This window comes from Mesorhizobium sp. IMUNJ 23232 (genome assembly GCF_044326205.1).
Classification (GTDB): domain Bacteria; phylum Pseudomonadota; class Alphaproteobacteria; order Rhizobiales; family Rhizobiaceae; genus Kumtagia.
On sequence record NZ_JBIRCY010000018.1, the window covers coordinates 1 to 56,041 of the forward strand.

Annotated in this window: 55 protein-coding genes (1 of these 55 cut by a window edge); 29 read left to right on the plus strand and 26 right to left on the minus strand. The window is 63.2% G+C overall.

Annotation, left to right across the window (positions count from 1 at the left end; all coding sequences use genetic code 11):
- Positions 1–337: 337 nt before the first annotated feature.
- Together ACH196_RS15150 and ACH196_RS15155 are read left to right on the plus strand one after the other, a co-directional pair.
- The gene (locus tag ACH196_RS15150) at positions 338–748 is read left to right on the plus strand and encodes a RidA family protein (protein WP_396647741.1); all 411 of its coding nucleotides are present in this window, start codon (positions 338–340) and stop codon (positions 746–748) included.
- A gap of 370 nt (positions 749–1,118) precedes the next feature.
- Positions 1,119–2,291, plus strand: a complete 1,173-nt coding sequence (locus ACH196_RS15155) for a hypothetical protein (protein ID WP_396647742.1) — start codon at positions 1,119–1,121, stop codon at positions 2,289–2,291.
- Positions 2,292–2,323: 32 nt separating this feature from the next.
- On the opposite strand, the gene ACH196_RS15160 is transcribed toward ACH196_RS15155, so the two are convergent.
- The 3 genes from ACH196_RS15160 to carB all read right to left on the minus strand — a co-directional run bounded on the left by ACH196_RS15160 (position 2,324) and on the right by carB (position 6,777).
- Complete coding sequence (locus ACH196_RS15160; RefSeq protein ID WP_396647743.1) at positions 2,324–2,758, minus strand: hypothetical protein; 435 nt, start codon at positions 2,756–2,758, stop codon at positions 2,324–2,326.
- 25 nt (positions 2,759–2,783) lie between these two features.
- Positions 2,784–3,095 (minus strand): hypothetical protein, encoded by a 312-nt coding sequence (locus tag ACH196_RS15165; protein WP_396647744.1) that lies wholly within the window; start codon positions 3,093–3,095, stop codon positions 2,784–2,786.
- Between the two features lie 202 nt (positions 3,096–3,297).
- Positions 3,298–6,777, minus strand: a complete 3,480-nt coding sequence (gene carB / locus ACH196_RS15170) for a carbamoyl-phosphate synthase large subunit (RefSeq protein ID WP_396647745.1) — start codon at positions 6,775–6,777, stop codon at positions 3,298–3,300.
- Between the two features lie 242 nt (positions 6,778–7,019).
- Between carB and ACH196_RS15175 the strand changes: the two genes are divergently transcribed.
- Complete coding sequence (locus tag ACH196_RS15175; protein WP_396647746.1) at positions 7,020–7,592, plus strand: hypothetical protein; 573 nt, start codon at positions 7,020–7,022, stop codon at positions 7,590–7,592.
- Positions 7,593–7,613: 21 nt separating this feature from the next.
- Here ACH196_RS15175 and ACH196_RS15180 read toward each other — a convergent pair whose 3' ends face one another.
- The 3 genes from ACH196_RS15180 to ACH196_RS15190 all read right to left on the minus strand — a co-directional run bounded on the left by ACH196_RS15180 (position 7,614) and on the right by ACH196_RS15190 (position 10,294).
- Positions 7,614–8,357 (minus strand): SH3 domain-containing protein, encoded by a 744-nt coding sequence (locus ACH196_RS15180; protein ID WP_396647747.1) that lies wholly within the window; start codon positions 8,355–8,357, stop codon positions 7,614–7,616.
- A 136-nt stretch (positions 8,358–8,493) separates the two neighbouring features.
- Positions 8,494–9,111 (minus strand): class I SAM-dependent methyltransferase, encoded by a 618-nt coding sequence (locus ACH196_RS15185; protein WP_396647748.1) that lies wholly within the window; start codon positions 9,109–9,111, stop codon positions 8,494–8,496.
- A gap of 169 nt (positions 9,112–9,280) precedes the next feature.
- Positions 9,281–10,294, minus strand: coding sequence for an NADP-dependent oxidoreductase (locus ACH196_RS15190; protein WP_396647749.1), 1,014 nt, complete (start codon positions 10,292–10,294; stop codon positions 9,281–9,283).
- Positions 10,295–10,419: 125 nt separating this feature from the next.
- Here ACH196_RS15190 and ACH196_RS15195 point away from each other — a divergent pair, with 125 nt between their 5' ends.
- On the plus strand, positions 10,420–11,019 hold the full coding sequence (locus tag ACH196_RS15195) for a TetR/AcrR family transcriptional regulator (protein ID WP_396647750.1): 600 nt from the start codon (positions 10,420–10,422) through the stop codon (positions 11,017–11,019).
- Between the two features lie 63 nt (positions 11,020–11,082).
- Here ACH196_RS15195 and ACH196_RS15200 read toward each other — a convergent pair whose 3' ends face one another.
- A complete protein-coding gene (locus ACH196_RS15200; protein ID WP_396647751.1) occupies positions 11,083–11,838 on the minus strand; it encodes a metallophosphoesterase family protein in 756 nt (251 codons plus the stop codon).
- Positions 11,839–11,840: 2 nt separating this feature from the next.
- Complete coding sequence (locus ACH196_RS15205) at positions 11,841–12,233, minus strand: ArsR/SmtB family transcription factor (protein WP_396647862.1); 393 nt, start codon at positions 12,231–12,233, stop codon at positions 11,841–11,843.
- Positions 12,234–12,384: 151 nt separating this feature from the next.
- On the opposite strand from ACH196_RS15205, the gene ACH196_RS15210 reads away from it, so the two are divergent.
- The 5 genes from ACH196_RS15210 to ACH196_RS15230 all read left to right on the plus strand — a co-directional run bounded on the left by ACH196_RS15210 (position 12,385) and on the right by ACH196_RS15230 (position 19,448).
- Positions 12,385–13,554, plus strand: coding sequence for an MFS transporter (locus ACH196_RS15210; RefSeq protein ID WP_396647752.1), 1,170 nt, complete (start codon positions 12,385–12,387; stop codon positions 13,552–13,554).
- Positions 13,551–13,823, plus strand: a complete 273-nt coding sequence (locus ACH196_RS15215) for a hypothetical protein (protein WP_396647753.1) — start codon at positions 13,551–13,553, stop codon at positions 13,821–13,823. The genes ACH196_RS15210 and ACH196_RS15215 overlap by 4 nt, the downstream gene beginning before the upstream one ends.
- Positions 13,824–13,967: 144 nt before the next feature.
- Positions 13,968–16,598 (plus strand): EAL domain-containing protein, encoded by a 2,631-nt coding sequence (locus tag ACH196_RS15220; RefSeq protein ID WP_396647754.1) that lies wholly within the window; start codon positions 13,968–13,970, stop codon positions 16,596–16,598.
- Between the two features lie 142 nt (positions 16,599–16,740).
- Positions 16,741–17,664 carry a neutral zinc metallopeptidase gene (locus ACH196_RS15225; protein WP_396647755.1) on the plus strand — a complete coding sequence of 308 codons (924 nt, stop codon included), beginning with the start codon at positions 16,741–16,743 and terminating at the stop codon, positions 17,662–17,664.
- Between the two features lie 128 nt (positions 17,665–17,792).
- Positions 17,793–19,448 carry a pilus assembly protein TadG-related protein gene (locus ACH196_RS15230; protein ID WP_396647756.1) on the plus strand — a complete coding sequence of 552 codons (1,656 nt, stop codon included), beginning with the start codon at positions 17,793–17,795 and terminating at the stop codon, positions 19,446–19,448.
- 36 nt (positions 19,449–19,484) lie between these two features.
- Here the strand turns inward: ACH196_RS15230 and carA are convergent, their stop codons facing one another.
- Entirely contained in the window at positions 19,485–20,690 is a 1,206-nt protein-coding gene (carA, locus tag ACH196_RS15235; RefSeq protein WP_396647757.1) for a glutamine-hydrolyzing carbamoyl-phosphate synthase small subunit, read from the minus strand.
- A 274-nt stretch (positions 20,691–20,964) separates the two neighbouring features.
- Here carA and ACH196_RS15240 point away from each other — a divergent pair, with 274 nt between their 5' ends.
- Positions 20,965–21,414 (plus strand): GatB/YqeY domain-containing protein, encoded by a 450-nt coding sequence (locus ACH196_RS15240; protein ID WP_396647758.1) that lies wholly within the window; start codon positions 20,965–20,967, stop codon positions 21,412–21,414.
- A 69-nt stretch (positions 21,415–21,483) separates the two neighbouring features.
- Here the strand turns inward: ACH196_RS15240 and ACH196_RS15245 are convergent, their stop codons facing one another.
- The 3 genes from ACH196_RS15245 to ACH196_RS15255 all read right to left on the minus strand — a co-directional run bounded on the left by ACH196_RS15245 (position 21,484) and on the right by ACH196_RS15255 (position 25,025).
- Positions 21,484–22,365, minus strand: a complete 882-nt coding sequence (locus ACH196_RS15245; protein ID WP_396647759.1) for an alpha/beta fold hydrolase — start codon at positions 22,363–22,365, stop codon at positions 21,484–21,486.
- Positions 22,366–22,549: 184 nt separating this feature from the next.
- On the minus strand, positions 22,550–23,254 hold the full coding sequence (locus ACH196_RS15250; protein WP_396647760.1) for a carbonic anhydrase family protein: 705 nt from the start codon (positions 23,252–23,254) through the stop codon (positions 22,550–22,552).
- Between the two features lie 106 nt (positions 23,255–23,360).
- Entirely contained in the window at positions 23,361–25,025 is a 1,665-nt protein-coding gene (locus tag ACH196_RS15255; protein WP_396647761.1) for a Na/Pi cotransporter family protein, read from the minus strand.
- A gap of 442 nt (positions 25,026–25,467) precedes the next feature.
- On the opposite strand from ACH196_RS15255, the gene ACH196_RS15260 reads away from it, so the two are divergent.
- Positions 25,468–25,845 carry an RcnB family protein gene (locus ACH196_RS15260; RefSeq protein WP_396647762.1) on the plus strand — a complete coding sequence of 126 codons (378 nt, stop codon included), beginning with the start codon at positions 25,468–25,470 and terminating at the stop codon, positions 25,843–25,845.
- 102 nt (positions 25,846–25,947) lie between these two features.
- Here ACH196_RS15260 and ACH196_RS15265 read toward each other — a convergent pair whose 3' ends face one another.
- Complete coding sequence (locus ACH196_RS15265; RefSeq protein ID WP_396647763.1) at positions 25,948–27,132, minus strand: MFS transporter; 1,185 nt, start codon at positions 27,130–27,132, stop codon at positions 25,948–25,950.
- Between the two features lie 283 nt (positions 27,133–27,415).
- On the opposite strand from ACH196_RS15265, the gene dnaG reads away from it, so the two are divergent.
- Positions 27,416–29,344 (plus strand): DNA primase, encoded by a 1,929-nt coding sequence (dnaG, locus tag ACH196_RS15270; RefSeq protein WP_396647764.1) that lies wholly within the window; start codon positions 27,416–27,418, stop codon positions 29,342–29,344.
- A gap of 311 nt (positions 29,345–29,655) precedes the next feature.
- Positions 29,656–31,686, plus strand: coding sequence for an RNA polymerase sigma factor RpoD (gene rpoD, locus ACH196_RS15275; protein WP_396647765.1), 2,031 nt, complete (start codon positions 29,656–29,658; stop codon positions 31,684–31,686).
- A gap of 58 nt (positions 31,687–31,744) precedes the next feature.
- Here the strand turns inward: rpoD and ACH196_RS15280 are convergent, their stop codons facing one another.
- Positions 31,745–32,386 carry a hypothetical protein gene (locus ACH196_RS15280; protein WP_396647766.1) on the minus strand — a complete coding sequence of 214 codons (642 nt, stop codon included), beginning with the start codon at positions 32,384–32,386 and terminating at the stop codon, positions 31,745–31,747.
- A gap of 91 nt (positions 32,387–32,477) precedes the next feature.
- Positions 32,478–32,885, minus strand: coding sequence for a VOC family protein (locus tag ACH196_RS15285; protein WP_396647767.1), 408 nt, complete (start codon positions 32,883–32,885; stop codon positions 32,478–32,480).
- A 67-nt stretch (positions 32,886–32,952) separates the two neighbouring features.
- Between ACH196_RS15285 and ACH196_RS15290 the strand changes: the two genes are divergently transcribed.
- The 3 genes from ACH196_RS15290 (at position 32,953) to ACH196_RS15300 (ending at position 36,432) form a co-directional block, all read left to right on the plus strand.
- Positions 32,953–33,633 carry a winged helix-turn-helix transcriptional regulator gene (locus ACH196_RS15290; protein ID WP_396647768.1) on the plus strand — a complete coding sequence of 227 codons (681 nt, stop codon included), beginning with the start codon at positions 32,953–32,955 and terminating at the stop codon, positions 33,631–33,633.
- A 454-nt stretch (positions 33,634–34,087) separates the two neighbouring features.
- Entirely contained in the window at positions 34,088–35,008 is a 921-nt protein-coding gene (locus tag ACH196_RS15295) for a hypothetical protein (RefSeq protein WP_396647769.1), read from the plus strand.
- Positions 35,009–35,208: 200 nt separating this feature from the next.
- Positions 35,209–36,432 (plus strand): glycosyltransferase family 87 protein, encoded by a 1,224-nt coding sequence (locus ACH196_RS15300; protein WP_396647770.1) that lies wholly within the window; start codon positions 35,209–35,211, stop codon positions 36,430–36,432.
- Between the two features lie 65 nt (positions 36,433–36,497).
- On the opposite strand, the gene ACH196_RS15305 is transcribed toward ACH196_RS15300, so the two are convergent.
- Positions 36,498–37,706, minus strand: a complete 1,209-nt coding sequence (locus ACH196_RS15305) for a citrate synthase family protein (RefSeq protein ID WP_396647771.1) — start codon at positions 37,704–37,706, stop codon at positions 36,498–36,500.
- A 75-nt stretch (positions 37,707–37,781) separates the two neighbouring features.
- Between ACH196_RS15305 and ACH196_RS15310 the strand changes: the two genes are divergently transcribed.
- Entirely contained in the window at positions 37,782–38,864 is a 1,083-nt protein-coding gene (locus ACH196_RS15310) for a citrate synthase/methylcitrate synthase (protein ID WP_396647772.1), read from the plus strand.
- Positions 38,865–39,028: 164 nt separating this feature from the next.
- Here ACH196_RS15310 and ACH196_RS15315 read toward each other — a convergent pair whose 3' ends face one another.
- Positions 39,029–40,111, minus strand: coding sequence for a calcium-binding protein (locus ACH196_RS15315; RefSeq protein WP_396647773.1), 1,083 nt, complete (start codon positions 40,109–40,111; stop codon positions 39,029–39,031).
- 398 nt (positions 40,112–40,509) lie between these two features.
- On the opposite strand from ACH196_RS15315, the gene ACH196_RS15320 reads away from it, so the two are divergent.
- The 6 genes from ACH196_RS15320 (at position 40,510) to ACH196_RS15345 (ending at position 43,972) form a co-directional block, all read left to right on the plus strand.
- The gene (locus ACH196_RS15320; protein ID WP_396647774.1) at positions 40,510–41,328 is read left to right on the plus strand and encodes a DUF1194 domain-containing protein; all 819 of its coding nucleotides are present in this window, start codon (positions 40,510–40,512) and stop codon (positions 41,326–41,328) included.
- A gap of 129 nt (positions 41,329–41,457) precedes the next feature.
- Positions 41,458–41,751, plus strand: coding sequence for a GYD domain-containing protein (locus ACH196_RS15325; protein ID WP_396647775.1), 294 nt, complete (start codon positions 41,458–41,460; stop codon positions 41,749–41,751).
- A 136-nt stretch (positions 41,752–41,887) separates the two neighbouring features.
- Positions 41,888–42,499 (plus strand): LysE family translocator, encoded by a 612-nt coding sequence (locus ACH196_RS15330; RefSeq protein WP_396647776.1) that lies wholly within the window; start codon positions 41,888–41,890, stop codon positions 42,497–42,499.
- Positions 42,500–42,542: 43 nt separating this feature from the next.
- Positions 42,543–43,151, plus strand: coding sequence for a Uma2 family endonuclease (locus ACH196_RS15335; RefSeq protein ID WP_396647777.1), 609 nt, complete (start codon positions 42,543–42,545; stop codon positions 43,149–43,151).
- Positions 43,152–43,177: 26 nt separating this feature from the next.
- Positions 43,178–43,597, plus strand: a complete 420-nt coding sequence (locus ACH196_RS15340; protein WP_396647778.1) for a secondary thiamine-phosphate synthase enzyme YjbQ — start codon at positions 43,178–43,180, stop codon at positions 43,595–43,597.
- A gap of 78 nt (positions 43,598–43,675) precedes the next feature.
- Positions 43,676–43,972: an HlyU family transcriptional regulator gene (locus ACH196_RS15345; protein WP_396647779.1), complete on the plus strand. Its 297-nt coding sequence runs from the start codon at positions 43,676–43,678 to the stop codon at positions 43,970–43,972.
- Positions 43,973–44,027: 55 nt separating this feature from the next.
- Here the strand turns inward: ACH196_RS15345 and ACH196_RS15350 are convergent, their stop codons facing one another.
- Positions 44,028–44,630: a TetR/AcrR family transcriptional regulator gene (locus ACH196_RS15350; RefSeq protein ID WP_396647780.1), complete on the minus strand. Its 603-nt coding sequence runs from the start codon at positions 44,628–44,630 to the stop codon at positions 44,028–44,030.
- Positions 44,631–44,700: 70 nt separating this feature from the next.
- On the opposite strand from ACH196_RS15350, the gene ACH196_RS15355 reads away from it, so the two are divergent.
- A complete protein-coding gene (locus ACH196_RS15355; RefSeq protein WP_396647781.1) occupies positions 44,701–45,126 on the plus strand; it encodes a VOC family protein in 426 nt (141 codons plus the stop codon).
- A 47-nt stretch (positions 45,127–45,173) separates the two neighbouring features.
- Here ACH196_RS15355 and ACH196_RS15360 read toward each other — a convergent pair whose 3' ends face one another.
- From ACH196_RS15360 to ACH196_RS15375, 4 genes are all read right to left on the minus strand, one after another.
- Positions 45,174–46,121 carry a S1C family serine protease gene (locus ACH196_RS15360; protein ID WP_396647782.1) on the minus strand — a complete coding sequence of 316 codons (948 nt, stop codon included), beginning with the start codon at positions 46,119–46,121 and terminating at the stop codon, positions 45,174–45,176.
- A 102-nt stretch (positions 46,122–46,223) separates the two neighbouring features.
- Entirely contained in the window at positions 46,224–46,571 is a 348-nt protein-coding gene (locus ACH196_RS15365) for a hypothetical protein (RefSeq protein WP_396647783.1), read from the minus strand.
- A 689-nt stretch (positions 46,572–47,260) separates the two neighbouring features.
- Entirely contained in the window at positions 47,261–48,220 is a 960-nt protein-coding gene (locus ACH196_RS15370) for a transglycosylase SLT domain-containing protein (RefSeq protein ID WP_396647784.1), read from the minus strand.
- A 222-nt stretch (positions 48,221–48,442) separates the two neighbouring features.
- Positions 48,443–48,757, minus strand: a complete 315-nt coding sequence (locus ACH196_RS15375) for a hypothetical protein (protein WP_396647785.1) — start codon at positions 48,755–48,757, stop codon at positions 48,443–48,445.
- 302 nt (positions 48,758–49,059) lie between these two features.
- Here ACH196_RS15375 and ACH196_RS15380 point away from each other — a divergent pair, with 302 nt between their 5' ends.
- Positions 49,060–49,269: a cold-shock protein gene (locus ACH196_RS15380; protein WP_349003489.1), complete on the plus strand. Its 210-nt coding sequence runs from the start codon at positions 49,060–49,062 to the stop codon at positions 49,267–49,269.
- A 133-nt stretch (positions 49,270–49,402) separates the two neighbouring features.
- Here the strand turns inward: ACH196_RS15380 and ACH196_RS15385 are convergent, their stop codons facing one another.
- The 3 genes from ACH196_RS15385 to ACH196_RS15395 all read right to left on the minus strand — a co-directional run bounded on the left by ACH196_RS15385 (position 49,403) and on the right by ACH196_RS15395 (position 51,853).
- Entirely contained in the window at positions 49,403–50,014 is a 612-nt protein-coding gene (locus ACH196_RS15385; RefSeq protein WP_396647786.1) for a glutathione S-transferase family protein, read from the minus strand.
- A 94-nt stretch (positions 50,015–50,108) separates the two neighbouring features.
- Positions 50,109–50,948: an EAL domain-containing protein gene (locus ACH196_RS15390; RefSeq protein ID WP_396647787.1), complete on the minus strand. Its 840-nt coding sequence runs from the start codon at positions 50,946–50,948 to the stop codon at positions 50,109–50,111.
- Complete coding sequence (locus tag ACH196_RS15395) at positions 50,945–51,853, minus strand: EAL domain-containing protein (RefSeq protein ID WP_396647788.1); 909 nt, start codon at positions 51,851–51,853, stop codon at positions 50,945–50,947. The genes ACH196_RS15390 and ACH196_RS15395 overlap by 4 nt, the downstream gene beginning before the upstream one ends.
- 233 nt (positions 51,854–52,086) lie before the next feature.
- On the opposite strand from ACH196_RS15395, the gene ACH196_RS15400 reads away from it, so the two are divergent.
- Entirely contained in the window at positions 52,087–53,289 is a 1,203-nt protein-coding gene (locus ACH196_RS15400) for a pyridoxal phosphate-dependent aminotransferase (RefSeq protein ID WP_396647789.1), read from the plus strand.
- A 381-nt stretch (positions 53,290–53,670) separates the two neighbouring features.
- A complete protein-coding gene (locus ACH196_RS15405; protein WP_396647790.1) occupies positions 53,671–54,903 on the plus strand; it encodes a flavin-containing monooxygenase in 1,233 nt (410 codons plus the stop codon).
- 36 nt (positions 54,904–54,939) lie between these two features.
- Here ACH196_RS15405 and ACH196_RS15410 read toward each other — a convergent pair whose 3' ends face one another.
- Positions 54,940–55,335: a cupin domain-containing protein gene (locus ACH196_RS15410; RefSeq protein ID WP_396647791.1), complete on the minus strand. Its 396-nt coding sequence runs from the start codon at positions 55,333–55,335 to the stop codon at positions 54,940–54,942.
- Between the two features lie 12 nt (positions 55,336–55,347).
- On the opposite strand from ACH196_RS15410, the gene ACH196_RS15415 reads away from it, so the two are divergent.
- Both ACH196_RS15415 and ACH196_RS15420 read left to right on the plus strand, forming a co-directional pair.
- A complete protein-coding gene (locus ACH196_RS15415; protein ID WP_396647792.1) occupies positions 55,348–55,578 on the plus strand; it encodes a hypothetical protein in 231 nt (76 codons plus the stop codon).
- A gap of 3 nt (positions 55,579–55,581) precedes the next feature.
- Positions 55,582–56,041: the beginning of a PAAR domain-containing protein gene (locus ACH196_RS15420; RefSeq protein WP_396647793.1), read on the plus strand. The gene runs 680 nt beyond the window's last position; only the first 460 of its 1,140 coding nucleotides appear in the window; its start codon is at positions 55,582–55,584; the stop codon falls past the right edge of the window.

Genomic DNA, 56,041 nt, shown 5'->3' on the forward strand with positions numbered 1-56,041 from the left:
GACAGTCACCAATGTCTCCAGCCAATCGCCAACGTTTGAGACTAGCGCAAACAGCCCATGACTGTCGTCATTCCCGACCTCGTGAGCGAGCGAAGCGAGCGGAGAGTGTCGGGAATCCATGCCTCCGCGACCGTGATATCAGAGTCCCAACAGGATTTATCGTCAACCAGAGCCGATTCGATACCAATGTCGAGATGCGTGAACCCGATAGCTCCCCCTTGTGGGGCTCCGAGGGACGGGCGAGCCACCTGTCTCGCCCCGGCAGGGTTAGGGGTAGCCTCATAGCAATCGCCCTGCCCTTGCGGGACATGCCCTGCATCAATACCGGAGTTTTTGGATGAAAAAAGAAATCGTCGAAGTGCCGGTGCTGTCGCCGCTGATGCGCGAGCTGGGCATTCCCTGTTCGTCGGTGACCAAGGCCAACGGTTTTGTCTTCGTCGCCGCCACCCCGCCGATCGACATGGCGACGGGAAAAATCGTGCGCGGCGACATCGAGACCCAGACCGAGGCGTCGCTGAACGCGGTAAAACTCTGCCTGGAGGCGGCGGATACGAGTTTCGACAATGTGGTGATGGTGCGCATCTACGCTGCCAATGCCGGCTTCTACAACGCCATCAACCGGGTCTACCAAAAACATTTTCCCGACAATTTTCCGTCGCGGAGTTTTGTGCCGGTGTCGGGGTGGTTCATGGAGTTTGATATTGAGATTGAGGTGCAGGCGGTAGACACCTATGCAATATCAAGTTAATAAGTCAGAGTGCCATGATCCCACCTATAGCTTGGGGAACGGAACCAATGGAAAAGGGCAATAGTTTCTTTGTTTGCTTCTTTAAAGACAAACAAGGTAATAATATCGCACATTCAGCATCACCTTCTAACGATTTTCCCGACACCCCAAAAAAGAAATAACCATAGGACCAAAGCCTGATGGTGATTTTTCCGAGCTGTTCGACGATTTTTGTCGATCAATGCTTGGCTACATGGATATGCTTCCGATTGTTGCTCTGTTTAGCTCACTAATCACTAAAGGAATTCAACAGTCAGAGATCGTAAAATTTTGCGAAAGGTGCTCGAAAGCCAATACGAAAGAAGAAATCCGGCATATTTACGAAATAGATATGGCGAACTATCCAACGTTTAGATCGATAGCAGAACGAGGAAAAACAAGTCACTTAGTATCCAAGCAGATTCCAAAAATGCTGCTAATCGGAGTGGTTAGCAGCTTAGACTATCACATCGCGCAAATTATGAAAAGAATATTGCGCAAAAATCCAAAGATGATCTCAGACAGCGATAGACAGATCGCCGTAAAGGATATTTTTCGAGCAGGCAGCCTGGAAGAATTCCAGGACTTCTTGATCGATCGTGAAATCGATATTATTACGCGCGATTCGTTTGAGGAGCAAGTTTTGTGGTTCGAGAAAAGATTAAACCTCTCTAGAGCCATAAAGGACGACTATAAAAAATGGAATAGTTTAATTGAGATAATCGAGCGTCGCAACCTTTTTGCACACGCCGATGGTATTGTAAACACCACATACTTAAAAAAGATATTCCAAGATGCTGAAGGAAAAATCGAAAGAGGTGAGGCGTTATTTGCCTCCGATAAGTATTTCCGTGCATCTCTAGATAACATTTGCGAATTCGGCGTAAAGATTTTGCAGGTAGTTTGGAGAAAAATGCACTCCGATCAGGCAGACATTGCCGATACGAAACTGGGAGATTTTGGATACAAACTTATTGAACGAGGTGAATACAAGCTGGCCGCTAACATTCTCGATTTTGCCGTGAATGGCATTAAGGGAAAAAAGAATGAAGAAAGACGCAGAATGGATATGGTAAACCTGTCCAATGCGTACAAACTATCCGGTCAAATTAAGGAATCAGAAGAGACGTTACTTATGGACGATTGGTCTATCGTCAGCGACAGATTCGCAATAAGTGTGTCTGCTATCAGACAAGATATACCTTCAGTAATAAAATACATGCGCAGATTGGCCCAGAGTGGTGAATGGGATGGCGAAGAGCTTGAGGAGTGGGCAGTATTCTTTCATGTCCGCGAAGATCCAGTGTTTCTAGAGGAATTCAGCAAAATATATCATAAAAATTTCGCTCCAGCTCCAAAAGCGCGCCACAAGATATTGTCGGGCATTAGGATCGAAGAGGAACCGGAGGAGCAATCCGTCGACATCGCCGCAAATTCTCAGCCCTCGAAAGAGCTAATTGACCTTACTCCGCAGAAGAAGGGGAGGAAGCGCTCGACCATCCGAAAAGACGTCCTCACCAATTAATTTAACGACAGGTCTGGCGTTGTTGGAATGTCTCACTCCCACACCACCTCCGCCGCAAACTCGGGATCGGCCTTCGCCTCGGCGGCCTTGTCGCAGGCGGCACTCACGTCGTCGGCCATGGCCGCCAGCTCGCCGCCGACCAAAATGCCGTAGATCACCAGCAGGTGCTGGTCGTGATAGCTTTTCTGCGCGTCGGTCATTTTTGCGGCGTCGACCGGCGCGAGTTTCTCGAACGCCTTGCCGACCTTCGCGCCGTCGAGCGTAAAGCCGTCGCAGGCGGCGGCGATGGCCGCCTGGTAGGCGACGAGTTGCAGCGTGGTGATCTGCTCGGGCGTCAGCGCGTTTTCCAGAAGGTCGACGGCGTGCATGCGCACGAAGCTGGAATCGGGCTCGTCGTCGGCCAGCGCGGGCTGGGCGGCGATGAGCGCGGCGGCAAGGCCGAAGGCCGGAACAAGCGAAAATCTCATTTTGAAAAACCCTCTCTCGGCTCGGTCAGAATACGCGGTTGGTCCATTTCGGCGCGAAGGAGCCGTCATTGGCGTAGCAGGCGAGCTGGCGGGGATAGCAGATGATGCCGCGCGCCGGGCTGAACGGCGCAGCCGACCGATAGACCGGCGGCGGCGGAATGTACTGGTCCTGATAATAATGGTCGTGCGAGGCGGCGGACGCCGCGATGCCGCCGATCGCCAGCCCGGTGATGAGGGCCGCCGTGTCGCCGGAGTTCCAATGCCGGGCAAGCCCCGGCGCCGTCATGGAAAGGGCGAGCGCGCCCGCCAGTGCCAGTTTGAGCAAAGTCCCGCGCATCGACGCCCCCGGAGGTTGTAAAAGATTCGTCGCCACACTAGGCCGAGGAACGGGAGAGCCGCAAGCCGAGAATGGGACGGAATTTTCGATTCGATTGAGCGAGACGGGGTGGGGTCGCTTCAGGATGGAGCACTTCGTCGGCACCCCCACCCGGTCGCTTCGCGACCGACCTCCCCTCAAGGGGGAGGTGGACGGCAGTGCATCAAAAATACGACTGCAGCGGGCGCACTTCCAGATTGCCGGCCTTGAGCGCCGCGATGGCCTCGGCGACGGCGGCCATGCCGGAGAGCGTCGTGTAATACGGCACCTTCTGCATCAACGTGGCGCGGCGCAGCGATTTGGAGTCCGACACCGCCTTCTGGCCGTCCGTGGTGTTGAAGACGATCTGCACCTGGCGGTTGCGGATGGCGTCCTCGATATGCGGCCGGCCTTCCAGCACCTTGTTGATCTTCTCCGCCGCCACGCCGTTTTCGGCGAGGAACCGCTGCGTGCCTGATGTGGCGAGCACGCGGAAACCGAGCGAGGCCAGCCGCTTGACCGCCGGCAGGATGCCTTTTTTGTCCTCGTCGCGCACCGACACGAACAGGGTTCCCGAGCGCGGCAGGTCGATGTTCGCCCCGAGTTGGCTTTTTGCGAAGGCCATTGCGAAATCGCGGTCGAGACCCATCACCTCGCCGGTGGACTTCATCTCCGGCCCGAGCAGGATATCGACGCCGGGGAAGCGGGCGAAGGGGAAGACGGCTTCCTTGACCGCGATGTGGCCGGGGTTGCGCGCATCCGGCTTCGCGCCGTAATGCGCGAAAGCCGCGTCGAGGTTTTCGCCGGCCATGATGCGCGCCGCGATCTTGGCGACCGGCTTGCCGATGGTCTTTGCCACGAACGGCACGGTGCGGCTGGCGCGCGGATTGACCTCCAGCACGAAGATGGTGCCGTCCTTCACCGCATATTGCACGTTCATCAGCCCGCCGACATTCAGCGCCTTCGCCAGCGCCGCCGTCTGGCGCTCCAGCTCGTCGACGAGCTCGGTGGACAGCGAATGCACCGGCAGCGAGCAGGCGCTGTCGCCGGAATGGATGCCGGCCTCCTCGATGTGCTCCATGATGCCGGAGACATAGGTGTTTTTCCCGTCGCACAGGCAGTCGACATCGACCTCGATGGCGCCCGACAGATAGGTGTCGAACAGCAGCGGATTCTTGCCCAAAAGCGTGTTGATCTGGCCGGTCTTGTCGTTGGGGTACTTCTGCTTGATATCCTCCGGCACCAGGCCGGGCACGGTGTCGAGCAGGTAGCTTTGCAGTATGCCCTCGTCATGGATGATCTGCATGGCGCGGCCGCCAAGCACATAGGACGGGCGCACGACAAGCGGAAAGCCGAGTTCGCCCGCCACCGTGCGCGCCTGCTCGACCGAATAGGCGATGCCGTTCTTCGGTTGCGTGAGGTCGAGCTTGCGCAAAAGCTTCTGGAAGCGGTCGCGGTCTTCCGCGAGGTCGATCATGTCGGGCGAGGTGCCGAGGATCGGGATGCCGGCCTTTTCCAGCGCGTCGGCGAGTTTCAGCGGCGTCTGGCCGCCGAACTGGACAATGACGCCGACGAGTTCGCCTGACTCCTCCTCGGCGCGCAGGATTTCCAGCACGTCCTCGGCGGTCAGCGGCTCGAAATACAGGCGGTCGGAAGTGTCGTAGTCGGTCGAGACCGTCTCCGGGTTGCAGTTGACCATGATCGCCTCGAAACCGGCGTCGCGCAGCGCGAACGCCGCATGACAGCAGCAATAGTCGAACTCGATGCCCTGGCCGATGCGGTTCGGACCGCCACCAAGGATGACGACCTTTTTGCGCGCGCTGACCTGGGCCTCGGAACGGGTCTCGCCGGCGAAAGGAACCTCGTAGGTCGAGTACATGTAGGGCGTCGGCGAGGCGAATTCGGCGGCGCATGTGTCGATGCGCTTGAACACCGGACGCACGTCGAGCTTTTCGCGCAGCTTCGAAACGTCGGCAGGGTCGCGCTTCGCCAGCGAGGCGAGGCGGGCGTCGGAAAAGCCCATGCCCTTCAGCATGCGCAGGTTTTCCGCATCCTGCGGCAGGCCGTGCTCGCGGATGCGGGCTTCCATGCGGATGATGCCGTCGATCTGCTCCAGGAACCACGGGTCGATGCGGCACATCTGGTGGACTTCTTCCAGCGACGTGCCCATGCGGATCGCCTGCGCCACCATGCGCAGCCGGTCGGGCGTCGGCGTGCCGAGCGCGGCGCGGATGGCGTTCTTCGATTCCGCACCGTCGGCGCCGGGGATTTCGATCTCGTCGAGGCCGGTGAGCCCGGTCTCAAGGCCGCGCAGCGCCTTCTGCAGCGATTCCTGGAACGTGCGGCCGATCGCCATGACCTCGCCGACTGACTTCATCGCGGTGGTCAGCACAGGCGATGCGCCGGGGAACTTTTCGAAGGCGAAGCGCGGGATCTTGGTAACCACGTAATCGATGGAGGGCTCGAAAGAGGCGGGCGTCGCGCCGCCCGTAATATCGTTGTCGAGCTCGTCCAGCGTGTAGCCGACCGCCAGTTTTGCGGCGATTTTCGCGATCGGAAAGCCGGTTGCTTTTGAAGCCAGCGCCGAAGAGCGCGACACGCGCGGGTTCATCTCGATGACGACCAGCCGGCCGTCGGCCGGATTGACGGCGAACTGCACATTGGAGCCGCCGGTCTCCACCCCGATCTCGCGCAGCACCGCGATCGAGGCGTTGCGCATCATCTGATACTCTTTGTCCGTCAGCGTCAGGGCCGGCGCCACCGTGATCGAATCGCCGGTGTGTACGCCCATCGGGTCGATGTTCTCGATCGAGCAGACGATGATGCAGTTGTCCGCGCGGTCGCGGACGACTTCCATCTCGTACTCCTTCCAGCCGAGCACGCTTTCCTCGATCAGCACCTCGGTGGTCGGCGAGGCGTCGAGGCCGGACTGGACGATGTCAAAAAACTCGGCGCGATTGTAGGCGATGCCGCCGCCGGTGCCGCCCATGGTGAAGGACGGGCGGATGATGGCGGGCAGGCCGACATGGTCGAGCGCTTGCGCGGCAATCGCCATGGCGTGGCTGATGTAGCGCTGCTTGCGGTCGCCCTCGCCGAGGTTCCAGCGGGTTTCCAGCGCATCGAGCGTCGCGTCGAGATCGGCCGGCTGCTCGGCCTTGAGGGCGGCGCGCTCGGCCTCATGCGTCTTGCGGTCAGCGTCCTTCACTGCCGACGCATTGGCCAGCATCGACTTCGGCGTCTCCAGCCCGATCTTCGCCATCGCCTCGCGGAACAGCGAACGGTCCTCGGCCTTGTCGATGGCATGCGCATCGGCGCCGATCATCTCGACACCGTAGCGTTCGAGCACACCCATGCGGCGCAGCGACAGCGCGGTGTTCAGCGCCGTCTGGCCGCCCATCGTCGGCAGCAGTGCGTCCGGCCGCTCCTTGGCGATGATTTTTGCCACCACCTCCGGCGTGATCGGCTCGATGTAGGTGGCGTCGGCCAGTTCCGGATCGGTCATGATCGTGGCCGGGTTGGAATTGACCAGGATGACGCGAAACCCCTCGGCCTTCAGCGCCTTGCAGGCCTGCGTGCCGGAATAATCGAACTCGCAGGCCTGGCCGATGACGATGGGGCCGGCCCCGATGATCAGGATCGACTTGATGTCGGTGCGTTTCGGCATGTGTTCTCGGGTCCGTCGGCTGCGTGCGCGGAAAACCCGGCAGGCGGTTCCGGCCGGGCGGCAGCGCTTATTAATGTCAGGCTAGGCGGGCCTTATAGGGGAGAGTTTTCGGCGATGTAACCCCGAAAATGCGCGTCCGGCAGCGGCCTTGCCGCGCGCCGTCACCTTTGCGATGATTGCCATGGGAGGACGAAGCGCCGATGCGGCGTGCGACACTTTTTGCGATCGCTCTCGCCGCCGGCATGCCGGCGGACAAGCCGGCGGTCGCGTGGCTGCTCTACCCAGACCGAGACGATCCGCAACGATGGATCGTTGAGATCGAAAAGCCTTATGGCGACGTCGTTTCGCTCCGCTTCCTGCCGGTTGCGTTGAATGCCCCCAGCCCGTCGGCGAGCGGACAGCCACCCCTCCTCTTTCGCTGGCGCTACGGCCGCGAGGCAGAAGGCAGCGCCTTCCTGCTTCCCGACAAGGAAGGACACGGTGGCCTTGAATTCGAATTCTTGGCCCGCGAGCCTATCGACGGCCAAAGGCTCGGAGCGGCCGCCGTACTGGTCGCGATTGATGGCGCTCCGCTGCATGTACTTTTCGCGCTGACAGATCCTATGAATGGCAGCTTTGAAAACGGCGCGCAGCGGCAAAACATCCGCCTTTCGCTCGACCGTCCGCCGGAGTGGTGGCGAAACGTCGAAGCAATCGCCTTCTTCACCATGCGCTATTACCCGCAGCAAGAACTGGATGACGAGGAGGCGTGGGCGGCGATGCGCCGGGCGGTCGGGAATTTTACGCAAGGGCGCGGGACGGAGCAGCGGGAATAGCCTGGCAATCGTCAGGGCCGGCTACCCCCCGAACGGCAGCGCGTCCGGTATTTCGAACCGTTCGGCCTTGCCGATGCGAATCATATTGAGGTCGGCCTCGCGGGTGTAGGTGAGCGGGTCGGGTGAGTCGGAATTGTCGGCGCGGCCATTGGTGAACAGGATGACCCGCTCGCCCCCGTCGGGCCACGTTACCGTCACCGTCGCTTCTCCGTCCTCCCTGCGCTTCACGCCGGCCGAGCAATGGGTCATCGGCTGGCCATAGTAGCGGGCGCATGGGATGTCGCCGATCGCGTCGAAACCCTCGGGCGGAGTGGCGGCGGCCTGCGCACCCGCATCGGCGGGTGTGCTGCCGTCGGGAGGTGCGCCCGCGGCGGCAGGCGGCTCGGGCATGCCCTCGACCGCCGTCGCAAACAGGTAGCGGGCGGCAACCCAGCCCCGCACCTTGGCGTCCTCAAGCGATTCGACGTCGCACCAGTTGGCGCCGTTGTTTTCCTTGCAGCCGTGGTTACGCAGTGCCGTGCCATTGGGCAGGCGGCCGACCAGCTTGCCGCCAGCCGAGGGCGTGGCGCGGACGTTGAGCAGGTCGTTGAAGGCGATGCCCTCCACCACGAAGAATTCGGCATTTGCATCGAAGGGAGGCGGCGGTGCGGGTGCGGTCTCGGCCGCAGGATCGGCCTCAGCAGGAGTTTCGGTCTGGGCAACCGAAGCACCGGTTGACAGCAAGAGCACAAGACCGGCGAGGGCCGAGAGAAATCCGGAGCGCATGGCAGTCCCGTTGCGAAGCGGCGACAGGTTTGGCCATGGCACCAATTTAAGTCAACTCTTCGGCAACGCGCCGTGAATGGCTGGCAGCGCGCCCGATTACAAAGACGGTTGCCCCGCAAGCGGCGATGCCGGCATATCAGGCTGCCTCGCGCTCTGCGGTTGCGGCGTCCGATTGGCTGACCCTGGTGATCCTGTAGACGGCAGCCGGCGGAATGTTGCGCAGCGCCCGGCCGATGCGGACGGCCTTCAATCCCAATCCATCAAGGAGAGCGGTCGGGACGGGGCAGCGCGGCCCGTAGGTGAATTGATAGAAGACGCCGTCCGGTCTCAGTGCGGCGAAAGCGCCGGCGACGATCGCTCCGACCTTGTCCTGCGGCATGGAAAGCAGCGGCAGGCCGCTGACCACCGCGCCGACCGAACCCGCTTCGAAAAGCCCGGCCTCGACGATCCGCGCTGCGTCGATTGACACCACCCGCGCCTGCGGGAAACGCTCTGCCAGCAGGCGGGCGAACTCCGGCCCGAATTCGATCAGGGTGAGATGGCTCTCCGGCACGCCCCTTGCCAAAAGGGCACGGGTGAACACGCCGGTGCCCGGGCCGAGTTCCAGCACCGGCCCGACATCCGGCATGATCTCGCGCGTTATCAGTCGCGCCAGCACCGGCCCCGAAGGGGCGACAGCGGCAACGCGCATCGGCGCCGAAACCCAGGAACGGAAGAAGCGGACAAAGTCGGATTGAACGCAATTGCCGGTCATGAAATCCCTCAAATCGAAGCCCCCCGGCTTGACGCTGCGGAACGAGCCTCGAATCCGTGGCCGGATTAGGGCGAAAAAACACGCCCCGACGAAGAAATCGGAGCGTGACATTAATGCCGGTTCGGGATTTCGGCTTTGTGACAGCCGGGGGGGTGCGAGGGTCGGTGGCTCAGCCGTCGGCGAGTTTCACCAGCATCTTGCCGGTATTGTCCCCCGAGAACAGGCCGATGAACGCTTTTGGCGCATTCTCCAGTCCCTCGACCACCGTGTCGCGCGACTTGATTCGACCCTCGCCAAGCCAGCCGAGCATTTCGCGCGTAAATTCCGGCGTAAGGTCGGGATGGTCGAGGATGATGTAGCCTTGCATCCTGATGCGCTTGACGATCAGCGCCGCCATGTTGCGCGGGCCGGGCGGCGGGACCTCGTCGTTGTACTGCGCGATCATTCCGCAGATGGCGAAGCGGGCGAACTTGTTGGCGACGGCCAGCGCGGCGTCGAGATGGTCGCCACCGACATTGTCGAAATAGACGTCGATGCCTTCGGGCGCAGCCTTGGCGAGCGCCTTGGTGAGGTCGCCGGCGGTGCGATAGTTGACGACGGCGTCTGCGCCGAGTTCGTCGCGCACCCAGCGCGCCTTTTCCTCCGTGCCGACCGAGCCGATGACGCGGGCGCCCTTGATCTTGGCGATCTGCACTGCCATCGAGCCGACGGCGCCGGCTGCTGCAGAAACGAACACCGTCTCGCCTTCCTTCGGCCCCGCGATGTGCAGCAGCCCGGCATGAGCGGTCTGCCCGGGCACGCCGAGCGGACCGAGCCAGGCCTGAGGCGCCGCGGCGGCGGGGTCGATCCTCGTCGCCGTCGCGGCGTCGATCACTGCCCAGTCGCGCCAGCCGGAAAAATGGGTGACGACATCGCCCGGTTTGAAATCCGGCGCGGCGGATTTCTCGACCACGCCGACGGCCGCACCTTCGAGCGGCTGGCCCACCTGAAACGGCGCGATGTAGCTCGGGCGGTCGACCATGCGGCCGCGCATATACGGGTCGACCGACATCCACAGCGTGCGCACCAGGAGCTGGCCATTGGCCGGAGCCGGCAGACTGCGCTCGACCAGCTCGAAATTATCCGGTCCGGGAAGGCCGGCCGGGCGGCTCTTCAGATGGATTTCACGGGCTGCAATGGTCACGGAAATCTCCTATATAGGAACTTAAGAACAGTAACTTACGATAAGTAAGTTACCATTGGTAATAGGCAGCGCGGCGGGTGAAGTCAAGCTGAACGCCGCAAGACGGGTAGGCCACGCAGGCTGGGATGACTGGAACAGCGACAAAAAAACTGCCGAAGGCGGAACGGCGCGAGCAGTTGCTCGAGACCGCGCAGGCGATCATGGGCGAGCAAGGCACGGATGCGCTGACGCTCGGCTATCTTGCCGAGCGCGCCGGCGTCAGCAAGCCGATCGCCTACGAGCATTTCGGCACGCGCGCCGGCCTGCTGATCGCGATTTGCAGCGCCTATGACGTCAGACAGATGCAGGCGCAACGCGAGGCGCTGGCAGCGGGCGGCGAGACGCTGGAGGATGTCGCCTCGATCTTCGCGTCATCCTATGTGAGCTGCGTGCTCGACATGGGACCGGCGATGGGCGCCGCCTTCGCCGCGCTGTCGGCCACGGAAGAGACGGCCGATTTCCGGCAGTCGCTCAGGCGCGGTTATGTCGAGCGCTACCGGGAAGGTTTTGGGCGCTTCGTGGAGTTGCCGCGGAACGATACGGCCGTGTTGCTGGGCTGCCTCGGCGCCGTCGAGGCGCTGGCGCAGGACGCCGCGGCTGGCCGGGTCGCCCGCGACGAGGCGGTGGAGGCGCTTGCGGGCATGTTCGCGGCGACGTTGAAGCGCTATCCGGCCAAGCCACGCTGATACCGGGCCACGATGCCGGAAGCGCAGATGAGCCCGCGCAATGAAGATGGCCCCGTGGCCGGATCAGGCCTGTCTGCTTATGAAGCCCGTCCGCAGCCCTTCTGCCCATTCCGCGCGGCCGGCCTCGGCGGCCTGCCTCGCCGCCGCCTCATGGTCGTAGCGGATAGCGAACGCCTGGAAGCCAAAATCGTCGCCGTCGATATCGACGATGCCGTAGCGGGCATGCGGCGAGCCCTGCTCGGAACGATGCGCCGGCGTGTCCGGGTCGAAATAGGCCGGACAACCGACGCTGCCAGGATTGAAGACGATCGGGCCGCCGGGCAATTCGACCAGTTCGGGGCGATGGCTGTGGCCGGCAAGCACCAGCCGGACGGCACGGTCGAGGCCCGTAAGCCGACGTGCAATGGTTGCCACGGGCGCGCGGACGAGCCCGCCGTCGACGATGTTTTCGGTCAGGTATTTTTCGTCATGGTCGGGCCGTGCGTGGAAGGCGAGGATCGACGGCGCCGGGCTCACCTGCATCGGCAGGTTGACCAGCCAGTCGCGCTGCGCCGGCGACAGCCGCTCATGCGCGAAACGGTCGGACTCCCACATCTCATCGAGGGTATCCTGGGCCACGCGGCGGTCGTGATTGCCCCGCACGGTCGGCCAGTCCAGCGACATCAGCCGCTCGACCGTTTCGCGCGGCCACAGCGGGCCGGAAACGCAATCGCCGAGATTGACGGTGAGGTCGGCGCCGCCGCGCCGGGCAAGGTCAGCCAGCACCGCCTCGAGGGCGAGCACATTGCCGTGGATGTCGGCTATCACCGCGATCCGCATTCTTATCCCACCGGTCCTCGCGCGGCCGCGCCGTCGCGTTCGAGTTGCCTGAGTTCCGCCCTGGCGACCTCGTGCATGTCGAAGGGAATGGCGACCGCGCTGGCGAGGATCGAATCGAGCAGTCCGGGAAAGCGCGCATCGAGATCGGCGCGGCGCAGCGAGATCAGCCGGTTGATGCCGCGCACTTCCGTGCGCGTGATGCCGGCTTCCCTCAGCTTGGCGAGGTGATAGCTGATGTTGGTCTTCGAGCCGAGATCGAGGAAGCGGCTGCAGTTGATCTCGACGCCCTCGTTGCGGGCGAGATAGCCGACGATCGACAGGCGCGTCTGGTCGCCGAGCACCGAAAGCACGGTCGCTAGGTCAATCTGTTCGGACGATGGATGAAAGAGCGACATTCCCGACAGATATCCAATTCCAAGATACATGCAACGCCGCCGGTCTCCTGACATGAGGATGGCGGGAGACATCAGCGATGACGGTCCGGCACATTGACATAGGCGCCGATCGGGTTCAATAGTTCAATGAATTTTGAACTAAGGACTGATCATGGACAGACGCCTCATATGGCTGGCCGTCGGCGCTTTCGCCACGAGCACGGTCGCATTCGTCTTTGCGGGCCTGCTGCCGCTGATCTCGGCATCGGCGGGCATCTCGGTGTCGGATGCCGGACACCTGGTCACCGCCTATTCGCTGGCCTATGCGATCGGCACGCCGATCCTGTCGACGATCGCCGGCGCGGCCGACCGGCGGCGCGTCATCGCGCTGGCGCTGCTGTGCTTCATGGCCGGCAACGGGGTCGCCGCCGCCAGCGATTCGTTTGCGACGCTGCTTGCCGCGCAGGTCGTCATGGGCATGTCGGCGGGCCTGTTCGCGGCCACCGCGCAGGCGACGGCCGTGGCACTTGCCGGGCCTGAGCACCGTGCACGAGCCGTCGCCACCGTTCTCGGCGGCACCACCTTCGCGGTCGCGCTCGGCGCGCCGCTGGCAGCCCTTGTCGGTAATCTGGCCGGCTGGCGCTCCGCCTATCTGGTCGTCGCGGGACTGGCCTTCATCTGCCTCGTCGTGCTGTGGACGCAACTGCCGCGCGGGCTGCCCGGCCTTAAACTTTCGCTTTCCGAGAGGATCTCCGCCGTCGGGCGTCCGGGCATATTGCCGTCGCTCGCGGTGACGCTGCTTTATCTGACCGGGGGCTTCATCATCATCGCCTACATGGCGCCGCTGGCATTGGCTGCCGGGCTCCCCGTCGCCGTGCTGCCCGGAATGCTGCTCGCCTTCGGCATCGGCGCGGTTGCCGGCAACTACGCCAGCGGCGTACTTGCCGACAGGCTTGGGCCGCCCCGCATGATCATCATGGCGCTGCTGGCGTCAGCCACGATCTGCACGGCAATGTCGGCGATCCTCGAATTCCTGCCGCCCGAACTGGCGGGTCCGCTGCTGGTCGGCATCATGCTGCCCTGGGGGTTCGTCGGCTGGACCTTCCCTCCCGCCCAGGCGAGCCGCCTGGTCGGCCATGCGCCTGATCTCGCCAACCTGACGCTTCCGCTCAACGTCTCGGCCATGTATTTCGGCATTGCGGCGGGCAGTTTCATCGGCGGCCGCCTCCTGGAGGTCGCGCCAGCGTCCGAGCTTGGGCTGGCGGCCGCGCCCTTCCCCCTCGCGGCGCTGGTCATCACCGCGCTGACCCGCAAAAGCCGAGCCAGCATTCCAGTCGGTTGAGCGGCATCGCCGGAACTTCGCATCATCCCGGGTGTTTCATCCGCAGCGGCATTTTACCACCGGCCCGGGAGATGATAATGCTAAACAAGAAAGCATCGGTTGCAAAAGCCGAAGCATCGGCAAAAAGCCTTTTGGCGGAGGCCAGCAAAGAGGAACGCAAGGTCGAGGCGAAAACCGGCCACGATTTGAAGAAGGGCGCTGACCGTCTCGAAGAGCGGGCAAGAAGCGCCGACGCCAAGGGTTCGGCGACAGGTCGAAAATCCGGCTAAGCACGCTTCTTTTCCACTTTTTGGCGGGACTATGAAAGTCCTGCTTAAAGTTTGCATGCCATCTTTCCTGGCCTGCCGGTTTTCGCCGGCTACCCAGGGTAGCGCGCATTGAAGAGGTTCCGTCTCGACCGGGTTCGGCGAGCCATGTTTTCGCCAAGCAACCTGCCGGCCGCGATAGCAGCGGGCGTTATCGCCGTGCTCGGCATATTCGCCGACTACCAGAACCGTGTTCTGCACGAGCAGGCGGCGCGCGCCGAAGTGCTCGCGCAGGTCAACCTGATCCGTGCCAAGCTCGAAGGCAGCATAAACGGCAATTTGCAACTGGTGCGCGGACTGGTCGCCATGATTTCGGCGGAGCCCGATATCGACCAGAAGCGCTTCGACGAACTCTCCGGCAGCCTGTTCTCCAAGGATAACCAGTTGCGCAACGTCGCTGTCGCGCCGGGCTTGGTCGTGAAGATGGTTTACCCGCTCGAGGGCAACCGCCAGGTGCTGGGGCTCGACTACCGCAAAAACAGCAGACAATCGGCAGCGGCGCTGCGCGCCCGCGATACCGGTGAAATGGTGCTCACCGGCCCGGTGCCGCTAGTGCAGGGCGGCCAGGGACTGGTCGGGCGGTTCCCGGTCTTCACCGGCAGCAACCCCGACAGGCGGTTCTGGGGGCTGGTTTCGGCGGTCGTCGACATCGACCGCCTCTATCGAGATAGCGGACTCCTTGACGATCAGGGCATCGATATAGCGCTTGTCGGCCAGGATTCGCCGGAAGAGGCAAGCACCCAGTTTTTCGGGCGGTCCGGCATCCTGACGGAGCAGCCCGTATCGGCAGCGATAACGCTGCCTTCAGGCTCCATTTGGCAGATAGCGGCGGTTCCGAAGGAGGGCTGGCATGTCAACCCCGACAACGCATGGCTGCTGCGCGGGCTGATCTTCATCGCCGGAGCTCTGGTCGTCATTCCGATCTGGTTTGCCGGCCGCTTCTACGCCGAGCGTCAGAAGCACTATCTTGCGCTCCACAGGCGGGAAGCGCAGCTCCGGAAACTGTCCCAGCGTCTCGAACTGGCGCTCGACGCCTCGCGCATCGGCGTCTGGGAACTCGACCTCACCACCAACAATGTGATCTGGGACGACCGGCTCTACGAGATCTATGGTACCCAGAGGAAAAAGGGACCTCGCACCTATCAGGATTGGTCTGGCGCCATTCATCCCGGCGACCTGAAAAACGCTGAGGACGATTTCCAGAAGGCGGTTCAGGAGGACAGGGCCTACGCCTCCGACTACCGCATCATCCGGCCCGACGGCCAGATCCGCAACATCCGCACCCATGCCACCATCTTTCGCGACCCCGACGACACGCCGAAGATGATCGGCGCGGAATGGGACGTGACCGCCGACGTCGCGCTCAACAAGGACCTGGAGAGGGCGAAAATCCTCGCCGAGACGCGAACAGCCGAACTTGAATCCGTGAAGGCGCGCATCGAGCACAACTCGCTGCATGATTCGCTGACCGGCCTGCCCAACCGGCGCTATCTCGACGAGGAACTCGAACGGCTGGCCGCGAAAGGATCGACGACCGATCGCGACATCGCGCTCTTGCATATCGATCTCGACCGCTTCAAGCAGATCAACGACACGCTTGGCCATCCAGCCGGCGACGCCATGCTCATGCATGCGGCGCAGGTGCTCAGGCAGAACGTGCGCAAGGACGACTTTGTCGCCCGCATCGGCGGCGACGAATTCGTGGTCGTCTGCCTGGTCGATCCCGGCCAGCACAACCTCGAGGAAATAGCCGGCCGCATCATCCGCCACATGCGGCGCCCGGTAGCCTATCAGGGCCACCAGTGCCGTTTCGGCGTCAGCATCGGCATCGCCGTCGAAAACGCCGGACGCCTCGATGCCGGGCAGCTTCTGGTCAATGCGGACATTGCGCTCTACCGCGCCAAGAGCCGCGGCCGCAACCGGCACGAATTCTTCACCGAATCGCTGCAGGCCGAGATCATCCGTAACAAGAAGGTCGCCGACGACATTCTTGGCGGGCTGGAGCGCAACGAGTTCGTCGCCTATTACCAGCCCCAGTTCGATGCCAACACGCTGAAGGTCGTCGGCGTTGAGGCGCTGGTCCGCTGGGCGCACCCGACCGAAGGGCTGCTGACGCCGGACGCCTTCCTGTCGACCGCGGAAGAACTCAACGTCGTCTCGACCATCGACCGGCTGGTGCTCGAGCAGACACTCGCCAATTTCGAACGCTGGAACAAGACAAGGCAGCTCGTGCCGAGGGTTTCCGTCAACGTGTCGGCCCGTCGGCTCCGCGACGAGGAACTGATCGGCAGCCTGCGTCGCCTCGACATCAAGCCGGGCATCCTGTCCTTCGAGTTGCTGGAATCGATCTTCCTCGACAACACCGACGAGATCGTCACCTGGAACGTCGACCGCATCAAGGAATTCGGCATCGACATCGAGATCGACGATTTCGGCACCGGCTACGCCTCGATCGTCAGCCTGCTCAAGCTGCAGCCGCGCCGTCTCAAGATAGACCGGCAGCTCGTGCTGCCGATCGTCAAATCGGTCAAGCAGCGGCATCTGGTCGAATCGATCATCGAGATCGGCAAGACCTTGGGCATCGAGGTCGTTGCCGAGGGGGTCGAGACCATGGAGCACGCCCGCATCCTGAGGAAGCTCGGCTGCGACAAACTGCAGGGCCACGCCTTCGGCCCGGCGATCGGCGCCGCGGCTCTGGAGGATTTCATCCGCGGCGAGCGCTGGCGCGTCGCGGGATAGGTCCGGGCTTCGCCACGCGAATACGTCGACCATAGAACGTCACTGAAAGTTTGTGACTTGCAGCAACGCTTCGGCTAGTTTCCAGTTGAGGGGGGCGGGCTGGCGCATCGCCGCCTGCCGCAAAGCACAGGTGGAGCGCAAAATGCTTTGGAAGGGCCGCAGGCAGAGCGACAACGTCGAAGACAACCGCAGCGGCGGTGGTCTGGGCGGCCAGCAGGGCGGCCCGTTCGGCCGGCCCGGCGGTGGCGGCATGCGCATTCCGATCGGTCGGGGCGGCGCCGGCGGCGGCCTGTCGACGATCGTCATCCTCGTCGTCCTGTTCTTCGTGCTGAAGGCCTGCGGCATCGATCCGCTGGAGCTGCTGTCGCAGGGCGGCCAGTCCGTTCCGGGCGGGGGCGGACAAATGACTGAGCAGAGCGCGCCGGCCAATGACGAGATGAAGCAGTTCGTCTCGACCATCCTTGCCGAGACCGAGGACACCTGGAAAGGCATTTTTCAGGCAGAGGGCGCGACCTACGAGGAGCCGAAGCTGGTGCTGTTTTCCGGCGGCATCGCGTCCGCCTGCGGCTACGCCCAGTCGGCGTCAGGGCCTTTCTATTGCCCTGGCGACCGCAAGGTCTATCTCGATACTGCCTTCTTCGACCAGCTCGCCCGCCAGTTCGACGCCGCCGGCGACTTCGCCGAGGCCTATGTGATCGCCCACGAGGTCGGCCATCACGTCCAGAACCTGATCGGCGTCCTGCCGAAATTCAACCAGATGCGGCAGTCGATGTCGGAGGGCGAAGCCAACCATATGTCGATGCAGGTCGAGCTCCAGGCCGACTGTTTTGCCGGCGTCTGGGGCCACTTCACTGCACAGAAAGGCATTCTGGAGAAAGGCGACCTCGAGGAGGCATTGAATGCCGCTGCACAGATCGGCGACGACACGCTGCAGCGGCGCACGCAGGGCTACGTCGTGCCCGAGAGTTTTAACCACGGCACCAGCGCCCAGCGCCAGAAATGGTTCGCCGCGGGCTTCAAGAGCGGCAGGCTCCAGGATTGCGATACGTTCAACAATCCGATCTGAAGCGTGTGTTGATCCGGAAAAGTTAACGAGCCGCGTAAGCGACTGATAAAATTCGGCGATCGTTCTTAGAACGACTTTCAAACTCCCACGCTATTTCACTCCCGGACTTCGCATTGGGGGTGATTGCGATGGACTGCCGACTTGACCATTTCCTGGAGGACCGCAGCGGCAATTTCGCGATGCTGACGGCAATCGTGATCTTCCCGCTGCTGCTCGGCGTCGGCCTCGCGCTCGACGTGTCCAACATCGCGCGCAAGCAGAACGAATTGCAGCAGGCGGTCGATGCCGCCGTGCTTGCGGTCACCCGTGAAGGCAAGGACATTTCCGACCAGCGCGCCCGGGAGATCGCCGAACAGTTCCTCGGCGCGAATTTCGATCTCAGCGTCACCGATTTCCAGGTCAGCCGGGATGAAACAAAGGTCGAACTGGATGTGAAATCCGACACCGAGCTTGCGTTCGGCGGCCTGTTCGGCAAGCAGACATGGCCGATCCACGCCGTCGCTTCCGCAGATGTCGCCTATGCCGACTATGAGATCGGCCTAGTGCTCGACACGACAGGCTCGATGGCGGGCGGCAAGCTGAAGTCGATGAAGGAAGCCGTCATTGGGATGATCGACGACATGTCCGAACAGGTCGGCGACGAGGACAAGCTGAAATTCGCGCTGGTGCCCTTCGCCACCTTCGTCAATGTCGGTCCGCAATACGGGCCGAAATTCGACAAGAAGGGCAAGCAGATCGCCGGCGACGGCGCGACATGGCTCGACCTGACCGGAAAGGCGGATTTTCCGCAATCCGAACTGGCGTCCGACGCCAGCCGCTTCCAGTTGTATCAGAACCTGGAGCAGAGCTGGTCCGGCTGCGTCGAGACGCGCAACGCCGCCGGCAAGGGCTATGACGTCAACGACGCTACTCCGAATGTGTCTAAGCCGGAAACGCTGTTCGTGCCCGCCTTCGCCATCGACGAGCCGGAGGGATACGGGAACAGCTACATCGTGTCCGACGCCAAGCCGAAGGACAAGTTGGTGGCCGAGAAACGGAAACGCCTCGCCAAATACGGCGTCGCCACCGACGAGTTGACCGGCAAGCCTAAGGACAACGGCATGATCGACCCACTGAACAATCTCGTGAAAAATGTCGTGGGGAGCCTCCTTAATCTCGTCGACATAGCTCTCGGCAAGCCCGCAAAGATCAAGATCGACAAAGGTCCGAACAAGGACAAAGGCCCCAACAAGGGCTGCGACGGCATCCAGCCGATCACGCCGCTTTCCAGCGACTATGCCGCGCTGAAGAAGAAGGTAAACGCGTTCGAGGCGGCGGGAACGACCAACATCACGGAAGGCGTCGCCTGGGGCATGCGGGTTCTGTCGCCCGGCGAACCCTTCACCCAGGGTCGCGACGACAAGGCCATGCCGAACCTCGACAAAATCCTGATCGTGCTGACCGACGGCACCAACAATCTCGGCCCCAAGAACAATGGGCTCGGCTCGGACTACAGCAGCGAGGGTTATCTGGTCGATGGACGCCTCGGCATTTCGGCAGGAGGCGGAAGCGAAACCAACGCGAAAATGAACGGGAAGACGCTGGCCGCCTGCGAAAACGCCAAGACCGACGGCATCGAGATCTACACCATCCGCCTCGAGGAACCGGACGTCGCCACCGGCATGATGCTCAAGGAATGCGCGTCGGGACTCGACCATTTCTTTGACGTGCCAACTCGCGCCAAGCTGGACGAAGCCTTCGGCAAGATCCGCGAACGTATCGTCAAGATCCGCATCGCGTCCTGATGAAGCTGCCGCCTCGTCAGGTGTGAGAACCGACCGTCACGCTCGCTCCACCAGTGCCGGCTCACCCTTGCGGGCGCGGATCAGATTAACGAAGCGGCGGAACAGATAGTGCGAATCCTGCGGGCCGGGCGACGCCTCGGGATGGTGCTGGACGGAGAATACCGGCTTGCCGGCAAGCGAAATGCCGCAGTTCGAGCCGTCGAACAGCGAGACATGTGTCTCCTCGACGCCTTCCGGCAGGCTTTTCGAATCCACCGCAAAACCGTGATTCATCGACACAATCTCGACTTTTCCGGTCGTATGATCCTTCACCGGGTGGTTGGCGCCGTGGTGGCCCTGGTGCATCTTCACCGTCGTGCCACCCACAGCCAAGGCCAGCATCTGGTGGCCGAGGCAGATGCCGAAGATCGGGATGCCGGTCTCAAGCAGGCCGCGGATCACCGGCACAGCGTATTCGCCGGTCGCCGCCGGATCGCCGGGGCCGTTGGAGAGGAAGAGGCCATCGGGCTGCATCGCCAGAATGTCCTCGGCGCTTGTCTGAGCCGGAACCACGGTGACCTTGCCGCCAAGCCCGGTGATCAGCCGCAAGATATTGCGCTTGACGCCGTAGTCGATGGCGACGACGTGAAAGGCTGGCGCATCCTGCCGGCCGAACCCTTCGTTCCAGACCCACGGCTCCTCGGTCCATACCGAGGACTGGCCGGACGTGACGTCTTTGGCGAGGTCGAGGCCGACCAAGCCCGACCAGGCGGCCGCCTGCCTTTTCAGGTCGTCCAGGTCGAAGCGGCCGTCGGGCGCATGGGCGATGACGGCGTTGGGCATGCCCCTCTCGCGGATCAGCGCAGTCAGAGCGCGCGTGTCGATGCCGCTCATGGCGACGATGCCACGCCGCTTCAGCCAGCGGTCGAGGTTTTCGGCGGCACGGTAGTTGGACGGGTTGGTGACGTCGGCCTTGAACACCGCGCCGACCGCCCCTGCCCTGGCAGCCGGATTCAGATCTTCGATATCCTCCTCGTTCACTCCGATATTGCCGATATGCGGGAAGGTGAAGGCGACGATCTGGCGGGCGTATGACGGGTCGGTCAGAATCTCCTGGTAGCCGGTCAGCGCCGTGTTGAAGCAGACCTCCGCCACCGCGCTTCCCGTCGCGCCCAGCCCTCGCCCGCGGATCACCGTGCCGTCGGCCAGCACCAGTGCAGCGGTCAGCAGTTCGGCTCCCCAGGGGGCGGTGGATGCAGTCATGGCGGGCTCCATCAAAAGGTCCGGCGCTTGCGATCAAGCGGCCGAAAGGCCATATAGCGCTGCGAGACGCGATCCATCGGCGAAAAGCGCCAGGACCGTGAACCAAGTCGCAATCTATGCAAGGCACGCACATAGGCGATGCCTCCCGGTGGGTCAACAATCGCGGCCCGGCCCGACGCCATTTATCTTCCGCAAGGAGGGTGCCGGTACGGCTGGATTTTGCGCAGCCGGGCGGCTGGCGCTATCGTGCGCCCGCGAAAAAAGGAGAACAGAAATGCGCACGGCCATCGCCGAAGCCCTGAAAGCTTCCCTCAAGGCCCAGGACAAGCGCCGCACCTCGACGCTGCGGCTGATCAACGCCGCCATCCAGGACCGCGACATAGCCAATCGCGGCAACGGCAAGGACCCTGTCAACAGCGAGGAGATCCTGCAGATTCTCGCCAAGATGGTGAAGCAGCGCGAGGAATCGGCAGCGGCTTTCGAGCAGGGCAACCGGCTGGAGCTTGCCGAGCAGGAGCGCCAGGAGATCGAGATCATCCGCGAGTTCATGCCCAAGCAACTCGGCGAAGACGAGACCCGGAACGCGGTGCGAGCCGTCATCGCCGAAGTCGGCGCCGAGGGCCTGCGTGATATGGGGCGTTGCATGAATGCGCTGAAGGAAAAATTCCCGGGCAAGATGGACTTCGGCAAGGCCAGCGGCATCGTCAAGTCGATGCTGCAGTAGCAAGCCTGTCACTCAAGCGTCTGTGCCGCCTGTTGGAGGCGCGGACGCGGCAGAGTTGCCGGCATATGCTCATGCACCTGATCTTTCGCTTCGCCCTTGCGTACGACTGATGAAATCGACCATGAGCGGCGTGGCCGCCGCCGCGTGTGTCTCGAGCAGCTTGTGGCCGGCATCGAGAACATGGGCTTCCATCCTCGGCAGCGCCTGCATCCATGACAACACCTCGGCGAGATCGAAGAACGGATCGTGGCGTGCCCAGACCATCAGGGAAGGCGGCTGCCAACGTTTGAGATAGTCGGCAATTTCATCGAACCGGGCGACGTAATTCCCATAGTCCTTGACGAGCGCGCGCTGCGTTTCCATGCGGCCAGGCAACTGCATCACCCGCCAGTCTTCCTCCCAGACTTCGGCCGGGATTCGCGCGGCGACGTCCCGCGGCATCCCGCCGAGATACCCGTTGCGCACGCCCTCGAACGTCAGATGCGCGGTCGAAGCCGCCTCGTTTTCCGGGTTCGGATGCGACCAGTAGTTCATCACAAGCCCCCATGGCGGCCCGAGCCCGGTTCGATGCGCGTTGGCGTTCTGGATGATGAGGCCCAGGACTTGCTCCGGCGCCTGCATGGCGATGTGAAAAGCCGGCGGCGTGCCGAAATCATGCACGTAGATATAGCGCGGCCCGACCGCGAGCCGGTCCAGCAGCTCAGAGATAGCCTGGCCAAAGGCCGGAAACGAGGGCTCCTGCAGAACGTCCGACGCGCCGAAGCCGGGCAGGTCCGGCGCGATCAAATATGCGACCTGCGACAGTTCCGGCACTACCTCACGAAAATAGTCGGCCGAGCCGGGAAAGCCGTGGAGGAGCAGCACCGCAGGTTTGGACGCCTCGCCTGCCGTGATAAATGCCAACTCCGTGCCGCCGGAGATGCGAAGTCGTTGCCGGGTTGCCGGGCTCATAGCCGGACTCCTCTCTTCGATCGTCCGCAATGCCCATGTGCAGGCAAATGTTCCGGCGAGTGACGCAACTCGCCACACAACAAGTCTGGCGGCAATCGGTGAGCAGACGCGGCCGGTGAGTCGGCCTGCTATGCAGCTTCTCTTGCATTGGCGTTGCGCAGGAGAGGAAAAGGGCAGCCGCGTTCTACGCCAGGAAAGTCACCTTCCCTGTTTCCAGATCGTGCATGGCGCCGACGATGCGCAACTGGCCTTCCTTGACCAGACCGGCGAGAACCTCGCTACGCTCGGTCAGTTGCGCGATGCTGCGATGCACATTCTCCTCGGCGACCGCCTGAACGAATTTGTAGTTCGCGGAGGTACGTTCCCCGTCCGTCTTCACCGCGTCGACGGCCGGCCGGATGTTGGCGAGCATCGCGGTGATGTTGCCGAGTTTCACGTCGTCGATCGCGCCCTTGATCGCGCCGCAGGAAGAGTGGCCAAGCACGACGATGGCCCGGGCGCCCGTCACCTTGGTCGCGAATTCAAGGCTGCCAAGAATGTCGGTATCGACGAAATTGCCGGCGATGCGGGCGCAGAAGACGTCGCCGATGCGCTGGTCGAACACCAGTTCCGGCGGCACGCGCGAATCGATGCAGCCGAGGATCGCAGCGAAAGGCGCCTGGCCGTGCGCGGATTCGTGGACCTGAGCGAGGAGATCGCAATTGAAGGAGGTGCCGGCCAGAAAACGATCATTGCCGGCCTTCAGCCGCTCGATCGCCTCGTCCGGGCTGACCGCCTTCTGGCGCTCCGGCGTGAAGATGGCGCAGTCCAGCCCGACGGCGAAAGCGTTCGAGGCAACAAATGTGGCCGCCAATGGCAGGCAGCCGCAGAACAAACGGCGTGTAAGCATCGATTCCCCCAATCATGCCGGAGCCTCGGCCATGCGGGCCGGCTGCCACTGCATTAACAAAGCATAATTAAGTGTCCGTTTGAAGACGAAGACGAATTTTAAAGATTTAGCCTGTCTTCAGGCGCGAGCCGGTAAGCAGACCGGCTTCCTCCAGCACCGGATAGACCATGGAAGCCAGAAGCGAATTGATCTGCTTCAGGTCTCGGATGGTGTCGAGATGGATCGAGCTGGTCTCGACGCTCTTGGCCGCGCCCTCGCGCAGACGTTCGAAATGGCTCTGGCTGGACTGTTTTTCCAGCGCCCGCAACCGGTCCTTCTCCTGCACAAGCTGACGCGCAGTCTCCGGATCGCGCGACACCAGCACGTTGAAGGCGAGCCGCGCATTGACCAGCACGGAATGATGGAAGGCGGTGAGCTCGCGCCAGCCCTGGTCGGTAAAGGTGAGCCCTCGGTCGAGCTTCTTCTGCACATGTGCCAGCATGTTGCGCACGATAATGTCGCCGACCTGCTCAAGCTTCACGCAAGCGCCCAGCAGTTCCTGGTAGCGCTGCGCTTCGCTCTCCGAAAGCTGGCTTAGGGTGATCCTGGAGAGATAGAGTTTTATCGCCGCGTGCTTGCGGTCGACCCGATCATCGAGCGCTGCAAGCTCGTCGATCTTGTCCTGGTCGGCATGATCGTAGAGTTCGATCACCCGGCTGAGCATGATGTCGATGGTCTCGCAAACCCGCATCACCTCGCGGGTCGCATTGGCCAGTGCGAGGCTGGGCGTGCCGAGGGCGCTGTCGTCCAGCGCGCTGAACTCGCTTTCGGCGAGCCTAGCCTGTTGCTGCTCCTTGCCGCCGAGTCTGACGATGCGTTCCGACGCGCGGAAAACCAGGCCGGCGAGCGGGATGCCGGCGATCAGGATGATGCAGTTGAACAGGATATGGGCGTTGATGATCTGGTCGCCGACGGTCGCGCCGAGAAAGGCGACCGGCGGTTTGGCGAACAGGAACAGCGCCAGCATGACGATCGAGCCGGCGCCACGCATCAGCAGGTTGCCGACCGGAACGACGCGGACGCCGGGCGCGGCGCTACGAGTCAGCAGCGGGGCGATGACCGAACTGCCGAGATTAACGCCCAGCACCAGGACGATGCCGAGTTCCGGCGGGATAAAACCCCTGCCCGCCAGCGTGACCAGCAGCAGCACCGCGGCGATGCTTGAATGGAACAGCCAGGTCATGACAGCGGCGAGTAGGAAAGCAGTGACCGGGTCGCTGGCCAGATAGGAGATGACGACGGGAAGCAGCTTGCTCTGACGCAACGGTTCTGAGGCTTCGCCGATCATTTCCAGCGACAGGATGAGCAGGCCGACGCCCACCAGGATGCGGCCGATCTGCCGCCAGTCGCGGCGCTCGGTGGCCATGAACATCACCGTGCCGGCGGCGATGCAGATCGGCACCAGCAGAGTGAGATCGAACGACAGAAGTTTTACGACCAGCGCCGAGCCGATCTCGGCGCCGCGCACCGCGAGCTGGCCCGACATGCCGCTGACGATGCCGGCGCCGGCGAAGGAACCGACCAGCAGGGTCACGGCGGTGGAGCTCTGGAAGGCGATCGACAGGCCTGCACCGGTCAGCACCGCCAGCACCGGATTGCGCATGGTGCCGCGCAATTTCTGTTTCAGGACATCGCCATAGGCGCGCTCGACGCCGGTGCGCACCATGCGGGTGGCGAACAGAAGCAGCGCAATGGCGCCGGCCAAATGGATGAGGACGACCGAGCCGCTCACCGGAGTGCCGGGACGGAAAGCGGTCGCGCGACGCGGCTAGGCACGCGGCGGACGGAGAGGGCGGCGGACGCGATCATGATGCCATCTTAGTATATTAGCCGGATAATAAAATCCAGGAGCTCTGTCCGGCTGTTCGCAACCGACATAACGCGTCGGAAACCGACTTGCCGGAAACGTTTCGGGTCTTTGAAAGGTTCAAGAAATTCAGGGATCACCAAGGCGTCCGGCGAATTAATCCGCAGGCTGCGACGGCTCGTTTTGCGATGAAAACTCTCGGGGAACAGGGTCTCCCGACGCATATGGTGGTTCACGCAGCCTTCGACATAATACTTCATATCCCCAACCATCATCTTGGAATCATTACATAAGTTTAATCTATCATTCAGATTCCGTTCATTTGGCGGGGCCTAGTTTCCACCCGCAACCCGAAAGGAACCCCCGAATGAAACGTCTCATCCTGGCCGCAGTCGCCTTCTCGATGCTCGCCGTCCCGGCTGCCTATGCCGACTACAAGCCGGCGCATCGCGAGGTCCACAAGGTCCAGAAATTCGATGGCCCGAACCGCACCGTTATTCGCAAGGTCGACAAGAAAGTGTACCGGCACAACGGCAAAAAGGTCGTGGTCAAGAAAGTCGACCGAGCCCACTGGGTGCGCGGAAACCGCGTGCCGAACTGGAACACCCGATACGTGGTTCGCGATTACAATCGTTACGGACTCTACCGGCCGGCCTATGGCCAGCGCTGGATCAAGGTCGACAACGATTACCTGCTGATCGCTGCGGCGACCGGCGTCATCGTCGGCATGGCCGCCGCGAACTGATCGAACGAGATTGACAGGTTACCGAAGGCGGTCCGCAATGGGCCGCCTTCTGATGGTTCCAAGAATCCGCGGCATTCGGAAATTCCGCCCTAAGAACCGACCTCACACCGTGATGGCGCGCGCCGGTGGCGTCAGCCCGCTACGATGTTCGGCGAGATGTGAACAGAGAGCGACAGCAGCGCCGAGCAGCATGGTGAAGATGCCCAGCACCGGCAGCGCGCGGTAGCCGAAACCGCCGGTCAGCATCATGGCCCCGATGAAGGCGGCAAGCGCGATGCCGACATTGAAGCCGGAGGGGATGAGCGACGAGGCGAGGTTGGGCGCGTCCGCCGTCCAGGTGAGAATGCGGGTCTGGATCGGCGTGCCGATGGCGAAGTTGATAGCGCCCCAGACGGTAACGATGACGACCATCGGCAACGGATAGGAACTGAAGAGATACATCGCCACCATCACGCAGGCCTGGACGAACATCAGCGCGATGATAGACGGCATCAGCTTCCAGTCCGCCAGTTTTCCGCCGATGAAAACGCCGGCCGTAGCGCCGACGCCGTTGAGCAGAAGAACCAGCGGGATGTAGGCCGCATCGAGCCCGGTGACTTCCCGCAGCATCGGGGCAATGTAGGTGAAGGGAACGAACTGGCACATCATCAGCATCAGCATGATGATCAGCGAGGTCCAGACCTGCTGGCGGCCCAGCACCCGCACCTCCTTCATAAGCCCGGCCGGCCGAGCCGCGGCGACGGCGGCGCCCGGCAACAGGGCGATCATCGCCACAAGCGATACGATGCCGAGCAGGAACATCGCCCAGAAGGTGGCGCGCCAGCCGAACACATTGCCGATGGCGCTGCCGGCCGGTACGCCGACGATATTGGAGACGGTGAGGCCAGCCAACACCAGCGCCACCGCCATGCCGCGCTGGTCCTCGCGCACAAGGCAGGTGGCCACCACCATGGCGACGCCGAAATAAACGCCGTGGGCGACCGCCACCAGCACGCGGATCAGCAGCATGGAGGCAAAACAAGGTGCCAGCGCGCAGGCCAACTGCCCGGCGACGAAGACCAGCGCCAGCCAGATCAGCAGCGTCTTTCGCGAGATCCTCGCGGTGGCGATCGTCATCAGCGGCCCGCCTATGGCGATGCCCAGCGCATAGCCGGAGACGAGATAGCCCGCCGTCGGCACCGACACGTCGAGCCCCGCCGCCACCTGCGGCAGCACGCCGGCGATGACGAATTCGGTGGTGCCGAAGGCGAAGGCTGCGATGAACAGGGCAATCAACGGGAGCGGCATGAGGCAGACCTGTGGGGGACTGGCGTCCAACCACGGCGCCAGGATTCGGACAATCCAGAAATTCTGGTTGTGGGGTTTAGATTTTCTTCAACCCGAGCTTGGGACGAAATCAGATTGCGCGGAACCGGACCATGCTATTGGAGATGACAGTCGCTCCGGCCGAGACGACGGCCTCGCCCAAATAAGACGCAACACTTCTGTGAATCACGGGCAAACACACAATCCTGCGTTCGCGCCACATGGGCTCCATGCCTATATTGGGAAGAAACAAACCGCGAGCCCGATGCGCTTTCCGCCTTCCTTCCTCGATGAGATCCGCGACCGCGTGCCGATTTCCTCGGTCATCGGTTCGCGTGTCTCGTGGGACCGCCGCAAGACCAACACGGCGCGCGGCGACTATTGGGCCTGCTGCCCGTTCCACGGCGAAAAATCGCCGTCCTTCCATTGCGAAGACAAGAAGGGCCGCTATCATTGTTTCGGCTGCGGCGTCTCGGGCGACCATTTCCGGTTCCTGACGGAGCTTGACGGGCTGGGATTTCCGGAAGCGGTGGAGCGCATCGCCGATATGGCCGGCCTGCCGATGCCGGCGCGCGACGAACAGGCGGAAGAACGCGAACGCCAGCGCGCCACATTGCATGACGTCATGGAACTGGCGGCTGGTTTCTTCCAGCAACAGTTGCAGTCGGCGGCCGGGGCGAAAGCCCGCGCCTATCTTCGCGACCGTGGGATGACGCCGACGACGCAGCAGAAATTCAGGCTGGGTTTTGCGCTGGACAGCCGCAACGCGCTGAAGGAGTTTTTGACCGGCAAGGGCGTGGCGAAAGACCAGATCGAGGCCTGCGGGCTGGTGCGCCACGGCGACGACATCCCGGTCTCCTACGACTGGTTCCGCGACCGCATCATGTTTCCGATCGAGGATCGGAGAGGCCGCGTCATCGCCTTCGGCGGGCGCGCCATGTCGCCGGAGGTCGCGGCCAAATACATGAACTCGCCCGACACCGAACTCTTCCACAAGGGCGAGATGCTCTACAATTTCGCCCGCGCCCGGCAGGCGCAGGGCAAGGACGGCACGGTGATCGCTGTCGAGGGTTATATGGACGTCATCGGGCTGGCGCAGGCCGGCTTCGAGAACGCGGTGGCGCCGCTGGGCACCGCGCTGACCGAGAACCAGATGGAGCTTTTGTGGAAGATGGCGCCGGAGCCGGTGCTGTGCTTCGACGGCGACCAGGCGGGACTGCGGGCCGCGTGGCGGGCGGCCGACATGATCCTGCCTTCCGTGCAGCCGGGTCGCACCGCGCGCTTCGCGCTGCTTCCCGAAGGCAAGGACCCCGACGACCTTGTGCGCGAGGAGGGCGCCGATGCTTTCCGCCCGGTACTGGCCGACGCCCGTCCGCTCTCGGACCTTTTATGGATGCGCGAGACCGCCGGCGGCGTGTTCGACACGCCGGAACGCCGCGCCGAGCTTGAAAAGACGCTGCGCGAACTAACCGGCAGGATCAAGGACGAGAGCGTGCGCTTCCACTATCAACAGGACATGCGCGAGCGCGTGCAGTCCTTCTTCGGCACGGCGCGTACGCCGCCAAAACGCCAGAGCGATTTCAACAGGCGGCCTCCCGCGCAAGGCGGCCAGTTCGTGCGCGGCGGCGCCGGCGGGCGCACCGCGATGTCGGAGAGCCTCGCCCGCTCGGCGATGGTCAAGCGTGGCGGCGAAGGCATGCCGATGCGCGAGACCGCGCTGCTGGTGGCGCTCGTCAATCATCCGCAACTGATCGACGAGAATTTCGACCATGTCGAAACCCTCGACCTCACCAATGGCGATTTGAAGCATCTGCATTTCGCCATCATCGACGCGGTGGCGCATGGGCAAGCGAACGACCGCGACAGTCTGCGCGCGGCCATCGCCGCCGCCGGCCTGGGCGATATCTGGGAGCGCGCCGTGCTGCTGGTGAAGCGGGCGCGGCAATGGCCGGCGCTGGAGGACGCAGCCATCGAGGACGCGCGCGAAGCTTTTGCGCAGACGCTGCACTTGCAGCGCAACGCGCGCACCTTACATAAGGAGCTGAAGCTGGCCGAGACGGCTCTCGCGACCGAACCGACGGACGAGAACTATCGGCACCTCATCGAAATCCAGACTCAGTTCCGGGACCTCCAGGCGACGGAAGCCCTGATCGAGGGTTTTGGCATCCCGTCGGGCCGCGCCGACAGGACGTGAAGATGACGAACCATGACTCTCAATTGATTCGCTTTTTTAAGGCGAATCATGCGAGAGGCGCTTGACCTTTCGCCTGTTTGGCGGAATCAGGACGATTCGAGACGTTGATCCATGGGATGAACCTCAACAATCGCGGAAACGATTGGACCGGGCACTGGACGGGACGTTACGTCGCTCCAGATAGTCTGGTTGACCGAAACCTGGACAGGACTGGCTGCGGCCGAGACTAGCGGTGCGATGATTTTGAAGGGCGGAACCGCCCGAAGCAATCGGAGCATCGCGCTACAGCGCCCTTTTGGAGTAGGCAAGGAATGGCGACAAAGGAAAAGGAAGAAGTCGAGTCCGAACGCGAGGGCACGACCGACGGTCCCCTGCTCGACCTTTCCGACGACGCTGTCAAGAAGATGATCAAGGCCGCGAAGAAACGCGGCTATGTGACCATGGACGAACTGAATTCGGTCCTGCCTTCCGAGGAAGTCACCTCGGAGCAGATCGAGGACACCATGTCCATGCTGTCCGACATGGGCATCAACGTCGTCGAGGATGACGAGACCGGCGAGGAGGCGGAGGCCGCCGACGCAAATGCGGACGCCGAGGAAGACGCCAACGAACTTGCCGAGCAGACCGGCACGGCGGTCGCAACCACGACCACCAAGAAAGAGCCGACCGACCGCACCGACGACCCCGTGCGTATGTATCTGCGCGAGATGGGCTCGGTGGAGCTCTTGTCGCGCGAAGGCGAGATCGCCATTGCCAAGCGCATCGAGGCCGGCCGCGAGACGATGATCGCCGGGCTTTGCGAAAGCCCGCTGACCTTCCAGGCCATCATCATCTGGCGCGACGATCTGAACGAAGGCAAGGGCCTGCTGCGCGAGATCATCGACCTCGAGGCGACCTATGCCGGCCCCGAGGCCAAGCAGGCGCCGACGCCCGAGCGCCAGGAAGAGCTGGAACGGCCGAAGACGCCGGAAGACCGCATCCGCCGCCCCTCCATCCGCGAAGACGACGACATCACCAATGTCGGCGGCGAAAGCCGCGTCGAGGACGACGAGGACGAGGATGACGAGGCCTCGCTGTCGCTGGCGGCGATGGAAGCAGAGCTTCGCCCGCAGGTGATGGAGACGCTCGACGTCATCGCCGACACCTACAAGAAGCTGCGCAAGCTGCAGGACCAGCAGGTCGAAAACCGCCTGGCCGCCGCCGAGATGCTGTCGCCGACGCAGTCCAAGCATCTGAAGGAGCTGAAGGACGAGCTGATCAAGGCGGTGAAGTCACTGTCGCTCAACAATGCCCGCATCGAGGCGCTGGTCGAGCAGCTCTACGACATCAACAAGCGGCTGGTGCAGAACGAGGGCAAGCTGCTCAGGCTCGCCGAAAGCTACGGCGTGCGTCGCGAGGAGTTCTTGCGCGAGTACCAGGGCAACGAGCTCGACACCAACTGGGTCAGCCGCGTTTCAACGCTGACGACGCGTGGCTGGAAGGAGTTTTCGAGGAACGAGGCAGCGACCGTCGGCGCGCTGCGCTCGGAGATCCAGAGCCTCGCCACCGAGACGGCGATCTCGATCCTGGAATTCCGCAAGATCGTCAACCAGGTGCAGAAGGGCGAGCGCGAGGCGGCGATCGCCAAGAAGGAGATGGTGGAAGCCAATCTGCGCCTCGTCATCTCCATCGCCAAGAAGTACACGAACCGCGGCCTGCAATTCCTTGATCTGATTCAGGAAGGCAACATCGGCCTGATGAAGGCAGTGGACAAGTTCGAGTACCGCCGCGGCTACAAGTTCTCGACCTACGCCACATGGTGGATCCGGCAGGCGATCACCCGCTCGATCGCCGACCAGGCCCGCACCATCCGCATTCCGGTGCACATGATCGAGACGATCAACAAGATCGTGCGCACCTCGCGCCAGATGCTGCACGAGATCGGCCGCGAGCCGACCCCGGAGGAACTGGCCGAGAAACTCGCCATGCCGCTGGAGAAGGTGCGCAAGGTCTTGAAGATCGCCAAGGAGCCGATCAGCCTCGAAACGCCGGTCGGCGACGAGGAGGATTCGCACCTCGGCGACTTCATCGAGGACAAGGGCGCGATCCTGCCGATCGACGCGGCGATCCAGGCGAACCTGCGCGAGACGACGACGCGGGTGCTCGCCTCGCTCACCCCGCGCGAGGAGCGCGTGCTCAGAATGCGCTTCGGCATCGGCATGAACACCGACCACACGCTGGAGGAAGTCGGCCAGCAGTTCTCGGTGACCCGCGAACGCATCCGCCAGATCGAAGCGAAGGCGCTGCGCAAACTGAAGCACCCGTCACGGTCGCGGAAGCTCAGGAGCTTCCTGGATAGCTGATTGAAGAGCCCGGCCATCGCGCCGGGCTTTTTTGGGGGTCCGCTAATGTTTCCCGTCGCTAGCGCCCACCGTCCTTTGTGATCGCTAGATAGTGAGCGGCGGACATGTTGCCGAACTTGCTTTTTGGGTATTGGCGTCCAAGTGCGGGTTCACGAAACGAATAGATGCTATCGATAAAGCAGTGCCTGTCGAAGTGACGCAGCCATTGGTGTGGGTCAGTTTCGTTGTGTGGGAACGTCTCAATATCTTGGTCTAAGACGTTATAGATCAGGCAGACACCGCGGTTGTAGATTTCCAGCGTAGGGTCCTCAACGTCCTTTGGCGCGCCGATTACAATGTCCGACAGATCGCTGAAGTGGCGTAGCATGCGGCTAGGCGGAACCGAAACATTGATGCGATCCATCGACAGGTCGAGCAGGTCAGCAAGCTTGTGGCGTGGCCTTGCAAGCGAGTCTGGATGCTCGATCTGAAACCAGTCGATGGCATAGGGCGGCTCCTGCTGGAACGCGATTTCCAGACGATTGAATATCCAGTAGAGCGGGACTGGGCAGTCAGATGCGTCCGTCACCCAGTTTTGCGGTGGCCCTAGGAGGGCACTGACCTCAAGCATTGTGAGACCGAGATTCACTGGGCCAAGGGTGCCTGTACGCAGGAACTCGCGTAGCGAGGCGCCATGTTGTATCCAGTTGCGCTTCGGCAAAGATATCTCCCAGCATCATACCGGTATAAATATTCGGCCCGGCGGATGCCGGGCCTTAGCATATTCCGCTACACATCGATTGCGGGCTAGATCATCCCTCTCCGGCCGTGTCGACCACCCAGTTGACGCCCCAGCGGTCGGTGATGAAGCCGAAACCCTTGGACCATGGCTGCGGCCCGAATTCGATGATCGGCGTGCCGCCGGCGGCAAGCTCGTCATAGATGAGCCGCGCCTCGTCGACGCTGTCCGCCGAAACCGTGACGTTCTGACCCTTTCGTCCGTCGAAGTTTTGCATGTCCTGCCCCATCAGCGCATGCTCGCCGATGTCGATCCAGCCGTGCAGTATGCGATCCAACTGGTCTTCCGGAACGCCTTCCGCCATGCCGGGCATGTCGCGATGGCTGATCATGGCGCGGACAGTGCCGCCCAGGATGCGGGCGTAGGCCGTGAGGGCCTCGCGGCAATCGCCGCCGAAATCGATATTGGGCAGTACCTTCATCGTTCTTCTCCCTAAGACGCCTTCCCCGACTTGCAGACCATCTCATACAAAGTTATAATATGCAACCATGGAGTTAGAAAAAATAACTAAAAGGTCGTACCGCAGCTATGACGACGCCTGCGGCACGGCGCATGCGCTCGATCTGCTCGGCGAGCGCTGGGCGCTGCTGGTCGTGCGTGAGCTTATGCTGGGCCCGCGACGGTTCGGTGACTTGCGTGCCAGCCTGCCGGGCATCAGCGCCAACGTGCTGACACAGCGGCTGGAGGGGCTGGAGGCGAACGGCGTGCTGAGGCGAACCAAGTTGCCGCCGCCGGCCTCCGTGCAAGTCTACGAGTTGACCGAATGGGGATTGGAGGCCGAGCCCATTCTCGTGGCGCTGGGCAGATGGGCGACGCGCTCGCCGCGGCACGATCCGGCGCTGCCGCTGAGCGCAGTGGCGTTGATGCTGTCGTTCCGCGCCAAGTTCGAACCGGACAAGTCGGGGGGACTCGACCTCGCGATGGAGTTCCGCCTCGGGCCGGAGGCTTTTACCGTCGGCGTGCGCGACCGGCGCCTGATCACGGAGCGCGGCGCGCCGCTGCGCAGCGATGCACTTGTGACGAGCACGCCGGAGACTCTAGCCGGGTTAATCTACGGCAAAGTGCCTCTGGCGACACTTGAAGGACAAGGGGCGCTCGTCATCGATGGCGATAGGGCGGCACTCGAAAACTTCGCCGGGCTCTTCGAGTTGCCGCCGAAAGCGGATTGAGCCTGCTGCACGGCAAATGAGGGTTTGCCTACCGCCGATCCGCACCGTGCAGCCAGCGCCCTCTATGCCAGAATGAACGAAGCACTTCCGTTCATTACGCTATAATACATTTGGCGTCTGACGTGACCTGACGCTACCCGACCTGCCATGGCTCCGCCAAACAGGCTGCGGAAGGCTTGCTGAGAGTCCGTGGAGCCGGGCGAGATCGAGGCAATGCTGGGACTGCCGCGCAAGCACACGCTTTCCCGGTTCATGCGCCGGTGAATCCGAGGATAGTCGGATTCAATGTGCAAACTTCCTCATGAGTTCGTTGCACTATTAATGTCTGGCAGTGGCCATTTCCCGCATTTCGGCTTATAAGAGGCTCCCAGGATGCGCGGACGACCTGGCATCGATCGGCGCGGCGAGGAGTTCTCAACATTTCAGTCCCCGCGTCGGGCGAAGGTTCACCCACATGACCAAGGACATCGAATCCGAGCCGAAACCACACGCGCCGTGGCCGCCGCTGGCCTCCAATGACACGCTCTACCGCTACCCGAAACCGTATCCGCTGACCAAGGGCGGCAAGGAGAATCTTGCGGGCATCGCCAGCGATCATTCGCTGGAGGCGAGTGATCTGCTCACCTACAATTTCCGCACCGGCACGCCGAAGGAGATCAACTGGTATCTCGCCAACTATATCGGCTGCACGGCGCCGAGCCCTGGGCGAGGAAGCTACACCTTCGAGGGTGTCGTCTACGACGCCAAGACGAACCGCGGCGTTGTGTTCATCCCGACCTTCGGCGACTCCGCCAAGGATTACGCCAACCGCATCGGCGAGCGGGTGGTCGAGAACTATAATCGGGCGAAAAAGACCCAAAAGGAGCCGGGCGGCAAATGCCACCGGACCTGTTATGCGCGCGTCGAGGAGGCATCGCGGCAGACCGGCGGACCGACCTTCCCGAAGGTGGACTGGGAAGACAAGAAGTCGCTCACCGATCCGTTCGTCATCCTGTGGTCATCCTATCTCGGCGCAGGCAAAGCGTGGTTCGACCTGCCTGAGAAATACCGCGGCAAGGGCGCTGCCGGCGCGCTGGCCTACAAGGGATGGGGCACGCTGGTCGAAGCGACCGATATCTGGGCCGGCAAATTGAAGCCGGGCGCAGTGGTGCAAGGCTGGGTCGACGCCGCCGACTATCCGCGCGTGCGCGACGGCAAGGCGCCGGAAGGCAAAGGCCATTCCTTCATCTTCCTGCATTACGTCAGATCGGGAACCTCGATCACCGGCATGGTGATCGCCGATCAGGGTGTACAGAACGGCAAACCGCTCGCGAAAGGCGACTATGGCTATTGGGTCGCCGCCAACATCGCAGCTCCATCGCCTGACAAGCCGTAACGCAATACGAACTCCCACAGCGTCAGAACCCGCTGCCGAGCCCCGCGCCGGGCCGACGTAGCGAGCACCGGGCGAACTTCGCGTTTATGTGCCGTCCGAACGATCGGCGGATCGTGCGTGCCGGCCTGCCGCCTCACCGGCAAAGCATTTGTTGACGTTCGCATGTTAGACCTGCCGCATCGAAGCGGGGGGCCGCCGGCGTGAGCGTCACGGCAAATACAGCGGGCGTCAGCAGGGCGCCGTCGATCCGCGTCGCCACTGTCTGGCTCGCCGGAACCCTGGCCGCCGCCATCTATGCTCTATGGCGGCTCGTTGATGCTTATCTCGGCAGCAGCGGTTACCTTCGCAGTCCCAACCATCCTTTCGGCGCCGACTTCGTCAATGTCTGGACGACCGGCCGGCTCATCGTTTCCGACGCCATCGATGCCGTCTACCGGCATCAGGATTTCATGGCGTATCAGCAGACGTTCATAAACGAAGACATCGGGCTGCGGATGTGGGCCAATCCGCCGCATTCCCTGCTATTCGTCTGGCCGTTCGGCCTTACCGGATATTATGCGGCGTTTGTCCTCTGGAGCGTGCTTGGCTTGGCGCTGCTGGCCTTCGGCGCGCGCAAGTTCGGCTTCACCTGGACCGAAACGGCAATCCTTACGTTCTCGCCGGCCGCCATGCGATGCATCTCCGGCGGCCAGATGGGTAATCTGGCCTGCGGCCTTCTTCTCTCGGCTCTCGCCGGCGTCTCGCTTCGGTCGAGATCGTCGATTGCCGCCGCCGCGATACTGACCATCAAGCCGCAGATCGGCTTCCTGTTGCCGCTCTTCTGGATAGTGCGCGGAAGATGGGCGCTTATCATCGCGACCGGGCTGTTGACCGTCTGCCTCGTCCTGCTGTCGGTTTGGGTGTTCGGCGTGCAAAGCTGGCGGGACTATCTGGGTGACACGCTGCCGGAACTCGCCGTCCTCGAGAGAGAAGGCCGGGGTCCTTTCCTCCTCATGATACCGTCCACCTTTATCTCGATGCGGCTGTCGGGATTGAACGCAGACGCGGCCTCTGCGGTGCATTTCGCCTTCGCCGGGGCGGTCATGGTCTTCCTGATCTGGCGGCTGAGCCGCGAGACAAATACGACACGGCAGGTTGCCTTGCTGCTGATCGGCACCTGCCTGGTGACGCCATACCTGCATATCTACGATCTCAGCATCCTGCTGGCCGGCGCGCTGCTCGTCCTGCGCGGCGTTGATGCTTTGCAAGGGTGGGTTCGAGCCGTGATCATCGTGGCGGTAGGAATGGCCTGGGCGCTTCCGGCGCTCGTGCCGCAACTCGGCAAATATGGTCTGCCGGTATCACCCTTGATCATCCTGGCGATATTGCTGGTCGCCTGCCTGCCGCAGGCATGCCAGGAGAGCGCGGCCACCGGCAACGGCTGAGAGACTAAAGCCGCGACAGGGCGGCGGAACGCCGGGCTTCGGTCGAGCCTGGTTGCCTCACAGCCTCAGAACCCGCCGTTGCGCGCCGGCGCCGAGCCGGTGTAGCGGGCACGCGGGCGAATGAGCACTTTCGAGGCGAGCTGCTCGATCGCATGCGCCACCCAGCCGGCGGAGCGGGCAATGGCGAACAGCGCGCTCTCGTGGCCGATCGGCAGGCCGAACATGCGCATCATCACCGCGAAGGCGAAATCGATGTTGGGATACAGCCCGGTCGCCTCGGTAATCCTGGCCGGCACCTCGACGGCAAGGCGCGGGTCGGCGCCAGCCTCGGCAAGTGCTGCCAGCAGGCTGTCGGCGCGCGGATCGCCATTCTTGTAGATCGTGTGGCCGAAACCCGGAATGCGGTCGCCCATCGCGATGTGGCGGCGAACTTTCGCGGCAAGGTCGCCGTCTGCAAGGTCGGCGACCATATGGGCGGCAAGTGGGCCGGCGCCGCCATGTTTCGGGCCTTTCAGCGCGACCAGGCCGGCAACGATCGCGTCATAGAGATTGAGCCCGGTCGAAACGGCGCAGCGCACCGTATAGGTCGAGGCGTTCAGCTCGTGGTCGGCGACCAGCACGAGGCCACGCCGGAACAGGTCGGCGGCTGCCCTGTTGCCGGGTGTCCAACTGTCGGCGATCTGCCGGTGCAGCGGCAAGGCCGACGGCTCGGTGCCGAGAATGCTCGCGGCAAGCAGCCGCATCACCCGCGCGCCTACCTCGGCGCGGCCGTCGCGTGAGCGGTTGAAGGCACGCGGATCGGCATCGCCGGCCAGCGCCAGGATTGCCGCGGCGCGCGACATCGAAGTCTCTTGAACCGTGGCGGCGGCGACGGCGCGCATCGCCGGGCTGATCACCGGCAGGTTCGCGGCGGAAAACGGGTCGGCCCCGCTGACGTCCCACAAAAGCGTCGCCGTCTGTTCGAGCGTCGCATGCCCGGACAGCGCCACCGCATGGACGCCGCGATAGATCGAACCCTCCTCGGTGATCGTGCAGATGGCGGAATCCAGCACTGGCGGGTCGGCCTCGCCTCCCCGCATGGTGACGCCCGGCGTACGGCGGTTGCGCAGCGCCCGGACGTCGTCGGCACGGTAGCGTTTCGCACGCGAGTCGGCAGACGGTTCGGAGCGGATCAGGCCCCGGCTGACATAGGCGTAGAGCGTCGCGGCCGAGACCGACAGCTCGCCGGCGGCCTCCTGGGCGGAGAGATAGAGTGGTTCAGAGGATTTTTTCATATTGATCAAGCTAATCAAGATTGATCAATATGAAAAGGGCGTCATTCTTGTTGCATCGCAGCAAGGAGAAACCCGATGACCATCCATCAGACATCCGGCCTCGACGGCGTCGCCGCCGCTGTGACCGCGCTTTCCCATGTCGACGGCGAGGCCGGCGAACTGGTGATCGCCGGCAGCCGCGTCGGCGACCTGGCATCAACGACGAGCTTCGAGGGTGTCGTCGCGCGGCTGTGGTCCGCCGCCGGCGCCGAAGAAAGGACGGAGAGCGAGACTCGCGCCCTGCTGGCGCAGGCCCGCATGCGCGCCTTCGAGCGGCTGGAGAGCATCCTGCCCGCCACCGACGGGCTTTCGATCGTCGACGCGTTCCGCGCAGCGGTCGCCGCAATCGGGCCATGGGACGGCATCCCGCCTGAAGCCATGTCGGTCGGCGCCATGCCGGTGCTGGCGGCCGCCCTGGTGCGCCGCGCGGCCGGCAAGCCGGCAGTCGCACCGGACGCCAAGCTCGGTCACGCGGCCGACACGCTGAGAATGCTGCGCGGCAAACCGGCGAGCGAGGCGGAAGCAAAGGCGCTCGGCGCCTATCTGGTCACCGTAAGCGACCACGGCATGAACGCCTCGACCTTTGCCGCGCGGGTTGTCGCCTCGACCCAGGCCGACCTGTTCATGGCGGTGACGGCCGCCTACTGCGCGCTGAGCGGCCCGCTGCATGGCGGCGCGCCCGGGCCGGTGCTGGACATGCTGGACTCCATCGGCACAAGTGCAAACATCGCCCCCTGGGTGGATGCGGCTCTTGCGCGCGGCGAGCGGCTGATGGGTTTCGGCCATCGCATCTACAAGGTGCGCGACCCGCGCGCCGATGTGCTGAAGGGGGCGGTGGATTCGCTGGGCGCAGGCCAGACCGACCTGGGTTTCATGGCCGAAGTGGAGATCTATGCCCGTGAAGCTCTCGCAAAGGCAAAGCCGGGGCGCAGGCTCGACACCAATGTCGAATTCTACACGGCGATCCTGCTCGACGCGCTGAAGATCCCGCGCAACGCCTTCACGCCGATCTTCGCGGTCGGCCGTTCCGTCGGATGGACCGCGCATGCGATCGAGCAGCAGCGCACCGGCAGGCTGTTGCGGCCGACGTCGGTCTATGCCGGCACGATGCCGGTATAGAACTGATGTCTCTGGCGGAGGCGGTCGTCTGCGCTCCGCCAGAACCTTCCTCGGCCGTCCCTCCCTCGCGTCGCACAGGGAGGTCGAGGGTGACCTGCCGAGAGGAAGGTCACGATTGAAGCCGGCACGCGACGTCTGCGCGTGCCGACCCCCTGCAAGGTAGCCTAGATGATGCTGAAGTCCGCGGCACTGAGGCTGAGGCCCGCCGTCAACGTTGCAAACTTTACTGCCGCTGCTCCGCCAATTCCGTCCGCGTCGTAGAACAGCGAGCCGGTGTCCGAATTGTAGAGTATTCTGTCGTCGGCATCCCTCGGCCCTAAGGCACTGTTCATGAACCTCGAGGCATCGAGCGCGCCGAAAGCCAGCGTTGTGAAGATCGAGGCGTCTAACGTGATCTGGTCATCCTCCACCCTGAAATCCGCAATCCGATCGACATTGCCAGCCCCCAGTTGGGTCGAGAAGCCGAACGTGTCCGCCCCATCCATGCCGTACAAAGTGTCGTTGCCGCGGGCTCCATCAATCACGTTGGCGCCATCATTGCCGCGAATCAACTGTTTGAGCTCGTTGCCTGTCAGATTCACCGCATAGGTGGCGTGCAGCGAAGTTGTGTTAAGAGTTTCAACGCTAACCCCGTTCGCGAGCTTGTAGTCGACGCCGGCGGCGACGCGATCGTTGCCACCGCCAGTTGTCTCGATGATGACATCGTCTCCATTGTAGACGATCAAGGTGTCGTTGCCGTCGCCTCCGATCAGCGTATCGGCAGCAGTCCCGAAGCCACCGTCGTTCAGGATATCGTTGCCGTCCTGGCCATTCAACGTATTGGAAACAGCGCTGCCCTTCAGAGAATCGTTGTTGTTCGAGCCGAGCAGGTTGAGGATGCCGACCATATAGTCGCCTTCTGCGTCGCCGCCGAAGCCTTGAGAAGCTCCGGTGAGTTGGACGTTGAGGCCCAGGATCGGCAGGACGAGGTTGACGACCGTCGATAGATCGACAGTCACGCCGGCGGCGGAGTTCGTGTAGTCGGCGGTGTCGTTGCCTGAGAGGGTGATCACACCGGCAGCATTGAGCAGGCCGCCGATGATCACGTCCGCGCCGGATCCGCCGCGGATCACGTCGTCTCCGGACCAGCCGATGGCGATGTCGTTGCCGCCGAGCGCGTCGACGACGTCGTTCCCGAGGGCTTGAAGTGGACCGAGGACCAGACTGGGTAGGATTTCTGCGCTGTTAGTACCGGTGAAAGTGGGCATTTCGCTTCTCCCTGCGGTTGTTGCCGTAGGAAGTCTGACTCGCATCTATAACGAAGCTAGAAACACGAAATACCTGTTATGGTTGCATCAAGTTGTATTCACGGAAGTAAGGTCGTCTCCCAGACCTCCAGGAAACGAGAAAGGAACTGCCATTCCTTCTGACCGGCCACCCGCGTCGATGGCGCGATCCGAAATGGCAGCTTCCGGAGGTTCCAGCCTCCTCTATCGAACGGTAGAGGCATCAAGCCCGAGCGGCATCGGAATGAGGGCGATATACGATTGCCCCCGGCGCCATCCGCCGCGGATCTCGGCAAAAGCTTCTACCAATCGGCAATTGTGCCGGCCCGCCGCTGTGCCATTCTGTACGAATGGTGCGGCTGCCGATCGCGATCTGTCTGGTGCTGTCGATATTCGCGTTCCGGGCCGGAGCCCAGGGGCGCGAGCCGGTTGATGTCGAGCTGGTGCTCGGCGCCGACATATCGGCGTCGATGACGCAGGACGAGTTGAAGATCCAGCGCGAAGGTTATGCCGCGGCGCTGACCGATGCCGCGGTGCTGAGCGCCATCCGGTCGGGCGCCTATGGCAAGATCGCAGTCACCTATTTCGAATGGGCGGGCGTGACCTCACAGAATGTCGTCGTGCCATGGACGGTGATCGCCGCGCCCGAGGATGCCGAAGCGGTGGCGCGAAAAATCGCTGTGCCTCCGTCATGGCAATCGCAGAAGACATCGATTTCCGGCGCCATGAATTTCGCTGCCGATCTGCTGGAGACCAGCCCTTACAAGGGAATCAAGCGCGTCATCGATCTTTCCGGCGACGGCGCCAACAATGAAGGCCCGCCGCTGGTGCCGACACGAGATGCAATCGTCGCACAAGGCATCACCATAAACGGCCTACCGGTGATGACCGCCGACGCAGCGCCGCAGCCCTATGACGTGCCGAACCTCGACGAATATTTCAGCGAATGCGTGATCGGCGGGCCGGCCGCCTTCGTGATGCCGGTGCACGAATGGGAACAGTTTCCCGAAACGATCCGCCGAAAGCTTCTGCTTGAGTTGGCGATCCGGCCTGAGGGCGCCGGACATAAAGCGCCGGTGGTGCTGATCCAGGCGAAACCGCCCTATGACTGCCTCATCGGCGAGAAGTTGTGGCGGCAGGACGGCAGGCGGCATTTCTACAACCCGGAGAACGACTACCGCCGCCGCGGAACACCCTGACGCATTGGCCGTCAGCGAATGGCTTGCCGGCCGCCTGCGGCAGGATCATAATTTGCCTGGCGGCAGGGCGAAGAAACCGGCGCCGGCCTTGCCTCTCCAATGCGTCACAGCGCCGGAGGGAGGTGCGAGATGACTACTTACGTGCTTCTAATTAACTGGACAGACCAAGGTGTGAAGGCGGTGCGCGAGTCGCCTAAGCGGCTCGACGCAGCCAGGAAGGAGCTTGCCGACATGGGCGGCTCATTCAAGGAGTTCTTTCTCACGATGGGTGACTGCGACATGGTCGCCATCTGCGAGGCGCCGGACGACGCGGTGATGGCACGTTTCGCGCTGAAGACCGGCATGGCAGGCAATGTGCGCACACGCACGCTGAAGGCTTTTCCGGAAAACGCCTATCGCGAGATCATCAACTCGTTGGGCTGAGCCGGGCCGGACGAATAAAACGAGGTGAGATGAGTGATGGCTGTTTCTCGTTTGGCGGAGCGATCCGCGTTAGCACCGCCATTTGACGGTGCGGCATGAGCCGTATCTACTGCGGCCTCAACGTTACGGGGCCGCCATGTCCATCGAATTCCTGCTCACCACCCTGATCATCGTCGCCTCGCCGGGCACCGGCGTCGTCTATACACTCGCCGCCGGCCTGTCGCGCGGCGGGCGCGCTAGCGTGCTCGCGGCGTTTGCCTGCACGCTGGGCATCGTGCCGCATCTGATCGCAGCACTCACCGGGCTGGCCGCTCTGCTGCACACCAGCGCGCTGGCCTTCGAGATCGTCAAATACCTGGGCGTCGCCTACCTGCTCTGGATGGCCTGGCAGAGCCTGCGTGAGCACGGCGCGCTGAAGATCGACGCGAAGCCGGACCGCCGCTCCGCCCGGCAAGTGATTGTCGACGGCATATTGCTCAACCTGCTCAACCCCAAACTGTCGATTTTCTTCGTCGCCTTCCTGCCGCAGTTCATCGCGCCGACCGAGCCGCATGTGCTCATGCGCATGCTGGAACTGTCGGGCGTATTCATGCTCGCCACCTTCCTCATCTTCTCGGTCTATGGCCTGTGCGCGGCAGCGGTCCGCGACAAGATCGTCGGCAGCCGCCGGGTGATGACCTGGATGCGCCGCACCTTTGCGGCCACTTTCGTGATGCTGGGGGCGAGGCTGGCGCTGACCGAGCGATGAGGACCGGTCGCGGTTTCGTTCAACTTGTGTTAGGCTACAGGCCATGAACGAGCGCTTCCATCTGGACATGGTGTGGCCGGCGACCACGCAGGCCGCCGATGGCATGCCGCGGCGGCCGTGGACGGTGGCCGAGATCGAGGCAATGGTAGCGGCCGGCATCATTGACCAGGATGAGCGGTTCGAGCTGATCGGCGGGGAGGTCGTGCCGATGTCACCCAGGGGCGCGCGCCATGAAATGGTCAAGGGGGATTTGAACGAGCATTTTCAGGGGGTCAGGCCGCGCGACATGCGCGTCATGCAGGAAACGACACTTCGGCTGGACGAAAACTCGTTTGTAGAGCCGGACTTCTGCGTCTTCCCGCGCACCATCGCGCCGGGCGACGTACGAGGTCATGACGTGCTGCTCGCCATCGAGATCGCCGACACTAGCCTGCGTTATGACCTTGGCCGCAAGATCGGCATCTACGCCGCTTTCGGCATCCCGGAAATCTGGGTCACTAACGCCAACACACTAGTCACGCACGTCCATCGCGCTCTCGGCGTGGACGGTTATCGCACCGTGTTCGAGGCCCGACCGACCGACGAGATCGTGTCCGTGCGGGTACCCGAGCTTAAGCTATGCCTGTCTGCACTGGGCCTGAAGCCGCTCTGACCGAGCTTCCCCGAGAAGACGAGGCGATGCACCAGACGATCATCACCGTTTCGACGCGCGGCCCCGGCCTCTACGAATTCACCGACCGCGCCGAACACTTCGTCCGCGAGGCCGGAATCGAAACCGGCCTGCTGACTCTGTTCGTGCGCCATACTTCCTGCTCGCTGCTGGTGCAGGAAAACGCCGACCCGGATGTCCGGCGCGACCTCGACGCCTTCTTCAAGCGATTGGTGCCGCCCGCCGACGATCCGTCAATGGGGTTCCTGGTGCATCGCCTAGAAGGCCCGGACGACATGCCGGCACATATCAAGGCGGCGCTGACGGCGGTGTCGCTGTCGATCCCGGTGATGCAGGGAAAACTGGCGCTGGGCACTTGGCAAGGCATCTACCTATTCGAGCACCGCACGAGTCCGCATAGACGCGAGGTGGTATTGCATCTCGCCTGACCGCCCTGGCAACGCGGCCGGCTTCTCGACGGCGACATCATGATTGGATACGGTGCCGGCAAATCGAGAGGATCAAAAATGTCTTTTCTGAAACGTCTGTTCGGCGGTGGCGGCGGCAGCGAGGGTGGCGAAAGCGAAGGCAAGCCGGTCGGCAGCGCGCTCGATTATAACGGCTTCACCATTCGCGCCACGCCCTACAAGGCCGACGGCCAGTTCCAGACTTGCGGCGTCATCTCCAAGGAGATCGGCGGGGTGGTCAAGGAACATCGCTTCGTGCGCGCCGACCGCTTTTCTTCGCAGGACGAAGCCGCCGACATGGCGCTGAAGAAGGGTCAGCAGATCGTCAACGAACAGGGCGACCGCATGTTCGGCTGACCATTCGGTTCACGGCCGCTCCATCCACAGGCTTCAGCCACGCAACGCTTTTCGTTCATCCCGCGAGCGCCGCCAGCCCGTCGATCAGCAGGGCCAGCCCCTTGCGGTATTCGGCCGGATCGCCCCCTGTTTCGATCGACAGGGCGGCGCGGTCGTAGGCCGAAGCCAGAAGCTGCGTCGCCGCCTCCACCGGCAGGTTCTGCGGCAAATCCCCTGCCCTGACCGCGAACAGGATGCCGCCGCGCAGCGAACGCGTGCCATGCCGGTTGTCGATCGCGTCCATGCCGGCGCGACCCAGCACGGCGGGCCCGTCGAGCAGCAGCAGCCGCGTGCGCCCCGGCAGCGCCAGTGCGGCGAGATAGGCTTCGCCACCCTTGATGAGGGCCTCGCGCGGCCGCATGTCGTCCGGCGTAGCCCCCTCGATCTCGTCGGCAACAGCCTCGGCCTCGGCCTCGGCCACCGCCGCAAACAGCGCCTTCTTGTCCTCGAAATGATGATAGAGCGCGCCGCGCGTGACGCCGGCGGCCACGACGATGTCGGGCGTGGCGGTGTCGGCATAACCCCTTTCGATGAACAGCCGGCGCGCGGCGGCCATCAATTCGGTTCGCGTCGTATCGCTGCGCTCTTGATTGGTCCGCCGTGGTCTTTTCTCTTGCATACATGCAGCCTGTATGTTAATTCTCAGAAACATACAGACTGTATGTCTGATAAGGAGGAAAGGAAAGGCCATGAAAACGACGAGCTACTACCCCGTGCTGATGACCGACGACGTGGCGGGCACCGCCGCCTTCTACAAGAAGCACTTCCGCTTCCAGGCGCTGTTCGAGAACGACTGGTACGTGCATCTGCAATCGACCGAGGACAAGCGCGTCAATCTCGGCATCGTCCAGTGGGACCACGAGACGGTGCCGCTGGCCGGCAGAGCGAAGTCGCAGGGGCTGCTTATCAACTTCGAGGTGCGCGACCCCGACGCGGTCTACGCGCGGGTCCAGGCGGCCGGCCTGCCGATCCTGCACACCTTGCGCGACGAGGAGTTTGGCCAGCGCCATTTCATCACCGCCGACCCTAACGGCGTGCTGATCGATGTGATCAAGCCGATCCCGCCGAGCGAGGCATTTCTGGCGCAATATGCCGAGGCCGCCGCCGGAGCGTGAGCCTGGCCGAGGCGCCGGGACCGGTCCAGCTTGACCTTGCAGCGGCGTCATCCTCGCGCCACCGGCACCACCGCCTTCGTCTCCAGACCGCGCGGCGACAGCACGGAGACGCTGGCCTCCTTGCCGATGCGCTCGCCGTCGAGCAGGCGGATGAGATCGTCGACACCGGCGACCGGACGCCCGTCGATCGACAGGATCACGTCGCCCTCGCGCAAACCCGCTCGGCCGGCTGGACCATCCTTTTCGACGGTCCGCAGCCGCACCGCCGTGTCGCGCTGCAGCCCGGCGCGCAAAGCAGTGCGGCGCGGCAGCGTGATGGTGTCGGCGGAGACGCCGATGAAGGCGCGGCGCACCCGGCCGAAGCGAAGAATCTCCGAGATCACGAAATTCGCCGTGTTGGAGGCGACCGCGAAGGCGATGCCTTGCGCGCCATGGATGACGGCGGTGTTGACGCCGATCACCTCGCCGGCCGACGACACCAGCGGCCCGCCGGAATTGCCGGGATTGAGCGACGCATCCGTTTGGATGACGTCGTCGATCAGCCGGCCGGTGGCGGCGCGCATCGAGCGCCCCAACGCCGAGACGACGCCCGCCGTCACCGTCCACTCGAAGCCGAGCGGATTGCCGATGGCAATAGCGATCTGGCCGCGCCTCAGCCGCTTGCTGTCGCCCAGCGGCGCGAAGACCGGCGGGCTGAGGTCGGCCCGCACCAGCGCGATGTCGGTATCGGGATCGCGCCCGAGCACCCTGCCCTCGCCGGAAACCCCGTCCGGCAGCGTGACACGTACGGCGCGGGAATCCTCGACGACATGGTTGTTGGTGACGATCAGCCCGTCCGGCGAGATGACGAAACCCGAGCCGTGGCCGGCTTGGCCGCCGGTGCGCTCGATGCGGGCGACGGCCGGGCCGACGCGGTCGACCGCATCCGCGACGGTTGTCGAATAGGCGTCGAGCAGCGAAGCGTCGGCGCCGAGATCCTTGTCATGATAGCCCATGGGGCACCCCCTTTCGGAAAGGAATATTTTCCGGATATGTGGGGTGCGACGGCCGGGGATGCGAGGGCGGTTGGAAGGCGCCTCGTGTCCCCTGCATGCAGCCTAGAACCTGGCATCGCGAAGCTTTTTCTCGGCATCGAGGATGGCTCCCCAGGACGGCCCGCGCTTCGCCCAGAAGTCGGAAGCGTATTTCAGCATGAGCGCCGCCTCGCGGACCATCGGATCGCTGATGCCGCCGAGGCAGATGCCGTCGCCGTGCTTGTCCAGCTTGAAGCTGCATCGGCGCGTTTGCTTGCACTGCTTGCGCCGGCAGCGCGCCGGCGAGCCGCCCGCGGTGGCGGCGAGACGCAGCGCGTCGGCAATCGCATCGCGCATGGAGGGCGGCAGCGTGTCCCAGGTCCAGGGCAGGCGCTCGTACTTTGGACGGTCATTTTCGCTATCGTCGCGCATGGAAAAACCTTTCCTGTTCTGGGGCGCGTTTGATCGTCGCCACGCCCTGCTTTCGCGTCTGGCCATTGATGAAGAGTGGGAAGCGGGGCGCGAGGCCGAGCCTCTCAAAGTAACAATACGTGGCGCGAACCTTGCGCCCCGCCGGCGTGCTTGCCCGACCGCTGATACCGCCCCGGCTCAATCCGAGGCTTGTCGTCGCGATCTGGGGCCCGGGTCTCAAGGCTCTTGCCAAGCCGCGCACCGTTACGCGGCCACCCCGGCGCCGTCCCCCTCCACGCTCATCCGGTTCATGACCCGTGGTCCCGCGAGGGCGATGGCCGGGATTATGAGGCAGGATCAGCCAGCGGGGATGAAATCGCCGAATTTATTTTTTATGTGCTTGAAAATAAACGGTTATAAAAAAATAATGGAGAAGCTCTCCCCATAGACAGGCTATGCTTCATAATTCGCCGGCGGAGCGGCGCAGTGGACAGGGCCGGCGAGTAGGCATGGTGCGACGGGTGGTTTGGTTCGGATCAGGCGCCCACGATCCAGCCACAAGCTTGAGCGTGCGCTGGTGGAGACGGAAAGGGCGAAGAACGTCGAAGCGGCGGTGAAGCTCAAGGAACGGACGCTGACCAATCTCTACAATCAGCGGTCGTCGCCGCCTATGGCTGGCCGGAGGATATTTCGACGGACGACGCGCTGGCTCACATCGAGGCGCCGCGCCGTCTCACGCGATCCTTGCCCACCCCGGTCTCATCCAGCAGGCCCATGCGTTTGGCGTGGTAATAGTAGCCGCTCTGGTAGAGGCGGTCGGCGCGGTCGTGGTTGCCTTGCGCCACCATAAAGGCGCCGCGCAGGTATTTGACCGCGTATTTCAAATTGGTCTCGGCGTCGAACAGGCCCTTTGCCGGGCCCTGGTAGCCCATGCCGCGCGCGGTGGCGTGCTTGATCTGCATCAGGCCGTAATGGCCGCGGTTGAAGGCGGCCGGGTTGAAATTGCTCTCGCGCTTGACCACTCGGCGGACGAGGTCGACGGGCACCTCATACACGGCGGCATATTTGGCGATGAGCTGGTCGAGCGGGCTCGGGCTGTTGGACTTCAAATAGGAGGCGAGCGTCACCGGCACATTGGCTTCGTTCGCCGAGGCGAAGGCCACAGGGGCGGGAGCTTCGGGGAATTTAGACAGGGCGGCCGCCTTCGTCTTATCGTTCGTGGCGGCCGGTTTCGCCGCGGCGACGGCTGCCGGTTTCGCGGCGGCGGCAATCGCCGGGGCTTTTCCCTGCTCGACCGGTTTTGTCGTGGCAGCGGCCGGCGTCGCGGTCGCGGTTTCCACCAGCTTGGGGGCGGCAGCGGCCGTCGACCCGGCGTCCGCCGGTTTTGCAGCAGCAGCGGCTGCCGAAGCGCCGGCGGTCTCGGGCGTTTTTACCGCGGCAGCGGCTTGCACGGCGCTCGCCGCTCCGCTCACCGATGCAGGCTGGACGTAGCTGGCGACCGACACCTCGCCCGAAGGGCTGGGCAGGACCGAGACGGTCTCGGGCAGGACATGGTCGGTCGGCGCGAGGTTGAAGCTCGCGGACGTGCCGGTTCCGGTCGATTCGCAGCCGGCCAGCGCGACAGGCGCGAGCGCTGCGATCAGCAGAAGGAGTCTCGAAATGTCGGGCAATGCGGCTGCTGCTTGCTGTTGTCCCCATTGCCGCTTTACAGAACTTTAATGTTTCGGGCAATCGGCTCGTTGTGCAGCGGATGAAACCGGCCGTTTGCTACGCCCAAAAGCCCGGCAGCGGCGGCAATAGGAACATCTGACGGTTTACCGGGAAAAGCCAAACCATTGGCTTTTCCCGGCCTTCGGCCCACCGCTTGTCACGCAATGGAACGCGAGATGCCCTTACCGTCCAAACAGGAAAGGATCGTCGTCGAGATCGAAATACTCGCATTCCAGCACCGGGCATTGGCCGGTATCGGCGGCCGGGATGTAGCGCCATTCCGGCCGCGTGCTGCTCGGGCAGAAGCGGATGTCGGCGACATAGCGGCCGTAGAGCGGCGCGCCGCTGCGCGACCTGTAGCGCATGAGCACGGCGCCCTCGTTTTCGATGTGCGCTTGCACCTGGCCGCAGCTCATGCCCATCGAATTGTAGCGCGATATCGCATAGGCGTCGCCCGCGACCATCGCGAGTGCGAGACCCAATAGCACGGTTTTCATCACAAAACTCCGCCGGTTGGACGGGGCCGGCACTTTCGCCGGCTTCACCGCGTAAGGAGATACGGAGGATTTCCGCATCCGGTACAGCGTCGATATGTCACTTTGCATCACGACGCCGTGAGCCGCCAGCCCGAACACCCCTTGTCTCGAAAGGCGAAGCATTTTATACGCGAGCAATTGAATTTTCGGTCGATCGGTAGCTCGCGACAGCCTCGCGTCCGCTGACGTTCATCTGCAAATTTCGATAGGGCCCGCCGGGCGCCGCAGCCCGGTCAGACAACGTAGCGACTTTAGGAGACAAGATGGCTACCGGTACCGTCAAATGGTTCAACACCACCAAGGGTTATGGCTTTATCCAGCCGGACGCCGGTGGCGCGGACGTGTTCGTTCACATCTCGGCGGTTGAGCGCGCCGGCATGACGAGCCTCGTCGAGGGCCAGAAGATCAGCTTCGAGATCGAGCAGGACCGCCGCACCGGCAAGTCCGCCGCCGGCAAGCTGGCCAAGGTCTGATCGACCGCACTTCGCTGGAAGCTTGGAAAGGCGGGATTTTTCCCGCCTTTTTCATTTTTGGGATCGTGGCAGCCGACCTGTCCGGGCGACCGTTGTTGCCGTAGCCAAGGGCGGAACGGAGCTCGGCGCAGTATCAGCCCGTCCAGCCGATCGGCACATGGCCCGGATCGGCGGCAACCCGATCGAGCCATGCCGCAACTGCCGGATAGGTTTTGAGATCAAAACCGCCCGCCTCGGCATCATGCGTATAGGCATAGAGCGCGATGTCGGCGACGGTCATCGCATCACCGGCGAAGAACGGCGTCCTTGCCAGTTGCTCCTCCATCACCGCCAGCGCCTTGTTGCCGCCGGCAAGCGTCGCGGCCAGCCGTTCCGGGGTCGCGTCGGCCGCCCGGTGCGGCATGATGAGCAGCGCGCGGCGGACCGCGATATAGGGCTCGTGGCTGTATTGCTCGAAGAACAGCCATTGATAGGCGAGCGCGCGCAAATAGGCGTCTGCGGGCAGGAAGCGGCTGTCCTCCGCCAGATACAGCAGCATGGCATTGGATTCGGCCAGCACGCGGCCGTCATCGAATTCCAGCAACGGCACTCTGCCATTGGGATTCCTGGCGAGGAAGGCGGAAGACTTTGTGCCGGCGGCGCCGGATGCCGTCTCGACATGCCGGAATTTTATGCCGAGCTTTGCCAGAAGCAGGCGCGGCTTGTAACAATTGCCGCTATTGGTCATGCCATAGATGGTGATCATCGTTTCCCTCCCGCCTGTAGCCTCCCAAAGAGGACCGTGAGGCCAAAACTGTCCAACGATTTATCCTTGAGGATCGATCAGCGTGGTTGATCGGTCAGGCCGAGAGCGGCACCACATTCGCAGGCGCGCCGATCAGGTCCGCGAAGGCGCGTGGAGAATCGTCGAAGTCGGTGCCGGCGAGAGCCGGCGGTGAGAGATAGTCGCCCTGCAGCCGGTCGGCCCCGGCGGCGATCGCGGCACGCAACTGCGCGGCGTCTTCGATGCCCTCGATCTGGACGGCGGCGCCGCGGCGCTTCAGCGTCGTCACCAGCAGCCGGAACACGCGCAACAGGACGGCCTCGCCGACGATGCGGCGCGTCCAGGCCGGCGGAACACGCACCACCGGCGGTTCGATCTGCACGCCGGAGCCGCCGGGCAAGTTGCTCGCCGTCTCGAGGTCGAGCGCGTAGGATGCACCCAGACGCTCCAGGCCCGCTGCCAGCAGGCCGAAGGCGCTCGCCCCGACCAGGCCACTCAGCTCGAAACAGATCCGGTCCCTCGCCAGACCCGCCGAGCCGGCTTCCTCCAGCAGCACGTCGACTTCCGCGGCAAGCACTTCGACGTCGCCCGAAAGACCGAGCATCAGATCGAAATCTGGCTCCTCGCAGCCGACATGCGCGAGGTTGCGCACCGCCAGCCGGCGGCCGATACGGGGCAACAGCGCCAGTTCTTCCGGCGTCAGGGTGGATAATGCGTCCTCAGGCGCGGGCTTGCCGCCACGCTCAATCCGGACGGCCGCCGACATTGCGACCGGCACCAGCATCTCGCCAAGCCGGCCGAAGATCGGCTGATAGGTGGTTTTCAGCCGGAAAGCGCCAAGGATGCCGAAAGACAGGCCGATCTCGTCGACGGCGATCGCCCGCGCGACCGGAGACTCCTGTTCGTCCGGGCTCATGGAACGACTTTACGGCCGAAGGTTCTGGTACCCGGCCTGATCTGAGGTACCGCTGGCCGCTGTTTCGCCACCAGCGGTTCCGCGCGGCGGGGGAGGCCGGCAACGGGCATCGCGACCGTCGGGAACGACGCGAAGCTGGTCGGAGCGATCTCGGGCCGGGCAAGCACGTAACCCTGCACCATCGACGCACCGGACTTCTCGGCGAGTTCAAGCTGCCAGTTCTCCTCGATGCCTTCGAAGACGGTGGTAATTCCGCGCCCGGTGAAAATCTCGACCATGGCGGACAGCAAGCCGAAGCCGGGACCGGACTCCATCAGATTGGTGATCCAGTGCGCGTCGAACTTGACGATCTCCGGCCGCAGCGCCTTGATCCGGTCGATGTCGGAATCGGCAGCGCCATAATCGTCGACCGCTATCCTGAAGCCGTTGACACGCAGTGCCTGTACGAACTCGTACAACGCCTCCTGCGATCCGGATTTCTGCTCTGTCACCTCGCAGACGACACGGCCCGGGTCGATCCCGACCTCGTTCAGGGTGATCCGCATGTCGGACAGCGCGGCGTCGGCAATCACCCTGTCGATGAAGACGGAAGGATCGAAATTCACGAAGATCGCCGTCTCCCTGGGCAGGCAGGCGGCGGCGTTGATCAGGTGCAGCGTGCGGGTAAGGGTCTCGACGTGAAAACGGTCCATCGCCGGCAATGCGGCGAAGAACGAGGTGGGTGGAACGGGTACGTCGTTTCGGAGCGGGCGGATCAGCCCTTCGAACGCAGCAATCGACAGCTTGCCATGGTGGAAGGCGAAGATCGGCTGGAACGCGCTTTTCAGCACGAACGGACCCCACACGCCTTTCGACGTGCCATCATCGTCCCTGACGATATGGGCGAGAACCGAACTGCGCGACACGTCTGCCTCTGCTGCCGATAGCCGGTGACCATAGGCAGGCAAGCTTTTATCGGTCGTTAACGAAGCTGCTAAAGGAACGAGAATTGTCGCGGTAACGATGCGGCGCTTGCGCATCGGGCCGTGATCGGACATTAGAGCTTCGCCCGCGGCCGGACGTCGTCCGAACGATCGACTTTGCGCGGGCGCTCAACCACGGCGCTACGCCGATCCGAACCCCTTGGAGACATCCTGTCATGGCATTCCTTGCCGACGCCCTTTCCCGCGTGAAGCCTTCCGCCACGATCGCGGTCACCCAGAAAGCGCGCGAGCTCAAGGCGAAAGGCCGCGACGTCATCGGGCTGGGCGCCGGCGAGCCGGATTTCGACACGCCGGACAATATCAAGAACGCGGCGATTGAGGCGATCCGCCGCGGCGAGACCAAGTATCCGCCGGTCTCCGGCATCGCACCGCTGCGCGAGGCGATCGCGAAAAAGTTCAAGCGCGAGAACAATCTCGACTACAAGCCGGAGCAGACCATCGTCGGCACCGGCGGCAAGCAGATCCTGTTCAACGCCTTCATGGCGACGCTGAACCCCGGCGACGAGGTGGTGATTCCGACGCCGTACTGGGTGAGCTATCCGGAGATGGTGCTGCTATGCGGCGGCACGCCGACCTTCGCGGCGACGACCTCGGCCAACCGCTTCAAGCTGACGGCGGAGGCGCTGGAAAAGGCGATCACGCCGAAGACGAAGTGGCTGGTGCTCAACTCACCGTCCAACCCGTCGGGCGCGGCCTATACCGAGGCCGAGTTGCGGGCGCTGGCCGACGTGTTGCTGAAGCATCCGCAGGTGTGGGTGCTGACCGACGACATGTACGAGCACCTGACCTACGGCGATTTCGTCTTCAAGACCATCGCTGAGGTAGAACCGAACCTCTACGACCGCACGCTGACGATGAATGGCGTATCGAAAGCCTATGCCATGACCGGCTGGCGCATCGGCTACGCGGCGGGGCCGATCCAGCTCCTGAAGGCGATGGACATGATCCAGGGCCAGCAGACGTCCGGCGCCTGCACGATTGCGCAATGGGCATCGGTGGAAGCGCTGAACGGCCCGCAGGACTTCATCGCCACCAACAAGGCGATCTTCCAAGGCCGGCGCGACCTGGTCGTGTCGATGCTCAACCAGGCGCGCGGCATCGTCTGTCCCTCGCCGGAAGGCGCCTTCTACGTCTACCCGTCCTGCGATGCGCTGATCGGCAAGAAAGCGCCGTCGGGCAAGGTCATCGCCAATGACGAGGATTTCTGCGCCGAGCTTCTGGAAGCCGAGGGCGTGGCGGTGGTGTTCGGCACGGCCTTCGGGCTCGGCCCGAATTTCCGCATCTCCTACGCGACCTCGGAGACGCTGCTGGAACAGGCCTGCGTGCGCATCCAGCGGTTTACGGCAAGCCTGAGCTGAGCGGAGCGCTAGGACAAAGAAAGAAGTAACCCGGCCCCCAGCGCCGGGTTTTTCTTTTTCGGCCACAGGTGAATCCAATGCGTGGTGTCCGCATCCGAGGACCGTGCTGGACGAAAAGTTCGACGCAACGACCGCTTTGCTTTCCATCAGCGGTGCGATTCACTGCGTGCGGATGTTGAAATAGGACGAATTTTTCTATTACCTGATTAAGGTCTGTTGATATTCAGGTCAGGACGGCCTGCAAATGGTGCTTTTCTGCGCTTCCGATGCTCATGTACCTCCACGTACACTGCGCTGCGGTTCTCGAAAAACACCATTTTCGGCTTGTCCTGGCCTGAATCTCAACAGACCTTAAGCCATGGCTAAGATCAGGGGCGCTCGGTGGACACTGTGGTCATCGGTGCGGGTTGGGCAGGGCTGGGTGTCAGCTACGAACTGGCCCAGCGCGGTATCCGCCATACCGTTTTCGAGCGCGCGCGCATCGGGGAGACATGGCGAACCCAACGGTGGGATACTTTCCGGCTGAATACCACCACTGCCGATACGCTGATGCCTGGTGAAAATTACGATGGCCCAGACCCCGACGGCGCACTGACGTGTATCGAGTTCATCACCCTGCTTGAGGATTACGCGCATCGGCATGGGCTGCCTGTCGAGGAAGGCCGCGCGGTAACGGCGCTGTCGACCGGCGATGACGGCGGATTTATCGTCGAGGTCGCTGGCGCGGCCGTGCGCGCCAGCAATGTCGTGATCGCCACCGGCAGCCTCAACCGTCCGCTGCCGCGTCCGGCATGGGCTGCGCCCTTGCTGCTGCCGCAGATCGACGGTTGCGACTACCGAAGCGCCGACAGCTTGCCGGCAGGACCCGTCCTGGTGGTCGGCTCAGGCCAATCAGGCGGGCAGATCGCCCATGACCTGGTTGGTGCCGGCAGGACCGTCTATCTGTCGACCGGCAGGGTTGGCCGCCTCATACGCCGCTATCGCGGCAAGGATACTTTGCGCTGGCTCGATGACAGCGGCTTCATGGATGTCAGCCGCGCCGAACTGATCGCCGCCGCGCCAGACGGGCGGTTGCCAGCTCGCGGCGTGATTGGCGCGACCCGCACGCTGTCTCTCCAGTTCCTTTCGTCCGAGGGCGTGATGCTGACGGGGCGGCTTACCGGCCTTTTCAACGACGGGAGGCTGACCTTCCGAGACGATGTCGTCGCCAATATCCTCCTCGGCGACGAGGCATCGGCCCGAGTCAAGAACTGGATCGACGCCTATATCAACCGGTCCGGCATCGATGCACCGCCGGCCGAAGAGGATCCGGCTGAAACGGTTGCGCCACGCCTGCCCGATCCGCCGATACTTGAACTCGACGTGTCAAACCTCGGCTGCATCATCTGGTGCACCGGCTTTCGCGGCGACTACAGCTATATCGGCGTCGCCGGCGCGCTCGACGAACAGGGCCAGCCGATCCATGTGGGAGGGGTCGGTACCGTGCCGGGCATGTTCTTCGCGGGTCTCGATTTTGGCACCAAACGCAAATCGGGAACCATCCGTGCGGTCGGGGAGGAGTCTGCCCTGTTTACTGCGCTAATTGCCGAAAGGCTCGCGGCTGGTCGATCCTGACTGGCTCGCCCTGTCCGCCGATTTCCCTCTCCGCCCTCACGCCCCGTATTGCTCGTCGGAAACCTTTTCGAGCCAGTCGACGGTCTTGCCGTCGAGACCTTCCTGCATGGCGATATGTGTCATCGCCGTTGTCGATCCCGCGCCGTGCCAGTGTTTTTCGCCTGGCGCGAAGAAGATCACGTCGCCGGCCCTGATCTCGTGGATCGGCTCGCCCCAGACCTGAGCGCGTCCGGCCCCGGAGACGACATAGAGCGTCTGGCCGAGCGGGTGGGTGTGCCATGCCGTGCGTGCGCCGGGCTCGAAGGCCACGCTCAGCGCCCTCAGCCGCGCCGGCTCCTCCGCCTCGATGATGGGTGTCTGCAACACGCGTCCGGTGAAGTAGGAATCGGGTGCAATCTTGGTGGCGGCCTGGCCGCAAGCAATGATTTTCATCGAAACCTGCCTATGTCTGGCGTTGTGCTGGCCGGCATAACCGACCGCGAAGAAAGGCGGAGCGTAACCTACCGGCAGCAAGGCTCGCCGGAGTTTCACGGCCGCGCAGCAAAGTACAGAAAAGCACCGCAAAACGCCATGCTGGACAAGTCTTGTCCAAAAAGCGATTATGAGGTGTCCGCCTCATGGGGCAGTGAGGATTGGACGGGGCAGAGTCGCGATCCGATCAATGTGGGGATTTGACCCATGCCTCCTGCTGCCCGCCTTACAGACATGCATGTCTGCCCGATGCAGACGCCCGCCGTGGTGCCGATCCCTCATGTCGGCGGCCCGATCGTGGCGCCCGGTGCGCCGTTGGTGCTGATCGGCAATCTTCCCGCCGCCCGCATCACCGACATGTGCATCTGCGTCGGTCCGCCCGACGTGATCGTCCGGGGCTCGGCGGGGGTCTATATCATGGGGCTGAACGCCGCGCGCATCGGCGACAACACCGCGCATGGCGGGGTGATCGTCCAGGGCTGGCCAACGGTCATCATCGGCGAGATCGGCGTGGTCACGCCCTCGCTGCCCAGCATGCCGGCGCTTCCCGCGATTGCCATGCCGGACGTGCCGGCGATGCCGTCGCTGCCCGCGCCGCCAGAAATGCCCGCCATCCCCGCGATGGAGACCGGCCTGCTATCCGCGATGGCCAAGGCGGCGCTCGATC

What these genes read in the sequence shown, in the direction of transcription:
- ACH196_RS15150 (WP_396647741.1), top strand. Translation starts at nt 338, where the DNA reads ATGAAAAAAGAAATCGTCGAAGTGCCGGTGCTGTCGCCGCTGATGCGC.
- ACH196_RS15155 (WP_396647742.1), top strand. Translation starts at nt 1,119, where the DNA reads ATGGCGAACTATCCAACGTTTAGATCGATAGCAGAACGAGGAAAAACA.
- ACH196_RS15160 (WP_396647743.1), bottom strand. Translation starts at nt 2,758, where the DNA reads ATGAGATTTTCGCTTGTTCCGGCCTTCGGCCTTGCCGCCGCGCTCATC.
- ACH196_RS15165 (WP_396647744.1), bottom strand. Translation starts at nt 3,095, where the DNA reads ATGCGCGGGACTTTGCTCAAACTGGCACTGGCGGGCGCGCTCGCCCTT.
- carB (WP_396647745.1), bottom strand. Translation starts at nt 6,777, where the DNA reads ATGCCGAAACGCACCGACATCAAGTCGATCCTGATCATCGGGGCCGGC.
- ACH196_RS15175 (WP_396647746.1), top strand. Translation starts at nt 7,020, where the DNA reads ATGCCGGCGGACAAGCCGGCGGTCGCGTGGCTGCTCTACCCAGACCGA.
- ACH196_RS15180 (WP_396647747.1), bottom strand. Translation starts at nt 8,357, where the DNA reads ATGCGCTCCGGATTTCTCTCGGCCCTCGCCGGTCTTGTGCTCTTGCTG.
- ACH196_RS15185 (WP_396647748.1), bottom strand. Translation starts at nt 9,111, where the DNA reads ATGACCGGCAATTGCGTTCAATCCGACTTTGTCCGCTTCTTCCGTTCC.
- ACH196_RS15195 (WP_396647750.1), top strand. Translation starts at nt 10,420, where the DNA reads ATGACTGGAACAGCGACAAAAAAACTGCCGAAGGCGGAACGGCGCGAG.
- ACH196_RS15200 (WP_396647751.1), bottom strand. Translation starts at nt 11,838, where the DNA reads ATGCGGATCGCGGTGATAGCCGACATCCACGGCAATGTGCTCGCCCTC.
- ACH196_RS15205 (WP_396647862.1), bottom strand. Translation starts at nt 12,233, where the DNA reads ATGTCGCTCTTTCATCCATCGTCCGAACAGATTGACCTAGCGACCGTG.
- ACH196_RS15210 (WP_396647752.1), top strand. Translation starts at nt 12,385, where the DNA reads ATGGACAGACGCCTCATATGGCTGGCCGTCGGCGCTTTCGCCACGAGC.
- ACH196_RS15220 (WP_396647754.1), top strand. Translation starts at nt 13,968, where the DNA reads ATGTTTTCGCCAAGCAACCTGCCGGCCGCGATAGCAGCGGGCGTTATC.
- ACH196_RS15225 (WP_396647755.1), top strand. Translation starts at nt 16,741, where the DNA reads ATGCTTTGGAAGGGCCGCAGGCAGAGCGACAACGTCGAAGACAACCGC.
- ACH196_RS15230 (WP_396647756.1), top strand. Translation starts at nt 17,793, where the DNA reads ATGGACTGCCGACTTGACCATTTCCTGGAGGACCGCAGCGGCAATTTC.
- carA (WP_396647757.1), bottom strand. Translation starts at nt 20,690, where the DNA reads ATGACTGCATCCACCGCCCCCTGGGGAGCCGAACTGCTGACCGCTGCA.
- ACH196_RS15240 (WP_396647758.1), top strand. Translation starts at nt 20,965, where the DNA reads ATGCGCACGGCCATCGCCGAAGCCCTGAAAGCTTCCCTCAAGGCCCAG.
- ACH196_RS15245 (WP_396647759.1), bottom strand. Translation starts at nt 22,365, where the DNA reads ATGAGCCCGGCAACCCGGCAACGACTTCGCATCTCCGGCGGCACGGAG.
- ACH196_RS15250 (WP_396647760.1), bottom strand. Translation starts at nt 23,254, where the DNA reads ATGCTTACACGCCGTTTGTTCTGCGGCTGCCTGCCATTGGCGGCCACA.
- ACH196_RS15260 (WP_396647762.1), top strand. Translation starts at nt 25,468, where the DNA reads ATGAAACGTCTCATCCTGGCCGCAGTCGCCTTCTCGATGCTCGCCGTC.
- ACH196_RS15265 (WP_396647763.1), bottom strand. Translation starts at nt 27,132, where the DNA reads ATGCCGCTCCCGTTGATTGCCCTGTTCATCGCAGCCTTCGCCTTCGGC.
- dnaG (WP_396647764.1), top strand. Translation starts at nt 27,416, where the DNA reads ATGCGCTTTCCGCCTTCCTTCCTCGATGAGATCCGCGACCGCGTGCCG.
- rpoD (WP_396647765.1), top strand. Translation starts at nt 29,656, where the DNA reads ATGGCGACAAAGGAAAAGGAAGAAGTCGAGTCCGAACGCGAGGGCACG.
- ACH196_RS15285 (WP_396647767.1), bottom strand. Translation starts at nt 32,885, where the DNA reads ATGAAGGTACTGCCCAATATCGATTTCGGCGGCGATTGCCGCGAGGCC.
- ACH196_RS15290 (WP_396647768.1), top strand. Translation starts at nt 32,953, where the DNA reads ATGGAGTTAGAAAAAATAACTAAAAGGTCGTACCGCAGCTATGACGAC.
- ACH196_RS15295 (WP_396647769.1), top strand. Translation starts at nt 34,088, where the DNA reads ATGACCAAGGACATCGAATCCGAGCCGAAACCACACGCGCCGTGGCCG.
- ACH196_RS15305 (WP_396647771.1), bottom strand. Translation starts at nt 37,706, where the DNA reads ATGAAAAAATCCTCTGAACCACTCTATCTCTCCGCCCAGGAGGCCGCC.
- ACH196_RS15310 (WP_396647772.1), top strand. Translation starts at nt 37,782, where the DNA reads ATGACCATCCATCAGACATCCGGCCTCGACGGCGTCGCCGCCGCTGTG.
- ACH196_RS15315 (WP_396647773.1), bottom strand. Translation starts at nt 40,111, where the DNA reads ATGCCCACTTTCACCGGTACTAACAGCGCAGAAATCCTACCCAGTCTG.
- ACH196_RS15325 (WP_396647775.1), top strand. Translation starts at nt 41,458, where the DNA reads ATGACTACTTACGTGCTTCTAATTAACTGGACAGACCAAGGTGTGAAG.
- ACH196_RS15330 (WP_396647776.1), top strand. Translation starts at nt 41,888, where the DNA reads ATGTCCATCGAATTCCTGCTCACCACCCTGATCATCGTCGCCTCGCCG.
- ACH196_RS15335 (WP_396647777.1), top strand. Translation starts at nt 42,543, where the DNA reads ATGAACGAGCGCTTCCATCTGGACATGGTGTGGCCGGCGACCACGCAG.
- ACH196_RS15340 (WP_396647778.1), top strand. Translation starts at nt 43,178, where the DNA reads ATGCACCAGACGATCATCACCGTTTCGACGCGCGGCCCCGGCCTCTAC.
- ACH196_RS15345 (WP_396647779.1), top strand. Translation starts at nt 43,676, where the DNA reads ATGTCTTTTCTGAAACGTCTGTTCGGCGGTGGCGGCGGCAGCGAGGGT.
- ACH196_RS15350 (WP_396647780.1), bottom strand. Translation starts at nt 44,630, where the DNA reads ATGCAAGAGAAAAGACCACGGCGGACCAATCAAGAGCGCAGCGATACG.
- ACH196_RS15355 (WP_396647781.1), top strand. Translation starts at nt 44,701, where the DNA reads ATGAAAACGACGAGCTACTACCCCGTGCTGATGACCGACGACGTGGCG.
- ACH196_RS15360 (WP_396647782.1), bottom strand. Translation starts at nt 46,121, where the DNA reads ATGGGCTATCATGACAAGGATCTCGGCGCCGACGCTTCGCTGCTCGAC.
- ACH196_RS15365 (WP_396647783.1), bottom strand. Translation starts at nt 46,571, where the DNA reads ATGCGCGACGATAGCGAAAATGACCGTCCAAAGTACGAGCGCCTGCCC.
- ACH196_RS15375 (WP_396647785.1), bottom strand. Translation starts at nt 48,757, where the DNA reads ATGAAAACCGTGCTATTGGGTCTCGCACTCGCGATGGTCGCGGGCGAC.
- ACH196_RS15380 (WP_349003489.1), top strand. Translation starts at nt 49,060, where the DNA reads ATGGCTACCGGTACCGTCAAATGGTTCAACACCACCAAGGGTTATGGC.
- ACH196_RS15385 (WP_396647786.1), bottom strand. Translation starts at nt 50,014, where the DNA reads ATGATCACCATCTATGGCATGACCAATAGCGGCAATTGTTACAAGCCG.
- ACH196_RS15390 (WP_396647787.1), bottom strand. Translation starts at nt 50,948, where the DNA reads ATGAGCCCGGACGAACAGGAGTCTCCGGTCGCGCGGGCGATCGCCGTC.
- ACH196_RS15400 (WP_396647789.1), top strand. Translation starts at nt 52,087, where the DNA reads ATGGCATTCCTTGCCGACGCCCTTTCCCGCGTGAAGCCTTCCGCCACG.
- ACH196_RS15410 (WP_396647791.1), bottom strand. Translation starts at nt 55,335, where the DNA reads ATGAAAATCATTGCTTGCGGCCAGGCCGCCACCAAGATTGCACCCGAT.
- ACH196_RS15415 (WP_396647792.1), top strand. Translation starts at nt 55,348, where the DNA reads ATGTCTGGCGTTGTGCTGGCCGGCATAACCGACCGCGAAGAAAGGCGG.